The sequence below is a fragment of the Cupriavidus plantarum genome (assembly GCF_905397285.1).
Lineage (GTDB): Bacteria > Pseudomonadota > Gammaproteobacteria > Burkholderiales > Burkholderiaceae > Cupriavidus > Cupriavidus plantarum.
In genome coordinates this window covers 111,958-169,628 of the sequence record NZ_CAJPUX010000006.1, presented here as the reverse complement: position 1 = coordinate 169,628, position 57,671 = coordinate 111,958, and the positions used below count along the sequence as shown (strand labels likewise).

At 66.2% G+C, this 57,671-nt stretch carries 44 protein-coding genes (2 of these 44 only partly in view); 40 read left to right on the top strand and 4 right to left on the bottom strand.

Features of this window, described 5'->3' with window-relative positions; translation table 11 throughout:
- Window positions 1-332: the 5' portion of a phenylalanine 4-monooxygenase gene (gene phhA, locus KHP16_RS23270; protein ID WP_211961230.1), read on the bottom strand. It extends 559 nt beyond the left edge of the window; the window shows 332 of its 891 coding nt (coding positions 1-332); its start codon is at window positions 330-332; its stop codon lies beyond the left edge, outside the window.
- A gap of 141 nt (window positions 333-473) precedes the next feature.
- Here phhA and KHP16_RS23265 point away from each other — a divergent pair, with 141 nt between their 5' ends.
- The 5 genes from KHP16_RS23265 to KHP16_RS23245 all read left to right on the top strand — a co-directional run bounded on the left by KHP16_RS23265 (window position 474) and on the right by KHP16_RS23245 (window position 11,087).
- Window positions 474-947 (top strand): Lrp/AsnC family transcriptional regulator, encoded by a 474-nt coding sequence (locus KHP16_RS23265; RefSeq protein ID WP_109582535.1) that lies wholly within the window; start codon window positions 474-476, stop codon window positions 945-947.
- A 94-nt stretch (window positions 948-1,041) separates the two neighbouring features.
- Window positions 1,042-7,029 carry an alpha-2-macroglobulin family protein gene (locus tag KHP16_RS23260; protein ID WP_211961229.1) on the top strand — a complete coding sequence of 1,996 codons (5,988 nt, stop codon included), beginning with the start codon at window positions 1,042-1,044 and terminating at the stop codon, window positions 7,027-7,029.
- 17 nt (window positions 7,030-7,046) lie between these two features.
- Window positions 7,047-7,742 carry a lysoplasmalogenase gene (locus KHP16_RS23255; RefSeq protein ID WP_218891787.1) on the top strand — a complete coding sequence of 232 codons (696 nt, stop codon included), beginning with the start codon at window positions 7,047-7,049 and terminating at the stop codon, window positions 7,740-7,742.
- Window positions 7,743-7,814: 72 nt separating this feature from the next.
- A complete protein-coding gene (gene pbpC, locus KHP16_RS23250) occupies window positions 7,815-10,073 on the top strand; it encodes a penicillin-binding protein 1C (RefSeq protein ID WP_211961228.1) in 2,259 nt (752 codons plus the stop codon).
- Between the two features lie 288 nt (window positions 10,074-10,361).
- Window positions 10,362-11,087, top strand: coding sequence for an OmpW/AlkL family protein (locus KHP16_RS23245; protein ID WP_109582539.1), 726 nt, complete (start codon window positions 10,362-10,364; stop codon window positions 11,085-11,087).
- A gap of 46 nt (window positions 11,088-11,133) precedes the next feature.
- Here KHP16_RS23245 and KHP16_RS23240 read toward each other — a convergent pair whose 3' ends face one another.
- Window positions 11,134-11,334 (bottom strand): heavy-metal-associated domain-containing protein, encoded by a 201-nt coding sequence (locus KHP16_RS23240; protein WP_109582540.1) that lies wholly within the window; start codon window positions 11,332-11,334, stop codon window positions 11,134-11,136.
- A gap of 157 nt (window positions 11,335-11,491) precedes the next feature.
- On the opposite strand from KHP16_RS23240, the gene KHP16_RS23235 reads away from it, so the two are divergent.
- The 32 genes from KHP16_RS23235 (at window position 11,492) to KHP16_RS23080 (ending at window position 51,981) form a co-directional block, all read left to right on the top strand.
- Window positions 11,492-13,984, top strand: a complete 2,493-nt coding sequence (locus KHP16_RS23235) for a heavy metal translocating P-type ATPase (protein WP_211961227.1) — start codon at window positions 11,492-11,494, stop codon at window positions 13,982-13,984.
- Entirely contained in the window at window positions 13,981-14,406 is a 426-nt protein-coding gene (gene cueR, locus KHP16_RS23230; protein ID WP_109582542.1) for a Cu(I)-responsive transcriptional regulator, read from the top strand. The genes KHP16_RS23235 and cueR overlap by 4 nt, the downstream gene beginning before the upstream one ends.
- A 56-nt stretch (window positions 14,407-14,462) precedes the next feature.
- Window positions 14,463-15,404, top strand: coding sequence for an alpha/beta hydrolase (locus KHP16_RS23225; protein ID WP_211961226.1), 942 nt, complete (start codon window positions 14,463-14,465; stop codon window positions 15,402-15,404).
- A gap of 78 nt (window positions 15,405-15,482) precedes the next feature.
- Entirely contained in the window at window positions 15,483-17,147 is a 1,665-nt protein-coding gene (locus KHP16_RS23220; RefSeq protein WP_211961225.1) for a GMC family oxidoreductase, read from the top strand.
- Window positions 17,148-17,406: 259 nt separating this feature from the next.
- On the top strand, window positions 17,407-18,192 hold the full coding sequence (locus KHP16_RS23215) for an ABC transporter ATP-binding protein (RefSeq protein WP_211961224.1): 786 nt from the start codon (window positions 17,407-17,409) through the stop codon (window positions 18,190-18,192).
- Between the two features lie 18 nt (window positions 18,193-18,210).
- Window positions 18,211-18,945 (top strand): ABC transporter ATP-binding protein, encoded by a 735-nt coding sequence (locus KHP16_RS23210; protein WP_109585624.1) that lies wholly within the window; start codon window positions 18,211-18,213, stop codon window positions 18,943-18,945.
- Window positions 18,946-19,033: 88 nt separating this feature from the next.
- Window positions 19,034-20,242 carry an ABC transporter substrate-binding protein gene (locus tag KHP16_RS23205; protein WP_109585623.1) on the top strand — a complete coding sequence of 403 codons (1,209 nt, stop codon included), beginning with the start codon at window positions 19,034-19,036 and terminating at the stop codon, window positions 20,240-20,242.
- Window positions 20,243-20,330: 88 nt separating this feature from the next.
- Entirely contained in the window at window positions 20,331-21,215 is an 885-nt protein-coding gene (locus KHP16_RS23200; protein WP_150373374.1) for a branched-chain amino acid ABC transporter permease, read from the top strand.
- Window positions 21,215-22,261 (top strand): branched-chain amino acid ABC transporter permease, encoded by a 1,047-nt coding sequence (locus KHP16_RS23195; protein WP_109585357.1) that lies wholly within the window; start codon window positions 21,215-21,217, stop codon window positions 22,259-22,261. Before KHP16_RS23200 ends, KHP16_RS23195 begins: the two co-directional genes overlap by 1 nt.
- Window positions 22,262-22,525: 264 nt before the next feature.
- Entirely contained in the window at window positions 22,526-23,011 is a 486-nt protein-coding gene (locus tag KHP16_RS23190; RefSeq protein ID WP_244835972.1) for a hypothetical protein, read from the top strand.
- Window positions 23,012-23,353: 342 nt separating this feature from the next.
- Window positions 23,354-24,514 (top strand): ABC transporter substrate-binding protein, encoded by a 1,161-nt coding sequence (locus KHP16_RS23185; protein WP_109585355.1) that lies wholly within the window; start codon window positions 23,354-23,356, stop codon window positions 24,512-24,514.
- 16 nt (window positions 24,515-24,530) lie between these two features.
- On the top strand, window positions 24,531-25,574 hold the full coding sequence (locus KHP16_RS23180) for a branched-chain amino acid ABC transporter permease (protein ID WP_109585354.1): 1,044 nt from the start codon (window positions 24,531-24,533) through the stop codon (window positions 25,572-25,574).
- A 9-nt stretch (window positions 25,575-25,583) separates the two neighbouring features.
- Window positions 25,584-27,464 carry a branched-chain amino acid ABC transporter ATP-binding protein/permease gene (locus tag KHP16_RS23175; RefSeq protein ID WP_211961290.1) on the top strand — a complete coding sequence of 627 codons (1,881 nt, stop codon included), beginning with the start codon at window positions 25,584-25,586 and terminating at the stop codon, window positions 27,462-27,464.
- Window positions 27,448-28,224 (top strand): ABC transporter ATP-binding protein, encoded by a 777-nt coding sequence (locus tag KHP16_RS23170; RefSeq protein ID WP_211961289.1) that lies wholly within the window; start codon window positions 27,448-27,450, stop codon window positions 28,222-28,224. The genes KHP16_RS23175 and KHP16_RS23170 overlap by 17 nt, the downstream gene beginning before the upstream one ends.
- Window positions 28,225-28,385: 161 nt before the next feature.
- Window positions 28,386-30,395 carry a tRNA uridine-5-carboxymethylaminomethyl(34) synthesis enzyme MnmG gene (gene mnmG, locus KHP16_RS23165; protein ID WP_244835970.1) on the top strand — a complete coding sequence of 670 codons (2,010 nt, stop codon included), beginning with the start codon at window positions 28,386-28,388 and terminating at the stop codon, window positions 30,393-30,395.
- Window positions 30,396-31,124: a 16S rRNA (guanine(527)-N(7))-methyltransferase RsmG gene (rsmG, locus tag KHP16_RS23160; RefSeq protein ID WP_109585352.1), complete on the top strand. Its 729-nt coding sequence runs from the start codon at window positions 30,396-30,398 to the stop codon at window positions 31,122-31,124.
- Between the two features lie 43 nt (window positions 31,125-31,167).
- Entirely contained in the window at window positions 31,168-31,941 is a 774-nt protein-coding gene (locus KHP16_RS23155) for a ParA family protein (RefSeq protein WP_109585351.1), read from the top strand.
- A gap of 25 nt (window positions 31,942-31,966) precedes the next feature.
- Window positions 31,967-32,869, top strand: a complete 903-nt coding sequence (locus KHP16_RS23150; protein WP_109585350.1) for a ParB/RepB/Spo0J family partition protein — start codon at window positions 31,967-31,969, stop codon at window positions 32,867-32,869.
- Window positions 32,870-33,208: 339 nt separating this feature from the next.
- Entirely contained in the window at window positions 33,209-33,676 is a 468-nt protein-coding gene (locus KHP16_RS23145) for an ATP synthase subunit I (RefSeq protein ID WP_211961223.1), read from the top strand.
- A 299-nt stretch (window positions 33,677-33,975) separates the two neighbouring features.
- The gene (gene atpB, locus KHP16_RS23140; RefSeq protein WP_115955590.1) at window positions 33,976-34,842 is read left to right on the top strand and encodes a F0F1 ATP synthase subunit A; all 867 of its coding nucleotides are present in this window, start codon (window positions 33,976-33,978) and stop codon (window positions 34,840-34,842) included.
- A 76-nt stretch (window positions 34,843-34,918) separates the two neighbouring features.
- The gene (atpE, locus tag KHP16_RS23135; protein ID WP_008650162.1) at window positions 34,919-35,185 is read left to right on the top strand and encodes a F0F1 ATP synthase subunit C; all 267 of its coding nucleotides are present in this window, start codon (window positions 34,919-34,921) and stop codon (window positions 35,183-35,185) included.
- 105 nt (window positions 35,186-35,290) lie between these two features.
- A complete protein-coding gene (locus tag KHP16_RS23130) occupies window positions 35,291-35,761 on the top strand; it encodes a F0F1 ATP synthase subunit B (protein ID WP_109585347.1) in 471 nt (156 codons plus the stop codon).
- Between the two features lie 2 nt (window positions 35,762-35,763).
- Window positions 35,764-36,306: a F0F1 ATP synthase subunit delta gene (locus tag KHP16_RS23125; protein ID WP_109585346.1), complete on the top strand. Its 543-nt coding sequence runs from the start codon at window positions 35,764-35,766 to the stop codon at window positions 36,304-36,306.
- A gap of 39 nt (window positions 36,307-36,345) precedes the next feature.
- Window positions 36,346-37,887 (top strand): F0F1 ATP synthase subunit alpha, encoded by a 1,542-nt coding sequence (gene atpA / locus KHP16_RS23120; protein ID WP_109585345.1) that lies wholly within the window; start codon window positions 36,346-36,348, stop codon window positions 37,885-37,887.
- Window positions 37,888-37,958: 71 nt separating this feature from the next.
- A complete protein-coding gene (atpG, locus tag KHP16_RS23115; RefSeq protein WP_109585344.1) occupies window positions 37,959-38,834 on the top strand; it encodes a F0F1 ATP synthase subunit gamma in 876 nt (291 codons plus the stop codon).
- Window positions 38,835-38,867: 33 nt separating this feature from the next.
- A complete protein-coding gene (gene atpD, locus KHP16_RS23110) occupies window positions 38,868-40,271 on the top strand; it encodes a F0F1 ATP synthase subunit beta (RefSeq protein ID WP_109585343.1) in 1,404 nt (467 codons plus the stop codon).
- A 69-nt stretch (window positions 40,272-40,340) separates the two neighbouring features.
- Window positions 40,341-40,757: a F0F1 ATP synthase subunit epsilon gene (locus KHP16_RS23105; RefSeq protein WP_109585342.1), complete on the top strand. Its 417-nt coding sequence runs from the start codon at window positions 40,341-40,343 to the stop codon at window positions 40,755-40,757.
- An 801-nt stretch (window positions 40,758-41,558) separates the two neighbouring features.
- Window positions 41,559-42,515, top strand: coding sequence for an alpha/beta hydrolase (locus KHP16_RS23100; RefSeq protein WP_211961222.1), 957 nt, complete (start codon window positions 41,559-41,561; stop codon window positions 42,513-42,515).
- A gap of 61 nt (window positions 42,516-42,576) precedes the next feature.
- Entirely contained in the window at window positions 42,577-43,665 is a 1,089-nt protein-coding gene (gene hemE, locus KHP16_RS23095; RefSeq protein WP_109585340.1) for a uroporphyrinogen decarboxylase, read from the top strand.
- 590 nt (window positions 43,666-44,255) lie between these two features.
- Complete coding sequence (locus KHP16_RS23090; protein WP_211961221.1) at window positions 44,256-46,562, top strand: primosomal protein N'; 2,307 nt, start codon at window positions 44,256-44,258, stop codon at window positions 46,560-46,562.
- 161 nt (window positions 46,563-46,723) lie between these two features.
- Window positions 46,724-50,698 (top strand): trifunctional transcriptional regulator/proline dehydrogenase/L-glutamate gamma-semialdehyde dehydrogenase, encoded by a 3,975-nt coding sequence (putA, locus tag KHP16_RS23085; RefSeq protein WP_211961220.1) that lies wholly within the window; start codon window positions 46,724-46,726, stop codon window positions 50,696-50,698.
- Between the two features lie 131 nt (window positions 50,699-50,829).
- Window positions 50,830-51,981, top strand: a complete 1,152-nt coding sequence (locus tag KHP16_RS23080) for a branched-chain amino acid ABC transporter substrate-binding protein (RefSeq protein ID WP_109585337.1) — start codon at window positions 50,830-50,832, stop codon at window positions 51,979-51,981.
- 91 nt (window positions 51,982-52,072) lie between these two features.
- Here the strand turns inward: KHP16_RS23080 and KHP16_RS23075 are convergent, their stop codons facing one another.
- Window positions 52,073-52,864, bottom strand: coding sequence for a hypothetical protein (locus tag KHP16_RS23075; RefSeq protein WP_147306237.1), 792 nt, complete (start codon window positions 52,862-52,864; stop codon window positions 52,073-52,075).
- A 209-nt stretch (window positions 52,865-53,073) separates the two neighbouring features.
- Here KHP16_RS23075 and KHP16_RS23070 point away from each other — a divergent pair, with 209 nt between their 5' ends.
- From KHP16_RS23070 to KHP16_RS23060, 3 genes are all read left to right on the top strand, one after another.
- Window positions 53,074-55,032, top strand: coding sequence for a tetratricopeptide repeat protein (locus tag KHP16_RS23070; RefSeq protein ID WP_211961288.1), 1,959 nt, complete (start codon window positions 53,074-53,076; stop codon window positions 55,030-55,032).
- A gap of 161 nt (window positions 55,033-55,193) precedes the next feature.
- Window positions 55,194-56,417, top strand: coding sequence for a cation:proton antiporter (locus KHP16_RS23065; protein WP_167468526.1), 1,224 nt, complete (start codon window positions 55,194-55,196; stop codon window positions 56,415-56,417).
- Entirely contained in the window at window positions 56,417-57,532 is a 1,116-nt protein-coding gene (locus KHP16_RS23060) for a YbdK family carboxylate-amine ligase (RefSeq protein ID WP_109585334.1), read from the top strand. Before KHP16_RS23065 ends, KHP16_RS23060 begins: the two co-directional genes overlap by 1 nt.
- A gap of 34 nt (window positions 57,533-57,566) precedes the next feature.
- On the opposite strand, the gene KHP16_RS23055 is transcribed toward KHP16_RS23060, so the two are convergent.
- Window positions 57,567-57,671: the 3' portion of a glycine zipper domain-containing protein gene (locus KHP16_RS23055; RefSeq protein ID WP_109585333.1), read on the bottom strand. It continues 387 nt past the right edge of the window; the window shows 105 of its 492 coding nt (coding positions 388-492); the start codon falls outside the window, past its right edge — the gene reads right to left on this strand; the stop codon is at window positions 57,567-57,569.

The following is a 57,671-nucleotide window of genomic DNA, read 5'->3' as shown; positions in this document are numbered from 1 at the left end:
GCCAGATGCTCGAAGAACACCTCGTCGGGCACGAGGCCCGGCACGGCCACGATCTGCCAGCCGGTCGCGCGCATCAACCGTTCGTTGAGCGCGCCGAAGTCGGGCACGCGATGCTTGTCCATGCCGAGCGTGTCGAGGCCCTCCAGGAACTCGTTGCAGACGCGACCCTTGAGCATCGCGGCCTGCCGTTCGTAGAGCGTTCGCCACATCGCGTGGTCGGTGTCGGTGTAGCGATGCACGGGCTGGGCGATCGTGAAGTCGTCGCCTAGCGTCTCGCCCGACAGCAGGCCGGCGTCGAACTGTTCTTTCAGTTTCTCGGTGAGGGTAATCATGTCTGCTCCACGGCCCCGTGCATGCGGGAATACTGCACAGTCTAGCGAGGCATGCGCGCACAAAAGCCGCAAAGTCGCCGCCCGTGCTGGAGTACATGCATATAATCTGCGCCATCACCACATTTCATGCGGGAAGCGTGTATGGTCGAACTAGATGCTTATGATCTGGCGCTGCTCGCGGCGCTGCAAACCGACGGCCGCTCGACCCATCAGCAACTGGCCGACCGCATCCATCTGTCGCCCAGCCAGGTCGGCCGCCGCATCGCCCGGCTCGAGGCGGATGGCGTCATTACCGGTTACCGCGTCAATCTTTCCCACCAGGCGCTGGGCCTCGGCGTCGTCGTATTCATCAGTATCAAGCTCGCCCACCACGGCGACACGGCCGTCGAGCGCTTCCGGGAGGAGATCCTGCTGCTCGACGAGGTACAGGAGTGCTACGCGGTGGCGGGGGAAGCCGACTATCTGGTCCGCGTGGTCGTGCCGGACCTGCCCATGCTCGCCGACTTCACGATGAAGAAACTCATGCGCGTGCCCGGCGTGGAGAGCGTGCGGTCCAACATCGTGCTGACCGCGCTAAAACGGGAGGGCCAGCTGCCGCTGTCGCATTTGCGCTGAAAAGCAAGTCTCCACCGACTGAAATGTGCGCAGGCTTGCGCTTGCCATCGGCCCATGTCACGCTCGCCGGGTGCCAAAACCGGGAGAGGCAGGGATGAGGGGAATCGTCGCCGTCGGGTTCGCGTCGCTGGCCGCGCTGAGTACAGCGCAGGCGCTCGCCGCGCAGATCACGCGTTTTTCGCCCGAAGGGGTGGTGCCGCGTGTGCGGCAGGTGGCCATCCGTTTCGACGAACCGATGGTCCCGATGGGCGACCTCAAGGCCGCGGCGCCCGCCGCCGTGTCCTGCCAGGGGGGCGGCGCGAACGGCCAGGGGCGCTGGGTGGACGCCAGCAACTGGGTCTTCGACTTCGAGCAGGACTTGCCGCCGGGCGTGCGCTGCACGGTGCGGATGTCCACCTCGCTCAAGAGCGTGGCCGGCAAGGCGTACAGCGGCAAGCCCGAATACCGCTTCGAGACGGGCGGCCCGACGGTGATGTCGGCGCGGCCCTCAGGCGGCCAGATCGAGGATGATCAGGTTTTCGCGCTGCGCTTCAACGGCGCGGCGACCGCGGGCTCCATCCAGTCTCACGCATGGTGCCAGGCCGAGGGCCTTGGCGAACGTATCCCCGTGCGGCTGCTCACCGGCAAGGACCGTGACGCCGTGCTCGGCGCGATTCGCTGGTCCGATTTCGCGAAGCAGACCCCCGACGCCATTCATCTGCTGACCTGCCAGCAGCGCCTGCCCGCGGGCGCGCGCATGCAGCTCGTGCTCGATGCGGGCATTGCCACGCCTTCCGGTGTGGTCACGCGCGATGCGCGCCGGTTCGACTTCACCGTGCGCGAGCCGTTCGCGGCGGGCTTCACCTGCGAGCGCGAACGCGCCGAGGCACCCTGCACGCCGCTGCGCCCGCTGCGCGTCACGTTCACGGCGCCGGTCCCGCGCAAGATCGCGGAGCGCGTGGTGCTGAAGACGCCGTCCGGGGATCGCTCGCCGACTTTCGATCCGGATCTTTCGCCCGATGCGCCGGTGGAATCCGTCTCGTTCCCGCCGCCGTTCGCGGAGAACGCCGCGCTGACGATCGAAGCGCCGAAGGACCTGAAGGACGATGCGGGTCGCACGCTCAGCAACGCCGACCTGTTCCCGCTCAAGGTCGCGATGGCCGCGCTGCCGCCGCTCGCGAAATTCGCGGCCGCGCCGTTCGGCGTGGTGGAGCGCTTCGCGGATGTGCCGCGCAACAAGTCCGATGGCGACTATCCGCCGCTGTTGCCCGTGACGCTGCGCAACGTGGAAGCCGATCTGCCGGCCACGACGGTGCGCGCGCAGGCGGGGACCGTCGCGCGGCTCAAGGTCGACGACGATGGCGCGGTGTTGCGCTGGCTGAGTCTCGTCAAGCGCATGCACGAGACGTCGTGGACGCGCGGTGAACTCGATGCGGTGCTGGCGGGCAAGTCGCCGTACGACGTGCGTAACCCCCGTAATGCGCCGTCCATCGAAACGCGTTCGGTTTCGCTGCTCGACAAGGCGGCGGGCGTGCGCAAGCTCGATATCCCGAAGCCCACGGGCGGCGATCCGCGTCCGTTCGAAGTCGTCGGCATTCCGCTGCCCGAGCCCGGTTTCCATGTCGTGGAGATCGCCTCGCCGCGTCTCGGCGCCGCGCTGCTCGGCCGGCAGGCGCCGATGTACGTGCGCACCGCCGCGCTCGTCACCAACCTCGGCGTGCATCTGAAGATTGCGCGTGGCGCGGGTGGCGACATGAGCGGACTGGTCTGGGTCACCACGCTCGACGATGGCAAGCCCGTCGCCAACGCGGCTGTTGCCGTACGCGATTGCGACGGCAAGCTCTATGGCGAAGCGCGCACCGATGCCACGGGCGTCGCGCGTTTCGACAAGCTGCCCGAGTCGCGTCACGACGACTGCGCGAACGGCCTGTCCGGCTACTTCGCCTCCGCGCGCATCGCGGCCGATCATCCGCAGGCGCGCGGCAAGGCGGACATGGCGTTCGTGATGTCCGACTGGAACCGCGGCATCGAGACGTGGCGCTTCAACGTCCCGACCAACATGAGCGCAACGCAGACCCTGCGCGCGCATACCGTGTTCGATCGCACGCTGCTGCGCCTGGGCGAAACCGTGTCGATGAAGCATCTGCTGCGAACCGAAACGCTGCAGGGCTTCGGGCTGCCGTCAGGCGACAACGCCATGCCCGCGAAGCTCGTCGTGACGCACGAGGGCAGCGGCCAGACCTACGAGATGCCCGTGCAATGGCGTGCCACCGCAACGGGCGGCCGCAGCGCCGAGAACACCTTCCAGATTCCGCCGGCGGCCAAGCTCGGGGTGTACAACACCACGCTGGTCTATGCGAGCGGCCAGTCGCTCGATACCGGCGGCTTCCGTGTCGAAGCGTTCCGTCTACCCGTGCTGGCAGGGACGCTACAGGCCGACAAGGATCCGAAGGCGAAGGGTAACGCGCTGATCGCACCGTCGTCGGTGCCCGTCGGCATGGAGATCCACTATCTGTCGGGCGGCGGCGCATCGGGGCTGCCCGTGCAACTGTCGGCACTGCTGCGCCAGAAATCGGTGAACTTCGCCGACTACGACGACTTCTCGTTCGACGCGCCGCGCCAGCGCAAGCAGGCCGGTGGCGGTGACGAGGATGCCGATGAAGATGACGACGCGTCGTCGCAATCGGAGCGGCTCATCGCCGACAAGGTACGCGTCACGCTGGATCGCAACGGCAACGCGAAAACCACGCTCAAGGATCTGCCGAAAATCGAATTGCCGACGGACCTCGTGCTCGAGGCTGGCTTCGCGGATCCGAACGGCGAGATCCAGACGCTGCGCCAGACCGTGCCCGTATGGCCGGCGGGCGTGGTGGCTGGCATTCGCGCGGGCAACTGGGTGTCGGTGACGCAGAAGATCGCGGTGCAGGGGCTCGCGCTCGACACGGAGGGCAAGCCGCTTGCCGACACGCCCGTGCAGATCCAGGCGCGGCTGCGCATCAATACGTCGGCACGCAAGCGGGTGGTCGGCGGCTTCTATCAGTATGACAACCGTAGCGAGATGAAGGACCTCGGCACCGTGTGCGAAGCGCGCACCGATGCGCAGGGCCGCGCGCACTGCAACGTCGCGCTTGCGCAGGCGGGAGAAGTGGAACTCGTGGCGGTCGTGCGCGACAGCGATGGCCGCATGTCGCGCGCGGCCACCACGGTGTGGGTCACGCGCGCGGGTGAGCTGTGGTTCGGCGGCGAGAACCACGACCGCATGGACGTGATTCCCGAGAAGAAGTCGTATGCGCCCGGCGATACCGCGGTGTTCCAGGTACGCATGCCGTTCCGCCGCGCGACCGCACTGGTCGCCGTGGAAAGAGAAGGTGTCATCGAGACACAGGTGGTCGAACTGCGTGGCGACGATCCCTCGATCCGCCTCAAGGTCAAACCCGAATGGGGCCCGAACGTGTACGTGTCGGTGCTCTCGCTGCGCGGACGTCTGCGCGACGTGCCCTGGTATTCCTTCTTCACGTGGGGCTGGCGCCAGCCCGTGGATTGGTGGCGCGCGTTCCGCACCGAGGGGCGCGAGTATGTCGCGCCATCGCCGCTGGTCGATCTGTCGAAGCCCGCGTTCCGGCTCGGCCTCGCCGAGATTCGCGTCGGTAACGAAGCGCATCGCCTGGACGTGACCGTCACGCCGGACAAGGCCACGTACCCCGTGCGCGGCAAGGCGCGTGTTGCCGTGCAGGTGAAGCTGCCGGACGGCAAGCCCGCCGCGAATGCCGAAGTTGCGTTCGCTGCCGTCGATCAATCGCTGCTTGAACTGATGCCCAACACGAGCTGGAATCTGCTCGACGCGATGCTGCAGCGGCGCAGCTATGGCGTGGAGACGTCGACCGCGCAGATGGAAATCATCGGCAGGCGCCACTATGGGCGCAAGGCCGTGCCCGCGGGCGGTGGCGGCGGCAAGAGTCCCACGCGCGAGCTGTTCGATACGCTGCTGCTGTGGAATCCGCGCGTGCAACTCGATGCCGAAGGCAAGGCCTCGCTAGAGGTGCCGCTCAACGATTCGCTGACGAGCTTCCGCATCGTCGCGGTAGCGGACCTCGGCGTCGGCCGCTTCGGCACCGGCAGCGCGAGCATCGCGGCGACGCAGGACCTGCAGATGATCGCGGGGCTGCCGCTGCTCGTGCGCGAGGACGACCGCTATCGCGCGATGTTCACGTTGCGCAATACGACGCAACGCGCGATGACGGTGGAGGCCAGCGCGCGCGCGACGCTCGTCGAGGCGCAGACGCTGCCGACACAGACGGTGCAGTTGCCCGCGGGCGAGTCGCGGGAGATTGGCTGGGACGTGACCGCGCCCGCGCTGCTCGCGTATAGCCGCAGCGGAACGATCCAATGGGAAGTGCAGGCGGTGGAGAAGGGCGGCGGCAATGCCAGCGATCGCCTCAAGGTGTCGCAGCAGATCGTGCCCGCCGTGCCGGTGACGGTGCAGCAGGCCACGCTCGCGCAGCTGTCGCCATCGCTGTCGATTCCGGTGCAGGCGCCTGCCGATGCGCTGGCGGATCCCACGGGCAAGCTGCGCGGGGGTCTGCAGGTATCGCTGCAATCGTCGCTCGCGGGCGGCATGCCCGGTGTGCGCGAGTGGTTCCGCGCGTATCCGTTCTCTTGCCTCGAACAGCGGACGTCGAAGTCGATCGGCCTCAACGATACGGCCGCCTGGGATGCGCTGATGGCGCAGCTGCCGTCGTATCTCGACAGCAACGGGCTCGCGTCGTATTTCCCGCTGTCGAGCGAGGGATCGCAGGGCAGCGTGACGCTGACTGCGTACCTGCTGGCAATGACGGACGAGGCTGCGCGCGCGGGGTTGCCGATGCGCGTGCCGGATGCATTGCGCACGCAGATGGAGCGCGGACTGACGGCATTCGTCGAAGGCCGCATCACGCCGCCACGCTGGGCGCCGCAGTCCGCGACGATGGATCTCGAGGTACGCAAGCTTGCCGCGCTGGAAGCGCTGTCGCGCACGGGCCATGCGCAGGCGCGCATGCTGGGTTCGATCCAGATCCTGCCCGCGCAGTGGCCGACGTCCGCGCTGATCGACTGGCTGTCGCTGCTGTCTCGCATGCCAGATATTCCGCAGCACGATGCGCGCGTTGCGGAAGCCCAGCAACTGCTGCGCGGCCGGCTGACGGTGCAGGGCACGCGACTGGTGTTTTCCACCGAGCGTGACGACAACTGGTGGTGGCTGATGGCCAATAGCGACGTCAACGCGGCGCGTCTGCTGGCGGTTGCCTCGCAACTGCCGGCATGGAAAGACGATGTGCCGCAGCTGGTCACGGGTCTGCTGGGCCGCCAGTCGCGCGGGGCATGGAGCACGACGACAGCCAATGCGTGGGGCGTGCTGGCGATCGCGCGTTATGCGCAGACGTACGAGCGCACGCCCGTCAGCGGTACGACGCGCGCCACGCTGGGGCCCGAGTCGCGCGCGTTCGACTGGGCGCGCGCCACCACGCGCGACGGTATCGCCACCGGTGCCGTCGATCTGCCATGGCCCGCCGGTGGGCCATCGAAGCTCTCCGCGACGCCGGTGGCCGCACCTTCCGCGCTACAGGTCGAGCATGCTGGCAGCGGCCGCCCGTGGGCCACCGTGCGCGCGTTGGCGGCGGTACCGCTGCGCGAACCCATTGCAGCGGGCTATCGCATCCGCCGCACCGTGACGCCGGTGGAGCAGGCGGTCGCCGGCAAATGGTCGCGCGGCGATACGTACCGCGTGAAGCTCGATGTCGATGCGCAGGCCGATATGACGTGGGTCGTCGTCAGCGATCCGGTACCGACCGGCGCGACGATCCTCGGCAGCGGGCTGGGGCGCGATTCGGAGATTGCCACGCGCGGGCAGCAGGGCGGTACGTACGCGACGTTCGTCGAGCGCACGCCCGAGGCCTACCGTGCGTACTACGACTATGTGCCGAAGGGCGCCTTCACCGTCGAGTACACGGTGCGGCTCAACAACGCGGGTGAGTTCGCGTTGCCGCCCGCGCGGGCCGAAGCGATGTACGCGCCCGATGTGTTCGGCGCATTGCCGGTCGATCGCCTGACCGTGGGGGCGCGCCCGTGATCCGCTTTGCCGTCAGGATGCCCGCGCGCGTGCGCGAATGGTGGTTCATGGGTGTGATCGCGGGCATCGTCTACGGCGTGCTGCTGCTGCAGGCCGCGATCGTGCTGCCCCCCGGCGCGCCGCTGACCGGACAGGTCTCGTACCAGCCGCTGTGGAAGTGCGCCATGGCGCTGCTGCTCGCGCGGGCCGCATGGTTCCACCGGCCCTTCTTCGAGCGGCGCTGGCTGGTGATCGCGCTCGTGTTCTCCGCGATCGGGGATTTGCTGCTTGCCATGCCGGGGCTGCGTATCTCGTTCGTCGGCGGGCTGGGCGCGTTCCTGCTCGCGCATCTCGCGTACCTGCGGCTGTTCGTGCCGCTCGGCGCGGATCTGCGCGCGCACCGTCTGGTGGGCTGCGGTCTGGTGATCGGCGCGGCGGGCGCGTTGCTCGGGCGCTTCTGGCCCAACCTCGGCGAGCTGGCGCTGCCTGTGACGATCTACATCGGCGTGCTGACCGCCATGGCATGCGCGGCGCTGCTCGCGCGCCTGCCGACGCCGCTCACCGCGCTCGGGGCCATCTGCTTCGTGATCTCCGACGCGCTCATCGGGACCGCGCGCTTCCTGTCCGCGTTCGATACGTACCAGCTGGGCATCTGGTGGTTCTATGCAGCCGCGCAAGTGCTGATCGTGGCGGGCATCGCCGGTGGGCGGCAGACCGCTGACGAGAAGGCATAACCCCCCATGTCGCGCGCGGCCCGGACTCCCCGCCTTCGTCGGTCTCTCCCCGACACGCGCACACGGCGCGCGATGTCGCCCGGGACGTTGCTTGGGGTGGCGTTGGCGTTGGCGTTCGCCATGCCGAAGGCCTTCGCGCTGCCGACCTTCGGCGCCGTACGCGATGCCTGGCGCAGCGCCGACGTGGTGGTCGTCGACCGCCACGGCGAGCCGGTGGCGCGCATCCGTGACGACTTCCGCGCGCGGCGCGGGGACTGGATCGGTCTGACCGACACCTCGCCCGCGCTCCGCACGGCCATCGTGCTTTCCGAAGATCGGCGCTTCTACGCGCACAGCGGTGTCGACTGGCAGGGCGTGGCCGCCGCCGCCTGGGCGAACCTGTGGAACACGCGCACGCGCGGCGCGTCCACGCTGACGATGCAGCTCGCGGGCCTGCTCGATGAAGACCTCCGCGCAGCCGGTGCGGGGGGCGCACGCGCGCCGGGCCGCACGATGACGCAGAAGGTCGGACAGGCCGTCAGCGCGGCGTCGCTCGAACGGCGCTGGAGCAAGGACCAGATCCTCGAGGCGTACCTGAACCTCGTGCCGTTCCGCGGCGAACTGGTCGGCTTGTCGGCGATGTCGCAAACGTTGTTCGGCAAGGTGCCGAGCGGACTCGATGCGCGCGAGTCGGCCGTGGCGGTCGCGCTTGTTCGTGCGCCCAACGCGAGCCCCGCGCAGGTGTCGCGGCGCGCGTGCGGGATTCTGCGAGACATGCAACTGCCGCGCGAGTGCGACGGGCTCGACGGCTTCACGCAACTCGCGCTGCTGCGTGTGGGGGGGGCGGGGACGATGAAGCCGCCGGGCGCGACGCTCGCGCCGCACCTCGGCCGCCTGCTCGTCATGCGGGCTGCTGCGGGACAAGGCGCAGGGAGAGGCGCGGTGGAGGGCACGGTGCCATCGCGCATCGTCTCCACGCTCGATGCGCGCATCCAGCGCGTGGCGGTGACGAGCCTCGACCGCCATCTGCGCGAACTCGCGGGCCGCAACGTCGAGGATGGCGCAGTGATCGTGATCGACAACGCGAGCGGCGACGTGCTCGCATATGTCGGCTCGTCGGGCGTGCTATCGGCTGCCGCGCAGGTGGATCATGCCGCCGCGCTACGGCAGGCGGGTTCGACGCTCAAGCCCTTTCTTTATGCGCAGGCGCTCGAGGAGCGCCGCGTGACGGCGGCCTCGCTGCTCGACGACCGCCCCGTCAATCTGCCGACCGGCGGCGGGCTCTATATCCCGCAGAACTACGATCATCAGTACGCGGGATGGGTAAGCCTGCGCGCGGCGCTAGGCGCTTCGCTGAACGTCCCCGCAGTGCGCACGCTGGTGATGGTCACGCCGCATCGTTTCCATCGCCGTCTGGTCGCGCTCGGCCTGCCGCTGACGCAGTCCGGCGACTACTACGGTTACAGCCTCGCGCTCGGCAGTGCCGACGTCTCGCTGCTCTCCCTGACCAATGCCTATCGCGCGTTCGCCAATGGCGGCGCGTACAGCAAGCCTCGGCTGCGCGAGGGCGATCCGATCGCCGCGCCGCGCGCCGTGATGTTGCCGGCTGCGGCCTACGTGATCGGCGACGTGCTGTCGGACCGTCACGCGCGCGCCCGCACGTTCGGGCTCGACAGTCCGCTCACCACGCGTTTCTGGACCGCCGTGAAGACGGGCACGAGCAAGGACATGCGCGACAACTGGTGCATTGGCTGGTCGCAGCGCTATACGGTCGGCGTCTGGGTCGGCAATGCGAGCGGCGCCAGCATGCACGACGTGTCGGGCGTGACCGGCGCCGCGCCCGTCTGGCACGACGTGATGGAGGCATTGCACGGCGCCACGCCGAGCCGCGCGCCCGCGATGCCCAGCGGTGTGCGCCGCATCGGGCTGACGTTCGACCGGAACCTCGAGCCCGCGCGCGAGGAGGTCTTCCTCGACGGCACCGAAGTCGCCCGCGTGAGCGTGGCCGCGGGGAATGCCGGCGCGCGCGATGCCGACGGTCGGCCCGCAATCGCGAGTCCGGCGGACGGCACCGTCTTCGCGCTCGATCCCGATATCCCGCCGCGCGCGCAACGCGTGTGGTTTCACGCGTCGGCATCGACGGGCGAGGTGGCGAACGGCGTGAGCTGGCGGCTCGATGGCAAGCCGCTGGGACGTGGCGGCGAGCTCGCATGGCTGCCTTGGCCAGGGCGGCATCAGGTAGAGCTTGTGGACCGCGCGGGCAACGTCGTGGATCGGATTGGGATCGAGGTCCGCGGCGCCAGCGTGCGGCAGGCGTCAACGACCGGTAACCCGCCCGGCGCGCGCAGGTGAGGCACCGGAAATGCCTCGGACATCCCGTAACGCCACGATTCGTTTCAATTGTGCGTTTGCAGCATACCCACTCACCCGAAAGGGTCTTTGCGTTTCCGGCAAAAACCGTTGCGCGCGCGCAGCGGATATTTAAGAAAGACCCGGAAATTGACGATGTTTTAGTGGGTTAACCCGCGCTTTAGGGCCTTCCCTCTACGCATCGTTTTCATGTTTGAAACAGTCGGCGCTTCCGCCACGGGATAATGCGTGCCTTGGAGTTGGTCACATCATGAGGAGCAAAGAGGAGCTATGAATAACATCTATAAAAAGATGCTGGTGGCGGCCGCGGCGATGACGCTCGGTGGCTTCGCCCAGGCACAATCCGCGGGCAGTACGGTCGTGAGCATGGGCTGGTTCCGGGTCATGCCGACCGGCTCGAGCGAGAACCTGACCATCGACAGCCTCGCGGGCCGTCCGGTCAATCAACAGCGCCCCAACACGGGCGCGAAGATCGATTCCGCCGACACGCTCGGCCTGGCGATCGACCATTTCATCACGGACAACATCTCGGCCGAGTTCGTCCTGGGCGTGCCGCCGAAGCACGACGTGAGCGGCGATCGCGGTTACGAGAAGTACGGCAAGCTCGGCGAAGTGCGCCAGTGGAGCCCGGCCCTGGTGTTCAAGTGGCACTTCTTCGACGCCAAGACCAAGTTCCGTCCGTACGTCGGTGTCGGTGTGAACTACACCTGGTTCACCGGCGAAACCGTGACGAACCAGAACTTTGTGAACAACGAGTTCGGACCGGGTTCGCGCATGACCGCGAGCGCCACCCCGTCTTGGAATCCCGTGTTCAACGTCGGCGCGAACTACAACATCACCGACCGCTGGTCGGTGGGGGTGTCGGTCTCGTACGTGCCGATTTCGACGCGCGGCAACTTCGAAACCACGCTGGCCAACGGCGCCGTGGTGAAGTCGCATACCAAGATCAGCATCGATCCGGTCGTGACGTACCTGAGCGTCGGCTACCGCTTCTGATCGCGGGTTCGCCGCAATAGAAAAGGGGCACCTCGGTGCCCCTTTCTTATTTCGCGCCCTTGACGGGATAGCCGGCGTCTTCGATGGCCTTGCGCAGCGCGGCCTGATCGGCGTTGCTATCGACCTTGACCGCCTGCGTCGGCACATCGGCCGACACGCTTGCAGCGGGATCGACCGCCTTGACCGCGCGGGTGATGGCACCGACACAGTGGTTGCAGGACATGCCTTCGACTTCGAACTGGATCATCTTGGACTCCGCAATGAGGTTGAGTACAGCACACGACGTAGTGTGAACCTTCCCACCGTGGGAAGCGCAAGGCTTTTTTTCCGCGCGCCGACCTTGACCTTCCAATGATGGTAAGGTCCACGATGCAGTGATCACCACTGCCAACGGCCCAACCATCATGTCGATTTCCGCCGAACCCTCTGTCGCACTCGACGCCGCCACCGGCGCCGAGTGGAGCTTTCCCGTCGAAGGCATGACGTGCGCGTCCTGCGTGCGCCGCGTCGAGAACGCGCTGGCCAGGGTGCCGGGCGTGAACGATGCCTCCGTGAACCTCGCCACCGAGCATGTCACGCTCCGCGCCGATAGTGGCGCCGCGCTCTCCGCGGCCGCGCAGGCCGTGACCGACGCCGGTTACGACGTGCCGCGCGACGCCGTCGAGCTGTCCGTATCGGACATGACCTGCGCATCGTGCGTGGGCCGCGTGGAACGGGCGTTGCGCGCGGTACCCGGTGTCGTGGGGGCGGAGGTCAATCTGGCCACGGAGCGGGCCACGGTGACCGTGCTGCGCGATGCGGTGTCTGCCGATGCGCTCGCGCAGGCCGTGGTGCGCGCCGGCTACGGTGCCGCCGCGGTGACCGCGCCCGTGGGCTCGGAGGCGCCCGCACGGCAGGATTTCTGGTCGAGCCCGCATGCGGTCACGATTCCCGCGCTGCTCTCGCTGCCGCTCGTTGCGCCGATGGTGCTCGAATGGTTCGGCGTGCACTGGATGCTGCCCGCATGGGTGCAGTGGCTGCTGGCCACGCCAGTGCAGTTCGTGTTCGGCTGGCGGTTCTACAAGGCGGGCTGGAAGGCCGTGCGCGCGGGCGCGGGCAATATGGATCTGCTCGTCGCGCTTGGCACGTCGGCGGCGTATGGGCTGTCGGTGTGGATGATGGCAACGGCGGGCGGGCATCATGCGGAGCATCTCTATTTCGAGAGCGCTGCCGTGGTCATCACGCTCGTGCGCCTCGGCAAGTGGCTCGAGACGCGCGCCAAGCGGCAGACCGCCGACGCGATTCGCGCGCTCGCCGCGTTGCGGCCCGATACGGCGCAGGTGCGCCGTGGCGGGCAGGTGGCGACGGTGCCCCTGGGTGACGTCCGCGTCGGCGACGAGATCGTCGTGCGGCCCGGCGAACGCGTGCCCGTCGATGCCGTGATCCTCGAAGGCACCAGCCATGTCGATGAGTCGATGCTGACGGGCGAATCGGTGCCCGTGGCGCGCGGTGTCGGCGATGCGCTCACCGGTGGGGCGATCAATGCCGAAGGTCTGCTCGTCGCGCGTACCACCGCCGTCGGCGCCGAGACCGTGCTCGCGCGCATCATTCGCATGGTCGAGCATGCCCAGGCGGCCAAGGCGCCGATCCAACGCCTGGTCGATCGGGTCAGCGCGGTGTTCGTGCCGGTGGTGCTTGTTCTCGCGCTGGCGACGCTGCTTGGCTGGGGCATCGTCGGCGGGGACTGGTCTGCCGCGTTGCTCAATGCGGTGGCGGTGCTCGTCATTGCATGCCCGTGCGCGTTGGGGCTTGCCACGCCGACGGCGATCATGGCGGGGACCGGCGCGGGGGCGCGGGCGGGGATCCTCATCAAGGATGCCGAAGCGCTCGAAGTGGCGCACCGCGTGTCGGTGGTGGCCTTCGACAAGACCGGCACGTTGACGGTCGGCAAGCCCGAGGTCGTGGCGCTCCATGCCGCGGACGGGGACGATAGCGCGCTGCTGGCCCGGCTTGCTGCATTGCAGGCGGGCAGCGAACACCCGCTTGCGCGCGCCGTGCTGGCGGCGGCTTCATCGCGCGGCGTCGTGGCCCCGGTGGCGACCGGCGTGCGTGCATTGCCCGGTCGCGGCATCGAGGGCGTGGTCGATGGCATGGCGTTGCAACTGGGCAGCGAAGGCTTGCGCGCCTCGCTTGGCGCGGAAGCCGGCGATGCGCTGCAGGCCGCGGCCACGCGGCTGCGCGGCGAAGGCCGTACGGTGTCGTGGCTCGTGCAAGTGGGTACGGGCGAGGGCGCTGGCACGCCGCGCGTGCTCGGCCTCGTCGCGTTCGGCGATGCGCTCAAGCCTACCGCGGCCGCCGCCGTCGCGCGGCTGCGCAAGGCAGGCATCCGCACCGTGATGCTGACGGGCGACAACGCGGGCGCGGCGCGCCATATCGGCGATGCGCTGGGCCTCGACGAGGTGCAGGCCGAAGTGCTGCCCGAGCACAAGGCCGCGCGCGTGCAGGCATTGCAGCAGGGCGGGGCGGTGGTGGCGATGGTCGGCGACGGCATCAACGACGCGCCGGCGCTGGCCGCGGCCGACGTGGGCATCGCGATGTCCACCGGCACCGACGTGGCCATGCACGCGGCCGGCATCACGCTGATGCGCGGCGACCCGCTGCTCGTCGCCGACGCGCTCGCCATTTCCGATCGCACGGTCCGCAAGATTCGCCAGAACCTTTTCTGGGCCTTCATCTATAACGTGATCGGCATCCCGCTCGCGGCGGCCGGTCTGCTGAACCCCGTCGTCGCCGGCGCCGCCATGGCGTTCTCGAGCGTCAGCGTCGTGAGCAATGCATTGCTGCTGCGCCGCTGGCGTCCAACGTCGGCGCATCCATCGGCGCAAGCATCGTCCCCGGCAAAGGAGGCCACGTCATGAACATCGGAGAAGCCGCCCAGGCATCGGGCGTCACGGCCAAGATGATCCGGCACTACGAATCGATCGGGCTGCTGGAAACCCCGCCGCGCAGCGAGGGCGGTTATCGCCGCTACGATGCGCGCGCGGTCCATACCTTGCGCTTCGTGCGGCGGGCTCGTAATCTCGGATTCTCGCTGGACGAGATTCGCGGGCTGCTGTCGCTATGGCACGACCGGGCCCGCGCGAGTGCCGACGTCAAGGCGCTTGCCTTACGGCATCTCGACGAACTGGACACGCGCATCGCGGAACTGACGTCCATGCGCGATACGCTGCGCGGACTCGCGGAGTCCTGCAGCGGCGACGACCGCCCCGATTGCCCGATCCTCACCGATTTCGCACGAGAGGACGGCACGGCGGCGCCGTGTTGTCACAGCGAGCCGTAATGCGTCATACACCTCTGTCATAACGAAAGCAGGCACACCCGCGAGGAGACGATGGGATGGATGAACCTGTGACGATTGCGGACGACAACATTCGTGCCAGGAATATCGGTAGGGCCGGGGCCCCACCGGACCAGGCCCCGGCGTCCATGCCGATCCTGCCGGCGGAAGGCCGGCAGCGCATGCGCGACGGCACCGAACTGCTGTTGCGCACGTGGCTGCCCGATCCCCTGCGCTATCCCGAACCGCTCGGCACATTGCTGCTCGTCCATGGCATGGGTGAGCATTGCGGCCGCTACCAGCACGTGGCCGAGGCGCTGTGCGCGCTGGGCCTGCGTGTGCGTGCCTACGATCATCGGGGCCACGGGCTCAGCGGCGGGCCGCGCATGGTGGTCCCGCACGCGAATGCGTACGTCGATGACCTGGCCGAGATTTACGACGGGGCGGTCCGCCAGTGGAACGAACTGCCGATCGTGCTCGGTCACAGCATGGGCGGTCTCGTCGCCGCGCGATTCGCGACCGCGCGCGTGCGGCCGATCCGCGCATTGATCCTGTCGTCTCCCGCGCTGGCCTTGTTCCTGTCGCCGCGCATGCTCACGTTCCAGCGCGTGCTGATGGCGCTGGCGCCGCGCCTGCGCGTGCCCACGGGGCTCGATGCCACAGGGCTGTCGCATGACGCCGAAGCGGTACGCGCCTATCGCACCGATCCGCTCGTGCAGAGCACCGTGAGCGCGGGCGTGCTGGAGACGTTCGTGCGCGGCATGGCGCAGGCGCAGGCCGATGCCGCGCGGCTGGAGGCGCCGACGCTGATGCTCGTCGCTGGCGCCGATCGCATCGTCGATCCCGCCGGCAGCCGCACGTTCCACGGCAATGCGCCGGACGACCTGTGCAGCATGGAGTGGTTTCCGGAGGGGTATCACGAGCTCTTCAACGAAACCGAGCCGCTCCGGGGCGAAGCATTCGAAGCCATGACGGACTGGTTGCGGCGGCACCTCCGTTAAGACCCTGACGGCCGCCTCGGTCCAGTCGTGCGATGATCTGCGCATTCGAATAACACACCGATGCCGGACCAAAGGGACATGGAGACATACGACTACATCATCGTGGGTGCCGGCTCAGCCGGCTGCGTGCTGGCGAATCGCCTGACGCAGGACACCGACGTCAACGTGCTGCTGCTCGAAGCGGGTGGCAAGGACGACTATCACTGGATCCACATTCCCGTCGGCTATCTGTATTGCATCGGCAACCCGCGCACGGACTGGCTGTATCGCACCGTGGCGGAGGCCGGCCTCAACGGGCGCTCGCTCGGCTATCCGCGCGGCCGTGTGCTCGGTGGCTCGTCATCGATCAACGGCATGATCTACATGCGTGGCCAGCGCGAGGACTACGACGACTGGGCGTGCATCACGGGCGACGACGGATGGCGCTGGGACAATGTGCTGCCCCTCTTCAAGCGCAGCGAGGACCATTACCGCGGCAATAGCGAGTTCCACGGCGCGGGCGGCGAATGGCGCGTGGAAGCGCAACGCCTGCGCTGGGACATTCTTGAACGTTTCATCGATGCGGCCGAGCAGGCGGGCATTCCTCGCACGGACGACTTCAATCGCGGCGACAACTTCGGCGTGGGGTACTTCGAAGTGAACCAGCGCCGCGGCATCCGCTGGAACACATCGAAGGCCTTCCTGCGGCGCGCGGCCGATCGGCCCAACCTCACCATCGTCACCGGCGCGCAGGTCAGCGCGCTGACCTTCGACGACGATGCCGGCGGCAGGCGCTGCACGGGCGTGCGGTATGTCGGTGGCGGCGTCGAACGTGAAGCGCGCGCGACCGAAGAGGTGATCCTCGCCTCGGGCGCGATCAATTCTCCACAGCTTCTCGAACTATCGGGCATCGGCCAGCCGGAGCGTCTGCAGGCCCTCGGCATCGGCGTGCGTCACGCACTGCCTGGCGTCGGCGAGAATCTGCAGGACCATTTGCAATTGCGCACGGTCATGAAGGTAGAGGGCGTGCGCACGCTCAATACGCGCGTCGCCAACTGGTGGGGCAAGCTCGGCATCGGCCTGCAATATGCGTTCAATCAGAGCGGCCCGATGAGCATGGCGCCGTCGCAGCTCGGTGCGTTCGCGCGCAGCGACGAGAGCCAGGCGCGACCAAACCTCGAATATCACGTGCAACCGCTTTCGCTCGACAAGTTCGGCGACCCGCTGCATGCGTTCAATGCTTTCACCGCCAGCGTCTGCAATCTGCGTCCGACCTCGCGTGGCAGCGTGCATATCGAAGACGCGGACTTCCGTCGCGCGCCGTCCATCGCGCCGAACTATCTGTCGACAGAAGAGGATCGCAAGGTCGCGGCCGACTCCATTCGCCTGACGCGGCGTATCGTCGCATCGCCCGCGCTCGCGCCGTACCGCCCGAGCGAATGGCTGCCGGGCCCCGCGTTCGAGACGGACGAGCAGTTGGCCGAAGCGGCGGGCGCGATCGGCACGACGATCTTCCATCCGGTCGGCACCTGCCGCATGGGCCGTGCCGACGATCGCGACGCCGTGGTCGACGAGCGGCTGCGCGTGATCGGCATCGAAGGCCTGCGCGTCGTGGATGCATCGGTGATGCCGTTGATCACGTCCGGCAACACGAACTCGCCCACGATCATGATCGCGGAACGCGCGAGCGACATGATTCGCGAAGACCGTCGGGCACGCTCGCGCGGTGCGGCCGCGCACCCCGCCGGCATGTCATTCGCCTAGTGCAAACCCCGATGTTTTGCGACGCAGCAGGCGCACACAATAGTCGCCGGTATACGGTGCCCCAGCCTGCACATACGTGGTGCGGCGCGAAGGAAGTCACCGCATGCGAGCGGTAGCCGCACCGCACAAAAAACACATCGTCCGAAAGGACTAGAAGCGGCGAACATGGCGACAGCGTGACGACATCGCGCCGCGGATCCAACCATTGTCAGTGCCGGGCACAACCCGGTGACGCAGCAAGAGGGCGGGCAGGAGACTTATGAGGCCGGACAATACCGAGGACAACATCCTGGAGACCAGGAACCTCACGAAGGAATTCAAGGGGTTCACCGCGGTCAGCGACGTGAACCTGCGCGTGAAGCGTGGATCGATCCACGCATTGATCGGCCCGAACGGCGCCGGCAAGACCACGTGCTTCAACCTGCTGACGAAGTTCCTCGAACCGACGACGGGCACCATCCTGTTCAACGGCATCGACATCACGCGCGAAAAGCCCGCGCAGATCGCGCGCCGCGGCGTGATCCGCTCGTTCCAGATCTCCGCCGTGTTCCCGCACCTCACGGTGCGCGAGAACGTGCGCATCGGTCTGCAGCGGCAGCTCGGCACCGCCTTCCAGTTCTGGCGCAGCGAGCGTTCGCTCGACGTGCTCAACGGCCGCGCGCTGGAGCTGCTCGAGCAGGTGGGCCTCACAGAGTTCGCGGAAACCGTCACGGTCAATCTGCCGTATGGCCGCAAGCGCGCGCTCGAAATCGCCACCACGCTCGCGATGGAACCTGAACTCATGCTGCTGGACGAGCCCACGCAGGGCATGGGCCACGAAGACGTGGACCGCGTGACGCAGCTGATCAAGAAGGTCTCCGTGGGCCGCACCATCCTGATGGTCGAGCACAACATGAACGTCGTGTCCTCGATCGCGGACAAGATCACCGTGCTGCAGCGTGGCGCGATTCTCGCCGAGGGACCGTACACGGAGGTGTCGAAGGACCCGCGCGTGATGGAAGCGTACATGGGCACGGCGGACGCCGAGCTCCAGGGCGCGCACTGAACAACGGGACCTCACGACATGGCGAACAACACTACGACGGCTGCGCTGGAGATTCGCGACCTGCACGCCTGGTACGGCGAATCGCACATCCTGCACGGCGTGAACCTCACCGTGAACCACGGCGAAGTGGTCACGCTGCTCGGCCGCAATGGCGCGGGCCGCACCACGACGCTGCGCGCGATCATGGGCCTCACGGGCACGCGCAAGGGCTCCATCCAGGTGAACGGGCACGAGACCATCGGCCTGCCCACGCACAAGATCGCGCACTACGGCATCGGCTACTGTCCGGAAGAACGGGCCATTTTCTCGAGCCTTTCGTGCGAAGAGAACCTGCTGCTGCCGCCGCAGCTGAAGATGCAGGGCGCGGAGGCGCGGCAGCCGATGAGCGAAGCCGAGATCTACGAGATGTTTCCCAACCTCGCCGAACGCCGGCAGAGCCAGGGCACGCGACTCTCGGGCGGCGAACAGCAGATGCTGGCCGTCGGCCGAATCCTGCGCACGGGCGCGAACCTGCTGCTGCTCGACGAGATCTCGGAAGGCCTTGCGCCCGTCATCGTGCAGGCGCTCGCGCGCATGATCCTCACGCTCAAGAAGAAGGGCTACACGGTGGTCATGGTGGAGCAGAACTTCCGCTTCGCCGCGCCGCTCGCGGACCGCTTCTACGTGATGGAGCACGGCACCATCGTCGAGCGCTTCGCGGCCAACGAGCTGCAGGCAAAGATGCCGGTGCTCAACGAACTGCTTGGGGTCTGATCGCGCCCGGCATGCACGCCGGCGGATCGAACGATTGCTGTAGGCAGGAACGGGTGGCTTGGCGCCGCCGAAACTCAGGAGACAAAACATGAAGATGACTCGGCTGGCGGTCGCGGTTGCGGCGACTGTATTGGGTGCCGTCTCGACGGCTGCTTCGGCGCAGGTGTCCAATGACACCGTGAAGATCGGCTTCATCACCGATCTGTCCGGCCTGTACGCCGACATCGACGGACAGGGCGGTCTCGAGGCCATCAAGATGGCCATCGAGGACCATGGCGGCAAGGTGCTGGGCAAGCCGATCGAGCTGCTGTCCGCGGACCACCAGAACAAGGCCGACATCGCTGCCTCGAAGGCACGCGAATGGATGGACCAGCAGGGCCTGGACCTGCTGGTGGGTGGTACCAACTCCGGTACCGCGCTCGCGATGAACAAGGTGGCTTCCGAGAAGAAGCGCGTGTACATCAACATCGGCGCCGGCACCGCGCGCCTGACCAACGAAGAGTGCTCGCCGTACACGGTGCACTACGCGTATGACACGGTGGCCCTGGCAAAGGGTACCGGCAGCGCGGTCGTGAAGCAGGGCGGCAAGTCGTGGTTCTTCCTGACCGCCGACTACGCGTTTGGCCACTCGCTCGAGTCTGACACGGCCGCCGTGGTGAAGGCCAACGGCGGTACCGTGGCCGGCTCCGTGCGCCACCCGCTGTCGGCTTCGGACTTCTCGTCGTTCCTGCTGCAGGCGCAGTCGTCGAAGGCGCAGATCCTGGGTCTGGCCAACGCCGGCGGCGACACGATCAACTCGATCAAGGCTGCCAAGGAATTCGGCATCACCAAGACGATGAAGATCGCGGGCCTGCTCATGTTCATCAACGACGTGCACAGCCTGGGCCTGAAGAACACGGAAGGGCTGCTGATGACGGACAGCTGGTACTGGGACACCAATGACGAGACGCGCAAGTTCGCGAACCGCTATTTCGGCAAGATGAAGAAGATGCCGAGTTCGCTGCAGGCCGCGGACTACTCCTCGGTGTCGAACTACCTGAAGGCCGTGGAGGCCGCCAAGACCGACGATCCAGACAAGGTCATGGCCGAGCTGAAGAAGATGAAGCTCGACGACTTCTACGGCAAGGGCCAGATCCGTCAGGATGGCCGCTACGTGCACGACATGTACCTGATGCAGGTGAAGGCGCCGGCCGATTCGAAGAAGCCGTGGGACTACCTGAAGGTCGTGGCGACGATCCCGGGCGACCAGGCTTTCACGACGGTCGCGGAATCGAAGTGCGCGGCATTGAAGAAGTAATTCACGCGGTCATCACACGTAGTTGACGTAGTGACGTTGTCGGGGGGAGGGGAGACCCTCCCCCGTCCCGATTCCACTTAGCGTTGCCATGGATATTTTCGGTATTCCCCTCCCCGCCATGTTGTCCCAGTTGCTGCTGGGCCTCGTCAATGGCGCGTTCTACGCGATGCTGAGTCTCGGGCTCGCCGTGATCTTCGGCCTGCTCAACGTGATCAACTTCGCGCACGGGGCGCTGTTCATGCTCGGTGCCGTGCTCGCGTGGGCCGGCATGGAGTACGCGGGCCTGAACTACTGGGTGATGCTCGCCCTGTCGCCGCTGGTTGTCGGCGCGCTCGGCGTGATCATCGAAAAGACGATGCTGCGCTGGATCTACAAGCTCGATCACATCTACGGCCTGCTGCTGACACTCGGCATCACGCTCGTGATCGAAGGCGTGCTGCGCTCGATCTACGGTGTGTCGGGCCTGCCGTACTCGCCGCCGGAAGCGCTGCAGGGCGCGACCGATCTCGGCTTCATGATCCTGCCGAACTACCGCGGCTGGGTCGTCGTGGCGTCGCTGATCGTCTGTATCGCGACGTGGTACGTGATCGAAAAGACCAAGCTGGGCGCGTATCTGCGTGCCGGCACGGAAAATCCCAAGATGGTCGAGGCCTTCGGCATCAACGTGCCGCTGATGGTCACCCTGACCTATGGCTTCGGCGTCGCGCTGGCCGCGTTCGCGGGCGTGCTCGCCGCGCCGGTGATCCAGATCTCGCCGCTGATGGGCCAGAACCTCATCATCGTCGTGTTCGCGGTGGTCGTGATCGGCGGCATGGGCTCGATCATGGGTTCGATTCTCACGGGTCTGGGCCTCGGCGTGATCGAGGGCCTGACCAAGGTGTTCTATCCTGAAGCATCGTCCACCGTGGTGTTCTTCATCATGGTGATCGTGCTGCTGCTGCGCCCGGCCGGTCTGTTCGGGAGGGAGAAATAATGAGCGGAGTTACCGGACAGGCGGGTCAGCCCGCCGTTGCCAACAGCGCCAACGGCATCAAGGAAGGAAGCGGCGTGCAGAAGAAAGTCTTGTATGGCCTGCTGCTCGCGGGCCTGATCGCGGCGCCGCTCGTGGGCGCCTATCCCGTGTTCGTGCTGAAGGTGCTGTGCTTCGCGCTGTTCGCCTGCGCATTCAACCTGCTGATCGGCTTCACGGGCCTGCTGTCGTTTGGCCATGCCGCGTTCTTCGGCGGCGCGGGCTATGTGGCGGGACAGGCGATGAAGGTGTGGGGCGTGACGCCCGAGATCGGGCTGCTGCTCGGCACGGCGGCGGGCGCGGCCATCGGTTACGTGGTCGGTTCGCTGGCGATTCGCCGCCAGGGCATCTACTTCTCGATGATCACGCTCGCGCTCGCGCAGATGCTGTTCTTCATCTGCCTGCAGGCGCCGTTCACGGGCGGTGAGGATGGCCTGCAGGGCATCCCGCGCGGCAAGCTGTTCGGCGTGCTGTCGCTGTCCGATGACCTCACGCTTTACTACGTGGCGCTCGTGATCATCGTGGCGGCGTTCGCGCTGATCGTGCGCACTGTGCATTCCCCGTTCGGCCAGATCCTGAAGGCGATCAAGGAGAACGAACCGCGCACCACGTCGCTCGGCTACGACACGGACAAGTTCAAGCTGATGGCGTTCGTGCTGTCGGCCGCGCTGTCCGGCCTCGCGGGTTCGATCAAGGCCCTCGTGCTCGGCTTCGAGACGCTGACGGACGTGCACTGGTCGATGTCGGGCTCGGTGATCCTGATGACGCTGGTGGGCGGCCTGGGTACGCTGTCGGGCCCGGTAGTCGGTGCATTCGTGATCGTCGCGCTCGAGAACAAGCTTGGCGATATCGGCGCGTTCCTCGCCTCGGCGACGGGCATCGGCTGGTTCAGCGTGCTCGGCGAGTCCGTGACGATGGTCACCGGCATCATCTTCGTGATCTGCGTGCTCACGTTCCGCCGCGGCATCATGGGTGAGCTGATCGCGCTGACGAGCCGCAAGAAGCACTGAAGGCACCCATGCGGCGCGTGAGTGCCCGCTTTTGGGGCTAGGGTTTCTGCTAGCTTGTCTCGGACGCACCGCTTAGTTACATTGCATATACGGTTTTCGCAGGTTACTTGGAGGCGGAAGCGAGGAGACGACAAGGCGCGCACCCGGTGTCGGGTAGCATGTGCCAATAGCATAAAAGGCGTTGCCGATAATATTCGGCAACGCCTTTTTTATTTCCCGCTTCCGTTTGCGGCCCCGTATCGCCTCCCAAAGTCGCTCATTCCGATGTCTTCTGCAGTGCAGTTCCCGCCCCGCCTGGCCGAATCGGCCGACGCGGACCGCCTCTACGCCTGGCTCGCCATGCGGCGTCCGCTGCCTGTCCCCGAGGCTCGCGCCCGGCGTTTGTCGCTGGAAGCGCTGCTCGCACAGGGCGGGCAGGGCGTCTGCGTCATGCTGGAAGCCGGTCATGGCACCGACGGCACGCATCTGGTGCACGCGTTGCTGCCCGCCACACTTGTCCACAGCCTCGCCCATGCCGGCAAGGTCGCCATGGCCTCCGACTGGTGGTGCGATGCGACAGGTGACCCGGGGCGCGAAGCGTTCGACGCCTGCTTGGGGTTGCTGGCCGACTGGTGCCGTGCCCACGGCATCCGGCATGTGTTGGCGGCGCCTTCCCTGCAACCCGGGGGCGGGTCCCCGCAAGGCTTCGTCCCGGACGCGAGCGGCCTCTGGCGCCGCGACTGCATTCCCGCCGCGAAGACGCTGGGATAGAACCGTTTCAATCGGCCCACACTCGGGTTAATCCGCCTTTTCGCTGCACATCGCTCTGTTAGACTGGATTCGCATTCCCGACCGTCCGGTCGGCGAATGCAGCTGCGCACTCCGGGGTAAGAGCCGCGCAGGACGGGAAATCGGGACGCACTTCATCGCGTAGGCGCATGCGTCGTTCCGCAAGTCGGCGAGGGGGCCAGCGTTGCGCCCGGCGACCGCGACACAGAGCCTGCTGGCGTACGGACCAGCAGGCCGATATCAAGACTGGAGGCATCCGCCGGCCGGAAGGCGGCGGATGCCTTTTTTCATTTCTGCCGCAAGAAAAAGACCTGAGGAGGGGATATGACGTTGAAGCGTGCCAGCTCGCTGGCGCTTGCCGTTGCCTGCCTGTTCGCCGGGGTCACCGAAACCGCCATCGCGCAGATCAAGGTCGGGGTCACCGTATCCGCGACCGGTCCCGCCGCATCGCTTGGCATTCCGGAGAAGAACACGTTCACGCTGATGCCGAAGCAGATTGGCGGCAAGACCGTCGAGTACATCGTGCTCGACGACGCCTCGGATACGACTACCGCGGTCAAGAACACGCGGAAGCTCGTGAGCGAGGACAAGGTCGATGTCCTCGTCGGTTCCACCGTCACCCCCAACTCGCTCGCGATGATCGACATCGCCGCCGAAACCGGTACGCCGATGATCGCGATGGCCGCATCGGCACGGCTGATCGAGCCCATGGATGCCAGGCGCGCGTGGGTCTTCAAGACGCCGCAGAACGACTCGCATATGGCTACGGCGATCGTCGAGCACATGACGAACAACAACGTGAAGACGGTAGCGTTCATCGGCTTTGCCGACGCGTACGGGGACGGCTGGGCCACGGAGTTCGGCAAGGTGGCGGACCTGCGCAAGATCCGCGTGGTCGCCAACGAGCGCTTCGCGCGCACCGACACGTCGGTGACGGGCCAGGTGCTCAAGATGATGAGTGCCAATGCGGATGCGGTGTTGATCGCGGGCTCGGGCACGCCCGCGGCGCTGCCAGCCAAGACGCTCAAGGAGCGCGGCTACAAGGGCAAGATCTACCAGACGCACGGTGTGGCGAATGCCGACTTCCTGCGCGTCTGCGGCAAGGACTGCGAGGGCACGTTCCTGCCGGCGGGCCCGCTGCTCGTGGCCGAGCAACTGCCGGACAGCAATCCGGTGAAGAAGCCCGCCATGGCGTACAAGACCGCGTACGAGAAGGCGTTCGGCGGTCAGGTGTCCGGCTTCGGCGGCCATGCCTGGGATGCGGGCCTGCTGCTGCAGCATGCCATTCCCGAGGCGCTCAAGAAGGGCGAGCCCGGCAGCAAGGAATTCCGGAAGGCGCTGCGCGATGCGCTCGAGCAGACCAAGGAGCTCCCGGTCTCGCACGGCATCATGACCATGAGCGCGACGGACCATCTCGGGATGGACCAGCGCGCGCGCGTGATGGTGCAGATCGTCGACGGCAAGTGGAAGCTGCAGTCGCGGTGAGCCCCGCGCCGCTGCCATGGATCTGTCGATCGCCGCCATTCTCGCGCAGGATGGCATCACCTCCGGTGCCATCTATGCGCTGCTCGCGCTGGCGCTCGTGCTCGTGTTCTCCGTCACGCGCGTCATCTTCATTCCCCAGGGTGAATTCGTTGCCTATGGCGCGCTGACGCTCGCCGCCATGCAGGCGGGTCACACGCCGCAGACCACGTGGCTGCTGCTAGCGATGGGCGCACTGACGTTCGTGCGTGAGCTCGTGCTCTCGCTGCGCGGGCACCGGCTGGACATGCGCGGCTTCGCCATGCTCGCCGGCAAGTACCTGCTCTTTCCGCTGGCCGTGCACATCGTCGTGCGCGCATACGGCGCGCAGCCGTTGCCGATGGCCGTGCAGATTGCACTCACCTTGCTCGTCGTCATTCCGCTCGGCCCGATGCTCTATCGCCTTGCGTACGAGCCGCTCGCAGAGGCGAGTACGCTCGTGCTGCTCATCGTTTCCGTCGCCGTGCACTTCGCGCTCGTGGGCCTGGGTCTCGCGATGTTCGGTGCCGAGGGCTCGCGTACGGAGGCATTCTCCGACGCGCGGTTCGAGGTGGGTACGCTCAGTGTTTCGGGCCAGAGCCTGTGGGTCGTCGGCGTGTCCGCGTTGCTGATCGGCGCGCTGTACTGGTACTTCGAGCGCACGATCCACGGCAAGGCCTTGCGCGCGACCGCGGTGAACCGGCTCGGCGCGCGCCTGGTCGGCATCGGCACGGCACAGGCGGGCAGGTTATCGTTCACGCTAGCCGCGGGGATGGGCGCGCTTTGCGGCGTCCTCATCGCGCCGCTGACGACGATCTACTACGAGTCGGGATTTCTGGTCGGGCTCAAAGGCTTCGTCGGCGCGATCGTCGGCGGCCTCGCGAGCTATCCGGTCGCGGCCCTCGGTGCACTGCTCGTCGGGTTGCTGGAGTCGTACTCGTCGTTCTGGGCGAGCGCGTTCAAGGAGGTGATCGTGTTCACGCTGATCATCCCGGTGCTGTTGTGGCGCTCGCTCACGGGCAAGCGCGTCGAAGACGAGGAGTAGGCCGTGACGATGCTGACCGAGGAGCCTGTCGCCGGCGCGGCGGCGAGTGGCAGCCGCGCGCGCACGCGGCTGCCATGGCACCGTGTGCTCACATTGCTGTGCGTGCTTGCACTTGCCGCCATGCCCGTGTTGCCCACGCCGGAGTTCTGGATCACGCTCGCCAACTACATCGGGCTCTACAGCCTCGTCGCCATCGGGCTCGTGCTGTTGACCGGCGTGGGCGGCATGACGTCGTTCGGGCAGGCCGCTTTTGTCGGCCTCGGCGCCTACAGTACCGCGTACCTGACCACGCAGTGCGGTCTGTCGCCGTGGCTTGGCTTGCTGGCAGGTCTGGCGGTCACGCTTTGCTGCGCCAGCCTGATCGGCGCAATCACGATGCGCATGTCGGGCCACTACCTCCCGCTCGCGACAATTGCCTGGGGCCTGTCGCTGTTCTACCTGTTCGGCAATCTCGAATTTCTCGGCAAGTACGACGGCATCACGGGCATTCCGGTGCTCTCTGTCTTTGGTATCCCGCTACAGTCGGGCCGGGCAATGTTCTATGCGATATGGATGGTTGTGCTGCTGGCCATGCTGCTCTCGTCGAACCTGCTGAACTCGCGCCCCGGTCGCGCGATCCGGGCGCTGAAGGGGGGCGTGACGATGGCCGAAGCGATGGGTATATTCACCGGATGGATGAAGACCGTCGTTTTTATCATGGCGGCAATGTTCGCCTGCATATCTGGATTTCTATATGCGCATTTGCAGCGAACAGTCAATCCGACGCCATTCGGTCTTAACCACGGCATCGAATATCTGTTCATGGCGGTGGTCGGCGGCGTGGGCCATGTCTGGGGTGCCAGCGTCGGCGCGGGTGTCCTGACGATCCTGAAAGACGTACTCCAGGGATTGCTGCCCAAGCTGCTCGGCTCCACCGGCAACTTCGAAATCATCGTCTTTGGCGTACTCATGGTGCTTTTGCTCCAGTACTCGCCGGACGGCATCTGGAGTTACCTGTCGCGCTGGCTGCCTTCAGGCCCACGCGCACACGCCCCCGATCACGCGCCGGCATTGCCCGTTCGCGAGAAGCCAGCCAGCGGCGAACTGCTGCTCGACGTTCGCGCGGTCCGCAAACAGTTCGGCGGGCTCGTCGCCGTCAACGATGTTAGCTTCCAGGTTCGTGCAGGGGAGATCGTCGGACTCATCGGCCCGAATGGTGCCGGCAAGTCCACCACGTTCAACTTGATTACCGGCGTCGCATCGCTGACAGCCGGCGAGGTCCGTTATCGCGGTGAGCGTATCTCCAACAAGTTTTCACGTGAAATCGTGAAGCGCGGCATCTGCCGCACCTTCCAGCACGTGCATCTGCTGCCCTCGATGTCGGTGCTGGAGAACGTCGCCATCGGCGCGCACCTTCGGGGCGACTTCGCCGCGCAGGGCGGGGTGGCCGCCGCGATGCTGCGGCTCAATCGCGAGGAGGAGCGCAAGCTGCTGTTCGAAGCCCGTGTGCAGCTGGAACGCGTCGGGCTCGGGGACCGCCTGTACGACGAAGCGGGGAGCCTGGCGCTCGGCCAGCAACGCGTGCTCGAGATCGCGCGCGCGTTGTGCGCGGACCCGGCGTTGCTGTTGCTGGACGAGCCCGCGGCCGGACTGCGCCATCTCGAGAAGCAGGCGTTGGCAGCCTTGCTGCGCAAGCTGAGGGGAGAGGGCATGAGCGTGCTGCTGGTCGAGCATGACATGGACTTTGTCATGAACCTGACCGATCGCCTCGTCGTAATGGAGTTCGGCACGCGCATCGCCGAAGGGACGCCGGAAGACGTGCAGCGCAACCCCGCCGTGCTCGAGGCTTATCTGGGTACCGACGCTATGGGTGAGCATGAGGGCGCTGGCGGAGATGCCCGTGGTGCTTGAGATCCAAGACCTCCACGTCCGCTACCGAAAGGTCGAGGCCGTACACGGCGCGTCTCTGCGTGTCACGGCGGGCGGCATCGTCACGGTGATCGGACCCAACGGCGCGGGCAAATCCACGCTCCTCAACGCCATCATGGGCGCGCTTCCTCCCTACGCGACGGCTTGCGGCACGATGCGGCTGTTCGGTGAAGACATCGGTGCGCTGCCCATCGAAGACCGCGTGATGCGTGGCATGTGCCTCGTCCCGGAGCGCCGCGAACTGTTCGCCTCCATGAGCGTGGAGGACAACCTCGTGCTAGGGGCCTTCCGCCGCAAACGGGCGGGGGAGCGTGCCTACCTCGACCAGATGGACGTGGTGTTCGACCTGTTCCCGCGTCTGCGCGAGCGGGCGCGACAGGACGCGGGTACGCTATCCGGCGGCGAGCGCCAGATGCTTGCCATCGGCCGCGCGTTGATGGCGCGGCCACGGGTCCTGATGCTCGACGAGCCCAGTCTCGGTCTGGCGCCACGCATCGTGCGCGAGATCTTCCAGATCGTGGCGCGGCTCAGACAGACGGGCGTGGCGACGCTGCTCATCGAACAGAACGCGCGTGCGGCACTACGCGTTGCGGACTATGGCTACGTGCTGGAGACGGGCGAAGTCGTCATGGCGGGCGAGGCGTCAATGCTTAGTCACGACGCCAAGGTTGCCGAAACCTATCTCGGTATCGGGACCCGAATCGGGACCATCGGGACCCGTCGCGACGACGCCACGCCCTAAGTGTTCCACGTGGAACATTGCGGCCGGATTCACGTGAGTCCGGGCGACCCATACGCTATGTTTCACGTGAAACATTGAAGCCCCCAAAGTCCGGCTCTCGATTGCCGCTATAATTCGACATCCCAAATTTTCCGCTCATAACCTCCCGGAGGAGGTGTCCCATGCTTTACCCAAAAGAATTCGATGTCATCGTCGTTGGTGGCGGCCATGCCGGCACCGAAGCCGCTCTCGCGGCCGCCCGGATGGGCTGCCAGACGCTGCTGCTGACCCATAACATCGAGACGCTGGGACAGATGAGCTGCAACCCCTCCATCGGCGGCATCGGCAAGGGTCATCTGGTCAAGGAAGTGGACGCCATGGGCGGCGCCATGGCGTCCGCCACGGACGAAGCCGGCATCCAGTTTCGCATCCTGAACTCGAGCAAAGGCCCCGCCGTCCGGGCGACGCGCGCTCAGGCAGACCGGGTGCTGTACCGCAAGGCCATCCGCACGCGCCTGGAAAACCAGCCGAACCTGATGCTGTTCCAGCAGGCCGTCGATGACCTGATGGTGGAAGGGGACCGCGTGGTCGGCGCCATGACGCAGGTGGGAATTGCCTTCCGCGCCCGCGCTGTCGTGCTGACGGCCGGGACGTTTCTCGACGGCAAGATTCACGTGGGGCTCGACAACTACACCGGCGGTCGTGCCGGCGACCCCGCCGCGGTATCGCTCTCGGCGCGCCTGAAGGAGTTGAAGCTGCCGCAGGGCCGGCTCAAGACCGGCACGCCTCCCCGCATCGACGGTCGTACCATCGACTTCTCGGTCATGGAAGAGCAGCCCGGCGACCTCGATCCCGTGCCGGTTTTCTCGTTCCTTGGACATCCAGACCAGCACCCGCAGCAGCTGCCGTGCTGGATCACGCATACGAATGCCCGCACCCACGCGGTCATCCGCGGCGGTCTCGACCGTTCGCCGATGTACACGGGCGTCATCGAAGGGGTAGGGCCGCGGTATTGCCCCAGCATCGAGGACAAGATCCATCGGTTCGCGAGCAAGGAGAGCCACCAGATCTTCCTGGAGCCGGAAGGCCTGACGACCAACGAGTTCTACCCGAACGGGATCTCGACGAGCCTGCCCTTCGATGTGCAGCTCGACCTCGTGCACTCGATTCGCGGCCTCGAGAACGCGCATATCCTGCGACCCGGCTACGCGATCGAGTACGACTATTTCGACCCCCGCGCGCTCAAGTCGTCGCTGGAGAGCAAGGCGATCTCGGGCCTCTTTTTCGCCGGGCAGATCAACGGTACCACGGGCTATGAAGAGGCCGCGGCACAAGGTCTGCTGGCCGGCATCAACGCCGGTTGCTACGCGCGCGAGCGGGACGCCTGGGCCCCGCGCCGCGATCAGGCCTACCTCGGTGTCCTCGTCGATGACCTCATTACGCGTGGCGTCACGGAACCGTATCGAATGTTCACGAGCCGCGCTGAGTTCCGCCTCAGCCTGCGCGAGGACAACGCCGACATGCGCCTGACCGAGATCGGCCGCGAGCTCGGTGTCGTGGACGACGCCCGCTGGGACGCCTTCAATCGGAAGCGCGACGCTGTTTCACGTGAAACAGAGCGCCTGAAGAGTACGTGGGTCAACCCGTCGATCCTGCCCGAGGCGGACGCTGTACCGCTGCTGGGCAAGGCCATCGAGCGCGAGTATTCCCTCGCCGATCTGCTGCGCCGTCCCGCCGTCACGTATGACGCGCTGATGGCGGTGCAGGCCGGACGCTACGCGCCGGAGCAGGCGCTGGATGCCGATGCGCTATTGGTGGACCAGATTCGCGAGCAGATCGAGATCGGCATCAAGTACCACGGCTATATCGCGCGGCAGGCCTCGGAAGTGGAAAAGCTCGAGGCCAACGAATCGACGCGCCTGCCCGCCAGCTTCGATTACACCGAAGTGCGCGGCCTGGGTTTCGAGGTGAGCCAGAAGCTCAACCAGCATCGCCCCGAAACGCTGGGCCAGGCGTCCCGTATTTCGGGCGTCACGCCCGCCGCGATCTCGCTGCTGCTGGTCCATCTGAAGAAGAAGGGCATGGGCCGCGTCGCCGCGGTTGGTACGGCCAACGATGCGACCGCCGATAAGACCGCCGATAAGACCGCCGATAAGACCGCCGATAAGACCGATAGCCAGGAGGTGGCCTGAGTGGGCGGCTTTCGTCATGCGGTGGTCGACACGGCCGCCCAGCGCGCGCGACTCGAGGCTGCCCTCGTTGCCATCGGACTTGTACTGACGCCGGCGCAGGTCGATACGCTGCAGGCGTACCTGACGCTGCTGGGCAAGTGGAACAGCGTTTATAACCTGACCGCCATCCGTCATCCCGACGAAATGCTGACGCACCACCTGTTCGATTCGCTCGCGGCCGTCCCGGCCCTGGCCGAGGCGGCCCGGGTGAGCTCGGTGAGCGCCGCAGCGCGGGGCAGGGCGCTCGACGTCGGATCCGGTGGCGGCATGCCGGGCCTGCCGCTCGCCATCGCGTGCCCCGACGTCTCGGTGCGGATGGTGGACATCGTGCAGAAGAAGACGGCGTTCCTGACGCAATGCCGCGCGCAGCTCGGACTGGATAACGCGTCGGCCCACTGGGGGCCCGTGGAGAAAATCGAGGACGCGGATGGCTATGCCGTCATCACGTCGCGCGCATTCGCGGAGCTCACCGACTTCGTGACGCTGTCGGGGCATCTGCTAGCGCCAGGTGGGCGCCTTATCGCGATGAAGGGCGTCTACCCGCAGGCGGAGCTAGACCGGATGGAGGCTGCGGGCCTGATGGCCGCGTGGCACGTGGAATCGGTACCGCGCCTGACGGTACCGGAACTGGACGCGGAACGGCATCTCGTCGTGCTGTCGCGTCGAGTGGATATTCAAGCACATGTCTGATGCGTCTCACGCATCGGTATCAACACAGGAGCTTCGGGAGCCTATGGCCAAGGTATTCGTGATCGCCAACCAGAAGGGCGGCGTAGGCAAGACCACCACGACGGTCAATCTTGCCGCTGGCCTCGCCGCGCAGGGACAGCGCGTGCTGCTGGTGGACCTCGATCCGCAGGGGAATGCCTCGATGGGTTCCGGCATCGACAAGCAGTCGCTCGAACATAGCGTGTACCAGGTGCTCGTGGGACTGTCGACGGTCGCGCAGGCGCGCCAGCGTTCGGAGGCGGGCAAGTACGACGTGCTGCCCGCCAATCGCGAGCTGGCCGGCGCGGAAGTGGAACTCGTCGAGCTCGACCAGCGCGAACGCCGGCTCAAGCAGGCACTGGCCGAGGTCGACGACGAATACGACTTCGTGCTGATCGACTGTCCGCCGTCGCTGTCGCTGCTCACGCTGAATGGGCTCTGTGCCGCGCATGGCGTCATCGTGCCGATGCAGTGCGAGTACTTTGCGCTGGAAGGGCTGTCCGACCTCGTCAACACGATCAAGCAGGTCCACGCCAACCTCAATCGCGACCTCAAGGTCATCGGCCTGCTGCGCGTGATGTTCGACCCGCGCGTCACGCTCCAGCAGCAGGTCTCGGCGCAGCTGGAGGCCCATTTCGCCGACAAGGTGTTCAAGACCGTGATCCCGCGCAACGTGCGGCTCGCGGAGGCGCCGTCTTACGGCATGCCGGGCGTCGCGTTCGACGTGTCGTCCAAGGGGGCCAAGGCCTATCTCGATTTCGGCGCGGAGATGATCGCCCGCGTCAGGCAGCTCGGCTGAGCGCCATCATCCGAAGGACTGGGACATGAGTACCGCAAAGAAGAAGGGCCTCGGCCGCGGGCTGGAAGCGTTGCTGGGCGGCCCCGCCGAGATCGTGGAGACCGTGAAGCAGGAGGGCGCGCCCTCGGTGCTGCGTCTGGAGCAGCTGCAGCCCGGCAAGTACCAGCCGCGCACACGCATGGACGAGGGCGCGCTGCAGGAGCTCGCCGCAAGCATCCGCGCGCAGGGCCTGATGCAGCCGATCCTCGTGCGCCGCGTCGCCGAACCCGATCGCTACGAAATCATCGCGGGCGAGCGCCGCTTCCGCGCATCGAAGCTCGCGGGCCTCGATCGCGTGCCGGTGCTCGTGAAGGAAGTCGCCGACGAAGCCGCCGCGGCGATGGCGCTGATCGAAAACATCCAGCGCGAGGACCTCAATCCGCTGGAAGAGGCGCAGGGCATCATGCGCCTGATCCGCGAATTCCGCTTCACGCACGAACAGGCGGCCGAGTCCGTCGGCCGTTCGCGCAGTGCGGTGTCGAACCTGCTGCGCCTGCTCAATCTCGCCTCGCCCGTGCAGACCATGCTGATGGCCGGCGATCTCGACATGGGCCACGCGCGCGCGCTCCTCGCCGTCGATGGCGCGAACCAGATCACGCTCGCGAACCAGATCGTGAACAAGCGTTTATCGGTGCGCGAAACCGAGAAGCTCGTCGCCTCGACGCTGAAGCCTTTCGACCTCAAGTCGCTGAAGCAGAAGAGCGGCACGGGCATGCGCGATGTCGCGCGCCTCGAGGAAGAACTTTCGGATGCGCTCGGTCTCTCGGTACAGATCAAGCTCGGCGCGCGCGGCAAGGGCCAGCTCACGATTCACTTCACGAGCAACGATGCGCTGGATGGTGTGCTGACGCGTCTGCGCGAGCCCGCCAGCAGCCAGCCGGCCGCGTGAGCGCTGCCCTGAAAGCTTCCACGCCAGGTCAGGCATTGGCGGTATAAATATCGTGGGCGATCACCGGCCATCCAGGTAACCGGTCGCCGTGACCCCGCGCCCGGAGCCCGTGTCGAGCATGCCCCGCGTGAAGCAATACGATGACGTCGTGCGTCAACGTCGCGCAATTTCAACGCTGCCATCATCGACGCGTGATAGCAACCGTTGTGCGAAATTCACTGCAAGCTAACTGAAAGCAGATTGACTCGCATTGCCTATTGCTCGTAGAATCGTGCGGTTTGAATTCTGGCCGGAAACAAGAAGTTCCGGCCTGAACGAAGCTAACACAGGTGGTGGCAGGTGGTGGTTCGAGACCGGCAGGACCCGTGGGAAGACGACGCGGAGCGTGAAGAGCGGGTCGTCGATCCGCTGTCGCGCGACGACGCGGTGAAGCTCCTTGGCGAACGCGCGTTGCGTCCGTCGCGGATGACACCTGGCAAGGTCGTGCTGGCGCAGGCGGTCGTGACGCTGTTGTCGGCGATGGCCTGGGCGATTTTCGCGCGCGAGCATGCGCCGTACGGCTGGTCGGCATTGTTCGGCGGCGCCGTGTGCGTGATCCCGAGCGGGTTCTTCGCCCTGCGGCTATGGATGTCGCGTGCGCAGCCGACGGTCGGCGGCCTGGTGGTCGGCGAAGCGATCAAGGTGTTCTCGACCGTCGCACTGTTCGTGCTGGTCGTCGTGCTGTACCGCGATCTTCGCTGGGTGCCGATGCTCGTCACGTTCCTGTTGGCGCTCAAGACATACTGGGTGGCGCTCGCAATCCGCTGAGCGGTCCGACCGGCGACGGTCAGGCCTTTCGGCGTCAGCGATCTCCATCCCTCGAAGGAGGGCTTCCGTCTCAGGTGGGGCTCTCAATACGCAATATCAAGGGTTTTCCGTGCGGCGCGTCACAGCGGTGAAGCGCCACGCGGTCAACGTGATGCCCGGCAGTTTCGGGCCAGAACAACCAGGCGGTCCTGCTTAGCGGTTACCGGCCATGTGGCCGAAGGCGAAGCAAGACCCATACCGGCAACCGTGCACCGCGCGGGTGCGGTCGACAAATTTCGCAATATACCGTTCGCTCCGACATGTCAGAAGCTATCCAAGCTGCCGAGCACAAGCTCACTCCCTCAGGCTATATCGCCGAACACTTGCAGAACTTGAATTCGGTTGGCGGCAAGCAGCATTCCGTCGTCGATTTCAGCATCCTCAACTACGACACGATCTTCTGGTCGGTGCTGTGCGGCGCGATCGTGCTGCTGGTGCTGTACGTCGCCGCGCGGCGCGTGACGGCCGGCGTGCCGGGCCGCTTCCAGGCGTTCGTCGAGATGGTCGTGGAAATGGTGGACGACCAGGCCAAGGGCATCATCCACGGTGACCGCTCGTTCATCGCGCCGCTGGCGCTGATGGTGTTCTGCTGGATCACCATGATGAACGCGATCGACCTGATTCCCGTGGACTGGGTCACCGGCCTGAACCACTTCCTGGGCCTGTTCCATCTGCACCTGCCGCACCACCGCGCCGTGGCCACCGCCGACCTGAACGGCACGCTGGGCATGTCCGCATCGGTGCTCGTGCTGATGATCTACTACAGCTTCAAGATCAAGGGCGTGGGCGGCTTCGCGCACGAACTGTTCTCGGCACCGTTCGGCGCCAAGTGGTACCTGGCCCCGTTCAACCTGATCCTCAACATCATCGAATTCCTGGCAAAGGCCGTTTCGCTGGGCATGCGGTTGTTCGGCAACATGTACGCCGGCGAACTCGTGTTCCTGCTGATCGCGCTGCTGGGCTCCATGTGGACGTTCGGTGCGGACCTGTCCGCGCTGGGCTTCGTCGGCCATGTGATCGCGGGCGCGGTCTGGGCGATCTTCCACATCCTGATCGTGCTGCTGCAGGCGTTCATCTTCATGATGCTGACGCTGGTGTACATCGGCCAGGCTCACGATCACCACTGATTTTCCCGGTTTCAAAGTTCTAGTTTTTGGTTTTTGGTTTTTTGGTTCTAAGTCTCTCTAAATTTAAGGAGTCATCATGCAAGCATATCTCGCCAACATCCAGGGTCTGACCGCAATCGGCATCGGCATCATCATCGGCCTCGGCGCTATCGGCGCATGCCTCGGTATCGCTCTGATGGGTGGCAAGTACATCGAAGCGTGCGCACGTCAGCCCGAGCTGATGAACCCGCTGCAAACCAAGATGTTCCTGCTGGCCGGCCTGATCGACGCGGCATTCCTGATCGGCGTGGGTGTTGCCATGCTGTTCGCGTTCGCCAACCCGCTCCTGTCGGTCATTCAGTAAGTCTTTTCGGTCTGCATGATGCTGACGGGCGGCTCTGGCCTACGTCTGATGGCCTGGCCGCCCTTGTGCATTTATCTGTAGTTTGATTACCGAAAGGAACACACCATGAATCTGAACGCAACGTTTCTTGCGCAGATGGTCGTGTTCTTCATCCTGTGGTGGGTTGTTGCCAAATTCATTTGGCCGCCGCTGGTGAAGGCGCTCGACGAACGCGCAAAGAAGATCGCCGATGGCCTCGCCGCTGCCGAAAAAGGCAAGGCCGAGCTCGAACTGGCCAACAAGCGTGTGGACCAGGCTTTGGCCGAAGCCCGCACCGAGGGTGCCCAACGCGTCGCTGACGCCGAGAAGCGCGCTCAGCTGACGGCAGACGAGATCAAGCAGAACGCCCAGGCGGAAGCCGCACGCATCATCGCCCAGGCCAAGGCCGAGGCGGAACAGCAGGTTACCCGCGCACGCGAACAGCTGCGCGACCAGGTTGCCGTGCTGGCCGTGAAGGGCGCCGAGCAGATCCTCAAGCGCGAAGTGAACGCGCAGGTGCACGCAGACCTGCTCAATCAACTGAAGGCTGAGCTCTAATCATGGCTGAATCCGCAACCATTGCCCGTCCCTACGCAGAGGCGCTGTTTCGCGTCGCAAGCCAGGCGGATGCAGGCAACGTGGGTGCATGGTCCGATCTGGTGTCGGAGATGGGGCAGGTTGCCGCCAACCCCGACATGAAGGCGCTTGCCGACGATCCGAACGTCCCTGGGCAGAAGCTGGCCGAGGTGTTCCTGTCGGTGCTGAAGTCTCCGGTCAACGACGAAGCCAAGCGCTTCGTGAACCTGCTGGTGGAGAACAACCGCCTGACGGTCATGCCGGAGATCGCCGAACAGTTCCATGCGCTCAAGAACGCCCGCGAAGGTTCGTCCGATGTCGAGATCACCAGCGCATTTCCGCTGGAAGACTCGCAGCTGAAGGACCTGGTCGCCGCACTCGAACGCAAGTTCGGCCGCAAGCTGTATCCGACCGTGACTGTGGACTCGTCCCTGATTGGCGGTGTCAGCGTCAAGGTCGGCGACGAAGTGCTCGACACCTCCGTGCGTGCGCGCCTGGCTGCCATGCAGACCACGCTGACCGCCTGATCGCTACGGCCGACGGATTGAAGAATTAGGAGCATTGTGATGCAACTGAACCCCTCAGAAATCAGCGAGCTGATCAAGTCCCGCATCTCGGGTCTTGGCGCCGACGCTGAAGTGCGCAACACCGGCACGGTGATCTCCGTGACCGATGGTATCTGCCGCGTGCACGGCCTGTCCGGCGTGATGCAGGGCGAGATGCTGGAATTCCCGGGCAACACGTTCGGCCTCGCGCTGAACCTCGAGCGCGACTCGGTCGGCGCCGTGGTGCTGGGCGAGTACGAACACATTTCGGAAGGCGATACGGTCAAGTGCACCGGCCGCATTCTGGAAGTGCCCGTTGGCAAGGAACTGCTGGGCCGCGTGGTGAACACGCTGGGTCAGCCGATCGACGGCAAGGGCCCGATCAACGCGAAGGAAACCGACGTGATCGAAAAGGTCGCGCCGGGCGTGATCGCGCGTCAGTCGGTGAGCCAGCCGGTGCAGACCGGCCTGAAGTCGATCGACGCGATGGTGCCGATCGGCCGTGGCCAGCGCGAGCTGATCATTGGCGACCGTCAGACCGGCAAGACCGCCGTGGCTGTGGACGCCATCATCAACCAGAAGGGCAAGGGCGTCTTCTGCGTGTACGTGGCAATCGGCCAGAAGGCTTCGACGATCGCCAACGTGGTGCGCAAGCTCGAAGAGCATGGCGCCATGGAATACACGGTTGTCGTCGCCGCCGCGGCGTCGGACTCGGCCGCCATGCAGTACCTGGCTGCCTACGCCGGCTGCACGATGGGCGAATACTTCCGCGACCGCGGTGAAGACGCGCTGATCGTTTATGACGATCTGACCAAGCAAGCGTGGGCGTACCGTCAGGTGTCGCTGCTGCTGCGCCGTCCGCCGGGCCGCGAAGCCTACCCTGGCGACGTGTTCTACCTGCACTCGCGTCTGCTCGAGCGTGCCGCTCGCGTGAACGAAGACTACGTGGCCAAGTTCACGAACGGCGCGGTGACCGGCAAGACCGGCTCGCTGACCGCGCTGCCCGTGATCGAAACGCAGGCCGGTGACGTGTCCGCGTTCGTGCCGACCAACGTGATCTCGATTACCGACGGTCAGATCTTCCTGGAAACCGACCTGTTCAACGCCGGTATCCGCCCCGCTATCAACGCCGGTATCTCGGTGTCGCGCGTGGGTGGTGCGGCGCAGACGAAGGTCGTCAAGAAGCTGTCCGGCGGTATCCGTACCGACCTGGCCCAGTACCGTGAGCTGGCTGCGTTCGCGCAGTTCGCCTCCGACCTCGACGACGCAACGCGCAAGCAGCTCGAGCGTGGCCGCCGCGTGACGGAACTGCTGAAGCAGCCGCAGTATCAGCCGCTGCAAGTGTGGCAGCTGGCCGCTTCGCTGTACGCCGCGAACAACGGCTTCCTGGACAACGTGGACGTGAAGGACATCCTGGCTTTCGAAAAGGGCCTGCACGACCATCTGAAGACCAAGTTCGCCGATCTCGTTGGCCGCATCGAGGATACGAAGGATCTCTCGAAGGACGACGAGGCCGCCCTGCGTGCCGCGATCGAGGATTTCAAGAAGTCCGCCGCGTTCTAACCGGGTGATTCCACGGACCGGACCGCGCGGCCGGTAACGACGCGCGGCCCGGCACGAATGGAGAGGAAGATATGGCCGGAACGAAAGAAATTCGAACCAAGATCAAGAGCGTGCAAAACACGCGCAAGATCACCAAGGCGATGGAAATGGTCGCCGCATCCAAGATGCGCAAGGCGCAGGAGCGGATGCGGAATGCCCGTCCCTACGCCGAGAAAGTGCGGAACATCGCGGCGCACCTGGCCTCGGCCAACCCCGAGTTCAAGCACCCGTTCCTGCAGGCACGCGACATCAAGCGCGCCGGCATGATTGTGGTGACGACCGACAAGGGTCTGTGCGGCGGCATGAACACCAACGTGCTGCGTGCGGTGACCAACGAGCTCAAGAGCCTGCAGGGCCGTGGCGTGGACGTGCAGTCCACCGCGATCGGTACCAAGGGCATGCAGTTCCTGGGCCGTATCGGCGCGAAGGTGATTTCGCATGTCGTGCATCTTGGCGACACCCCGCATCTGGAAAAGCTGATCGGTGCGATCAAGGTTCAGCTGGACGCCTTCACCAACGGTGAAGTCGACGCCGTGTACCTGGCGTACACGCGCTTCATCAACACGATGAAGCAGGAACCGGTGGTCGAACAGCTGCTGCCGCTGTCCGCCGACAAGCTGAGCCAGACCGAAGACGAAAAGCGCGCCTACTCGTGGGATTACATCTACGAGCCGGACGCCCAGACCGTGATCGAGGAACTGCTCGTTCGCTACGTCGAGGCGCTCGTGTACCAGGCGGTGGCCGAGAACATGGCGTCCGAACAATCGGCGCGCATGGTGGCCATGAAGGCTGCATCCGACAACGCCAAGAACGTGATTGGCGAACTGCAACTGGTCTACAACAAGACCCGTCAGGCAGCGATCACGAAGGAGCTGTCGGAAATCGTCAGCGGTGCCGCGGCGGTTTAAGGCGTCAAGAATTCAAGCTATCGGAGATACGAAATGAGTATCGGAAATATTGTGCAGTGTATTGGCGCCGTGGTGGACATCGAGTTCCCGCGCGATGCCATGCCTAAGGTGTACGACGCGCTCGTGCTGGAAGAGTCCAGCGATGCGTCGTTCGCTGAAAAGGGTCTGACGTTCGAAGTGCAACAGCAGCTCGGCGACGGCGTGGTGCGTACCATTGCGCTGGGCTCGTCGGACGGTCTGCGTCGCGGCATGGCCGTGAAGGGCACGGGCGCTCCCATCTCCGTGCCGGTTGGCCACGGTACGCTGGGCCGCATCATGGACGTGCTGGGTCGCCCGATTGACGAAGCTGGCCCGATCGCCGCCGACGAAAAGCGCGCGATTCACCAGAAGGCACCGAAGTTCGACGAACTGTCACCGTCGGTTGACCTGCTGGAAACCGGTATCAAGGTGATCGACCTGGTTTGCCCGTTCGCAAAGGGCGGCAAGGTGGGTCTGTTCGGTGGTGCGGGCGTGGGCAAGACCGTCAACATGATGGAGCTCATCAACAACATCGCCAAGCAGCACAGCGGTCTGTCGGTGTTTGCCGGCGTGGGCGAGCGTACCCGTGAAGGGAACGACTTCTACCACGAAATGAAGGACTCGAACGTGCTCGACAAGGTGGCCATGGTGTTCGGCCAGATGAACGAGCCGCCGGGCAACCGTCTGCGCGTGGCGCTGACCGGCCTGACCATGGCCGAGCGCTTCCGTGACGAAGGCCGTGACATCCTGTTCTTCGTCGACAACATCTACCGTTACACGCTGGCCGGTACGGAAGTGTCGGCACTGCTGGGCCGTATGCCTTCGGCCGTGGGCTATCAGCCGACGCTGGCGGAAGAAATGGGCAAGCTGCAGGAGCGCATCACCTCCACGAAGACGGGCTCGATCACCTCGATCCAGGCCGTGTACGTGCCGGCGGATGACTTGACCGACCCGTCGCCTGCTACCACCTTCCTCCACCTCGACTCGACCGTCGTGCTGTCGCGTGACATCGCCGCGCTGGGTATCTACCCCGCCGTCGATCCGCTCGACTCGACCTCGCGCCAGCTGGATCCGCAAATCGTCGGCACCGAGCACTACGAAGTGGCCCGCCGCGTTCAGCAAACGCTGCAGCGCTACAAGGAACTGCGCGACATCATCGCGATTCTGGGCATGGACGAACTGTCGCCGGAAGACAAGCTGTCGGTGTCCCGCGCGCGTAAGATCCAGCGTTTCCTGTCGCAGCCGTTCCACGTCGCGGAAGTGTTCACGGGTTCGCCGGGCAAGTACGTGCCGCTGAAGGAAACCATCCGTGGCTTCAAGATGCTGGTGGACGGCGAGTGCGATCACCTGCCCGAGCAGGCGTTCTACATGGTCGGCTCGATCGACGAAGCCTTCGAGAAGGCCAAGAAGCTCCAGTAAGCATTGCTCGTTAGGCCCGCCGCCCAAGCGAGCGGGTCAGCGGCAACGCGATTGGACATAGGAGTTCACATGGCAACCATTCTTGTAGACGTCGTCAGCGCGGAAGCGTCGATCTTCTCCGGTCAGGCGAAGTTCGTGGCGCTGCCCGGTGAAGCCGGCGAGCTGGGCATCCTGCCTGGTCACACGCCGCTGATCACGCGCATCGCGCCTGGTCCGGTGCGCATCGAGAAGGAAGACGGCAGCGAAGAATTCGTGTTCGTGGCCGGCGGCATTCTCGAAGTCCAGCCGAAGCACGTGACCGTGCTGGCCGACACGGCCATCCGCGGTGGCGATCTGGACGAAGCGAAGGCTCAGGAAGCCAAGCGCGCGGCGGAAGAGCTGATGCAGAACCAGAGCAGCGACCTCGACCTCGCACGCGCGCAAAGCGAACTGGCCGTGGCAGCAGCCCAGCTGGCCGCCATCGCCCGCCTGCGTCGGAAGAAGTAAACGGTTTATCCCCGCAGATCGTAACGTGCCTGGCTGTTGTTTTTTTGGTGCGGAACGTGATGCGGAACAAAAAAGGCAGCCACGCGGCTGCCTTTTTTGTCGCGGCGACGATATATTTCGTCTCCTGAACCGCAAAAAAAAGCGCGCGGGCCGGGGAGGCTCCGCGCGGACGGGAAAATCCCTTCGAGGGGTCAATTCGAAGGAACGGGTTCGGTTCAGGATCACTTAAAAGGCGCATGCATAGTCTTACACTCATGCACATCTAGCGCCGTCGGTCTTCCTGTGAGCCGGGCCAGCACGTCGCTGCTGGTCCGGTGAATCGGGAGTACTGCTTCAGGCTTTCTTCATTCCCCACCCTTTTTAGCTGGCGTCAACGCCGCCCAACGCTGGGTGTGTCAATGCATTGTGGGGGAAACTTTAGGGGAAGGCAGTAACAAAATGTATCGTTTTGCAAGTAGATGAAAGGGGGAGCGCGGAAAATACAGCGTTCACGACACTTTTGAGGGTTTCCCGCTACCTTGAAAGCACTTGCACGTGCATTTTGTGCCAAGGACACTGAGCGATCACTTGCATGCTAGTGGCCTGAATGCATTACGTTTTTCAGTCCGAATTAATGTGTTTACCCTACTTTCCGGGGGTGAGCATTCTGACTAAATCCGATTTGTGTTCGATACCGCATTCAACGTTACGATTGGAAACGTGCATCGCCCACATTTCCGCCGCGTCCATGCCCGCGTCTGTCCCGCGGTTGTCCATTAAACTGCCGGTGATTTTACATTTACCGCAGATTTTCAGATTCCCATGGCAATCGATCCCCAGCTAGCCGCGTACTATCAGCGCACGGCGGCCCATTTTGCGGGCGCCCCCGCTCCCGTAACGGCTCCGGAGCGTCGCGCGCGCTTCGAGGCGGTCGCCGCGCTGTCCCAGTTGCCCGATCCCCAGGGCATGACTGTCACCGAGCTCGCGGTACCGCTCGCGGGCCGCACGCTGGCGGCGCGGCTGTTCCGGCCGGCGGACGTGGCGCAGCCAAGGCTTATCGTCTACTTCCATGGCGGCGGCTGGGTCGTGGGATCGCCCGCTACCCACCATACGGTCGCGGCCCTGCTGGCCTCGGATACCGGATGTGCCGTGGCGAGCGTCGATTACCGGCTGGCCCCTGAATTCCCGTTTCCCGCGCCGTGCGACGACGCGACGGATGCCGTCGAGTGGTTCGCCGCGCAACGGCAGGCGCTGGGCTTCGCGCCGGACTTTCTCGCGGTGGCCGGCGACAGCGCCGGGGGACACCTCGCCGCACAGGCGGCCGCATCGGTCAACGCCGCGGCCCGGGCGGACGTGGTGAAGGCGCAGCTGTTGATCTACCCCGTCGCGGCGCCGGTCCTGACGACCGAGAGCTATCGTGCTTTCGGGGACGGCGTTGGCCTCACGCGCGAGGAGATGCACTGGTTCTGGACGCAGTTCGCCGGCGAGGCGGTGCTGACGCGCGGCGCGGAGAACGAGGACGCCCGCCTGTACCTGATGGCATCGGCACCGTCGCGCCAGCCGCCTGCGAGCGTGGTGCTGGTCGCCGCCAACGACGTGCTCCGCGACGACGGCCTCGCCTACGCGGACTTCCTTGTCCGGCACGACGCACCGGTCATCACGATCGAAGCCAGCGGCATGACCCACGGATTCGCACGCCTCCAGCCCGATGCGCCACGCGCGCGGGAGTGGATGCGCCGCGCAGCCGAAGCCTTCAGGTCGATCGCCGACGACGTCTGAACGACGGAAGGTGTCCGGGACCGAGGTGTCCCGTAGAATGGCGGTCTCACGAGAGACCAACATGACCGTACTGCAGAACGACACCTTCCTGCGGGCGCTGCGCCGGCAACCGACCGAATACACGCCGCTCTGGCTCATGCGCCAGGCGGGCCGTTATCTGCCCGAGTACAACGCCACCCGCGCGCGTGCGGGGAGCTTTCTCGGCCTGGCGAAAAATCCCGCATACGCGACCGAAGTCACGTTGCAGCCGCTGGACCGATACCCGCTCGATGCGGCGATCCTGTTCTCCGACATCCTGACCGTACCCGACGCGATGGGCCTCGGCCTGTCCTTTGCGCAGGGGGAAGGGCCGCGTTTTGCGCACCCTGTCCGCAACGAGGCCGATGTCGCGAAGCTCGCCGTGCCCGACATGGCGTCGCTGCAGTACGTCTTCGATGCGGTGTCGGAGATCCGCCGCGCGCTGGTGCGGGATGGCAAACAACGTGTTCCGCTGATCGGCTTTTCGGGCAGTCCATGGACGCTGGCCTGCTACATGGTCGAGGGCGGTGGCTCCGATGACTTCCGCACGGTCAAGAGCATGATGTACGGCAGGCCCGACCTCATGCACCGCATTCTCGAGATCAATGCACAGGCCGTGTCGGCATACCTCAATGCGCAGATCGAGGCGGGCGCGCAGGCCGTGATGATCTTCGACACCTGGGGTGGCGCGCTGGCGGACGGCATGTACCAGGCGTTTTCGCTGGCCTACATGCGCCGCGTGCTCGAAGGCCTGCGCCGCGAGCACGACGGCCAGCAAATACCGGCCATCGTCTTTACGAAGGGCGGCGGGCTATGGCTGGAGCAGATCGCGGCCATCGGCCCCGATGCGATCGGGCTCGACTGGACCGTGAACCTGACCGAAGCGCGCCGCCGCACGGCGGGCCGTGTCGCGCTGCAAGGCAACATCGATCCGACAGTGCTATTTGCCCCGGAAGCGGCGATCCGCGCACAGGTGCGCAACGTACTCGACAGCTACGCTGCGGGCGGCGGCAGCGATGGTCATGTGTTCAACCTCGGCCACGGCATTTCGCAGTTCACGCCCCCCGAGAACGTGGCGGTGCTTGCAGACGAAGTGCACGCTTACAGCCGGACGCTGCGCGCGCAGGGCTGACGCGGCGGACACGGACGCGCGACGGCGTGGGTTGCAACTGGCTATTTACCCCGCGCCGCAGCGATGCGTCCAACCGCGCCGCCGTGGTAGCCTGAGAGGCGCTTCCATGCCGGTGTCAAGTAAACTATTTCGTCAGCTTTCGCCAAAAAGGTGCTTCGCAGCGCGTGTCAAGGCTTGACTTATGCACACCGATAGGTTTGCGGCAGTGCAAGGGCGGGTTACCCCTTAGCCCTCCGGGGGGATATAGGCAACCCATTGATTTTAAAGGCTTTGAATGTTCTTCAAACGCGCCTGCGAAGACGATGGAAGCCTTGTTTCGCGGGCCTTCGCGGGTAGATCGACTGACTTTTCAACAAAGTTATCCACAGGTACGCGGGTTGGCGTGGAAAAGCAGCCATCTATCATCGACTTAGGGTCACATTTGAAGTTTTACTTTAAGTTGATGTTGCGCCGCACACAGAATCCGGCACACGCGCCCGAGGTAGCACCCATGCACAACGACCGCGCACCGGACATGCACCGCCACGTGCCAGCCCATGGTTGCTGACGATATCGCGGACGCCTCGGCCGTCGCGGCGGAACCACAGACAATGGGCACACATTCGTCCTCTTCCGCTTCGCCAACCGACGCGAACCCGGGCGCGCCCCGGATTGCGCGTGTGGCGATCGACACGCCGGCGGACGACTGCTTTGACTACCTTGCTGCGTCCCCGGACGGCGCGCTCGCCGCGCCCGGCGAACTCGTGGTCGTCCCGTTCGGACGCCGCAGCGCCGTCGGCGTGGTGGTGGCGCTCACCGATGTCTCGGATGTCCCCGAGGACCGGATTCGACCCATCGCCGCGCGGGTCGATTGGCTGCCCCCGCTCGCCCCGACCTGGATCGCGCTCGCGCGCTTCGCCGCCGGGTATTACCAGCGGCGGCTTGGCGAAGTGATGCTGCCCGCGTTGCCGCCATCCCTGCGCGAGCCCGATACGTGGGCACGCCTCGGCGATCGCGCGCGCATGGTCCGCTATCGGCTGCGGCCCGGTGCCGCCGACGCCTTGCGCGCCGCGCTGCCCGCGCGCGCGAAGACCGTGGTGGCGCTCGCGGAGGCGCTGATCGCGCGCGACGCGCGCGACTGGATGCCGTTACCGGTGGCGCGTACCCATTGCAGCGCCGCTCCCGCGCGCCTGGCCGAGTGGGAAGCCGCCGGCTGGGTTGAGGCGTCGCGCGATATCGGCCCGCTGCTCGACGTCGCCCCCGATCGGCCGCCGTCGGCACGCCCGGCATTGCATGCCGAGCAGGAAGCTGCCGTTGCGGCCATCGGGCAAGCCACCGGGTACGCGCCTTTCCTGCTTCACGGCGTGACGGGCAGCGGCAAGACCGAGGTCTACCTGCATGCGATGGAAGCCGTTCTTGCCGCCGATTCCGCCGCGCAGGTTCTCATGCTTGTTCCCGAAATCAACCTGACGCCGCAGTTGCAGGCGCGCGTCGCCGCGCGATTTCCGGCGCTGCCGCTCGCCGTCCTCCACAGCGGCCTTGCGGACCAGGAGCGAAGCCTGCAATGGCTCGCCGCGCACACGGGGGAGGCGCGCATCGTGCTCGGCACGCGCATGGCCATCATGGCTTCCGCGCCGAACCTGCGGCTGATCGTGGTGGACGAGGAGCACGACACCTCGTACAAGCAGCAGGAAGGGCTGCGGTACTCGGCGCGCGATCTCGCGGTCTGGCGCGCGAAGCAACTGGCGATTCCCGTGGTGCTCGGCTCGGCCACGCCCTCGATGGAAACGTGGTGGCGCGCGGAGCAGGGCGCCTACCGCAAGCTCGTGCTGCGCGAGCGCGCGCAGGCCGATGCGGTGCTGCCGACCGTCCGCCTGATCGACCTGAACATGGAGCGCCAGCGCCAGCGGCCAATGTACGAGGGCCTGTCACAACCGCTGCTCGAGGCCATCGACGCGCGGCTCGCGCGCGGCGAGCAAAGCCTGCTGTTCCTGAACCGCCGGGGCTACGCGCCCGTGCTCGCGTGCGATAGCTGCGGCTGGCTGTCGGGTTGTCCGCGTTGTTCGGCGTACCTCGTGCTGCATCGTCCCGAGCGGCGGCTGCGCTGCCACCACTGCGGCCTTGAATCGCCGGTGCCGCATCATTGCCCTGACTGCGGCAACGTCGATATCGCGCCGCTGGGCCGCGGCACGCAGCGCATCGAGGAGGCGCTGGCCGCGCGTTTTCCACAGGCCCGCGTCGCGCGTATCGACGCCGACTCGACGCGGCGCAAGGGCAGCGCGCAGGCGATGTTCGACGGCGTTCACGCGGGCGAGGTGGATATCCTCGTCGGCACGCAGATGGTCGCCAAGGGGCACGATTTCCAGCGCGTGACGCTCGTCGGTATCGTGCATCCGGATGCGGCCATGTTCAGCCACGACTTTCGCGCGGCCGAGCATCTGTTTGCCTCCCTGATGCAGGTATCCGGCCGCGCGGGCCGGGCCGGTCTCGCGGGCGAGGTCCTGATCCAGACACGGTATCCCGATGCCCCCGCGCTGCAGGCGCTGGCGCGCCACGATTACGACGGCTTCGCCGCCAGTCAGCTGCGCGAACGGCGCCAGTCCTGCCTGCCGCCGTTCGCGTACCAGGTGCTGCTGACGGCCGAGCACCGCGAACTCGAACACTCGCTGGCCTTCCTGCGCGCGGCCCGCGACGCCGCCATCGGTTGCGCCGGCGCGGAAGAGGTGCAACTCCACGATCCGGTGCCCATGTCGATGGTGCGCGTCTACAACAAGGAGCGGGCGCAGATGCTCGTCGAAGCGGGCTCTCGCCCGCTGCTGCAACGATTCGTAGCGGGCTGGCTGCCGTTGCTGGACGATCTCGGGGATGCCGGACGGGGCGTGCGCTGGCAGCTAGAGATCGATCCGCTGCGCATCTGATCCGGGCGGTGGATGTGGTGAAAGTGCAACCCACTGGAGCCGGTTGCTACTAAGTGGTTGCACTAGGTTGCACCCTAGCGCGGGGCGCGCGTAATATGCGCACAGTCCCGCAGGCTCCCATTGGGTCAACGCCTGCTCCCGCTCTCCCGGAGATCTCCCGCATGGCCACCACCACGCTCGGCGTCAAGCTCGACGACGCATCGCGCGAACGCCTCAAGCGCGTCGCCCAATCCATCGACCGCACCCCGCACTGGCTGATCAAGCAGGCCATCTTCACCTACCTGGAGCAGGTGGAGCGCGGTCATCAGCCGCACGAGGCGGGCGCCGCCCCCGTGAGCGAGGCCGATGGCGCCGAAGCGAACGAGTTCGCCGGCGACGCCATGCCGCAGCCATTCCTCGAGTTCGCGCAGAGCATCCAGCCGCAGTCCGTGCTGCGCGCCGCCATCACCTCGGCCTATCGCCGTCCCGAGACGGAATGCGTGCCCGTGCTCCTCGAGCAGGCGCGCCTGCCGCAGAAGCAGGCGGAAGCGGCCATCAAGATGGCCAAGACGCTGGCTAGCCGCCTGCGCGAGCAAAAGGTCGGCACCGGCCGCGAAGGCCTCGTGCAGGGCCTCATCCAGGAATTCTCGCTGTCGTCGCAGGAAGGCGTGGCGCTGATGTGCCTGGCGGAAGCGCTGCTGCGCATTCCCGACAAGGCCACGCGCGACGCACTGATCCGCGACAAGATCAGTGGCGCCAACTGGCAGTCGCATCTGGGCCAAAGCCCGTCGCTGTTCGTCAACGCCGCCACGTGGGGTCTGCTGCTGACGGGCAAGCTCGTGGCCACGCATACCGAAGCCGGTCTGTCGAAGGCGCTCACGCGCATCATCGGCAAGGGCGGCGAGCCGCTGATCCGCAAGGGCGTGGACATGGCGATGCGCCTCATGGGCGAGCAGTTCGTGACCGGCGAAACGATTTCCGAAGCGCTCGCCAACGCCCGCAAATACGAAGCCGAGGGCTTCCGCTACTCGTACGACATGCTCGGCGAGGCCGCGATGACCGAGGCCGACGCACAGAAATACCTCGCCTCCTACGAGCAGGCGATCCACGCGATCGGCCAGGCATCGCGCGGCCGCGGCATCTATGAAGGCCCCGGCATCTCGATCAAGCTGTCGGCGCTTCATCCGCGCTACAGCCGCGCCCAGCACGAGCGCGTGATCGGCGAACTGTATGGCCGCCTGAAGTCGCTCACGATGCTTGCGCGCCAGTACGACATCGGCATCAACATCGATGCGGAAGAAGCGGATCGCCTCGAGATCTCGCTCGATCTGCTCGAGCGCCTGTGCTTCGAGCCCGAACTCGCGGGCTGGAACGGTATCGGCTTCGTGGTGCAGGGCTACCAGAAGCGCTGCCCGTTCGTGATCGACTACCTGATCGACCTCGCGCGCCGCAGCCGCCATCGCCTGATGATCCGTCTGGTGAAGGGTGCGTACTGGGACAGCGAGATCAAGCGCGCGCAGGTGGATGGTCTGGAAGGCTATCCGGTGTACACGCGCAAGGTCTACACGGACGTGTCGTACATCGCGTGCGCGCGCAAGCTGCTGTCCGTGCCGGACGCGATCTATCCGCAGTTCGCCACGCACAACGCGCACACCCTGTCGGCGATCTATCAGATCGCGGGCCAGAACTACTATCCCGGCCAGTACGAGTTCCAGTGCCTGCACGGCATGGGCGAGCCGCTGTACGACCAGGTGGTGGGCGCGATCGCCGACGGAAAGTTCGGCCGCCCGTGCCGCATCTATGCACCGGTGGGCACGCATGAAACGCTGCTGGCTTACCTCGTGCGCCGTCTGCTCGAGAACGGCGCCAACACCTCGTTCGTGAACCGCATCGCCGACGAGACGATCGCGCTGGACGAACTCGTGGCCGACCCCGTCGCGGTGGTGGAGGACATGCACCGGGAGGAGGGCGTGCTCGGCCAGCCGCACCCGCGCATTCCGCAGCCACGCACACTGTACGGCGGCACGCGCGCCAATTCCGCCGGCATCGACCTGTCGAACGAGCATCGGCTTGCCTCGCTGTCTTCGGCGCTCCTGGCAGGTGCCAGCGAGCAGGTCCGCGCCGAACCGCTGCTCGGTACGGAGGTGGATCGTGCGGATGCGGTGCTCGTGCCCGTGCTGAACCCGGCCGATCATCGCGACGTGGTTGGCCATGTCAGCGAAGCGACCCCGGCCGAGGTCGAGGCCGCGCTGGCCGCCGCCGTGAACGCCGCGCCCATCTGGCAGGCGACGCCGCCCGAAGTCCGCGCGGCAGCGCTGGAGCGTGCCGCGGACCTGATGGAAGCCCAGATGCAGTCGCTGATGGGCGTGATCATGCGCGAGGCCGGCAAGACTTTCTCGAACGCGATCGCCGAAGTGCGCGAGGCCGTGGACTTCCTGCGTTACTACGCGGTGCAGGTGCGTGAGAGCTTCTCCAACGATACGCATCGTCCGCTGGGTCCGGTGGTCTGCATCAGCCCGTGGAACTTCCCGCTGGCGATCTTCACGGGCCAGGTCGCCGCGGCGCTCGCGGCGGGCAATACCGTGCTGGCCAAGCCGGCCGAACAAACGCCGCTGATCGCGGCGCAGGCCGTGCGGCTGCTGCGCGAGGCTGGCGTGCCGGCCGGTGCCGTGCAACTGCTGCCGGGCCGCGGTGAAACCGTGGGTGCCGCCCTTGTGGGCGATGCGCGCGTGAAGGGCGTGATGTTCACGGGTTCGACCGAAGTGGCCCGTCTGCTCCAGCGCAACGTGGCTGGCCGCCTCGACGCGGCGGGCCGTCCCGTGCCGCTGATCGCCGAGACCGGGGGCCAGAATGCGATGATCGTGGACTCGTCCGCGCTGGCCGAGCAGGTCGTGGGCGACGTGGTCACGTCGGCCTTCGACTCCGCGGGCCAGCGTTGTTCGGCCCTGCGCGTGCTGTGCCTGCAGGAAGACGTCGCGGATCGCGTGATCGAGATGCTCAAGGGCGCGATGCGCGAGCTCACGCTGGGCAATCCGGACCGGTTGTCGGTCGACGTCGGCCCCGTCATCGACGAGGACGCGCGCGGCAACATCGTGCGCCATATCGACGCGATGCGCGCCAAGGGCCGCCGCGTGCATCAGGCGGATGCCGCCGCGGCCGAGTCGGCCGCGTGCCGCAACGGCACCTTCGTGCCGCCGACGCTGATCGAACTCGACAGCATCGAAGAGCTGCAACGCGAAGTGTTCGGTCCCGTGCTGCACGTGGTGCGCTTCCCGCGCGCCGCGCTGGACACGCTGATCGGCCAGATCAACGGTACCGGCTACGGCCTGACGCTCGGCATCCACACGCGGATCGATGAAACGATCGCGCATATCGTGGGCCGCGCGCACGTCGGCAACCTGTACGTCAACCGCAATATCGTCGGCGCCGTCGTGGGGGTGCAGCCGTTCGGCGGCGAAGGCCTGTCGGGCACCGGTCCGAAGGCCGGCGGCCCGCTGTACCTGCATCGCCTGCTGTCGGTCTGCCCGCAGGACGCCGTGGTGCGCACCGTGCGGGCCGCCGACGTGAACGGGGCGCCCGAAGCGCTGCGGCCGGGCGCCGACGCGCTGGAAGCGTTGAAGACCTGGGCGCAGGGTGCGGGCGAATCGGCGCTGGCTGCCGCGTGCGAGCAGTTTGCCGCGGCGTCGCCGTCGGGCCTTTCGGCCACGCTGCCGGGGCCGACGGGCGAGCGCAACACCTACTCGCTGCTGCCACGCGAGCGCGTGCTTTGCCTCGCGCAGCACGAGTCCGATCTCGCGCTGCAGCTGGCTGCCGTGCTGGCCGTTGGCGCGGAGGCGGCATGGGCGGATATCCCGCTCTCGAAGGGTCTGTTGGCACGCCTGCCCAAGGCAGTACAATCGCGCGTCCGCCTCGTTGCCGATCGTGGCGACTGGTCGTCCGCCGACGCAGCATTCGATGCCGTGCTGCACCACGGAGACTCCGATCAGTTGCGCACCGTCTGCGAGCAGGTGGCCGCGCGTCCGGGTCCGATCGTCAGCGTACAGGGACTTGGGCACGGTGAACCGAACATCGCGCTCGAGCGTTTGCTGATCGAGCGCTCGCTGTCGGTCAACACCGCCGCGGCGGGCGGCAATGCCAGCCTCATGACCATTGGCTGAGGGCACGAAGAAAGATGTGACGGGCGCGGCGATCCCGCAACCGTCACGCCACCAGGAACGGTCCAGTTCTGCCTACACTGGGCCGTAGAAAACGCCGACGACATCGGCATAGATGGTACCAAGGAGAACTGATGAGCACGACCTTCCACAAGACGGCCATGACGATCGCGATGACCGTTGCCGGCCTGACCATGGCCTCGGCTGCATTCGCGCAGGCACAGGAAATCAAGCTGGGTTTCGCGGCGCCGATGACCGGTGGCCAGGCGCAATACGGCAAGGACATGCAGAACGGCGTGGTTCTCGCCATCGAGGACATGAACGCCACGAAGCCGAAAATCGGCGGCAAGGAAGTGAAGTTCGTGCTGGTCTCCGAAGACGATCAGGCCGATCCGAAGACCGGTTCCGTCGTCGCCCAGAAGCTCGTGGATGCCGGCATCCAAGGCATGCTCGGCCATTTCAACTCGGGTACCAGCATCCCGGCCTCGATGGTCTACAACCGCGCCGGCATTCCGCAGATCGCGATGGCGACCGCGCCCGAGTACACAAAGCAGGGTTTCAAGACCACGTTCCGCATGATGACGTCCGACACCCAGCAGGGCTCGGTGATCGGCGCGTACGTCGTGAAGAAGCTCGGCGCGAAGAACATCGCGATCGTGGATGACCGTACCGCCTACGGCCAGGGCCTGGCCGACGAGTTCGAGAAGGCCGCCAAGGCCGCGGGCGGCAAGATCGTGCGTCGCGAGTTCACGAACGACAAGGCCGTGGACTTCAAGGCCGTGCTGACCAACCTCAAGCGCAGCAATCCGGACGTGATCTTCTACGGCGGCGCGGAAACGCAATCGGCGCCGATGGCCAAGCAGATCAAGGAACTGGGCCTGAAGGCACCGCTGGTGTCGGGCGAAATGTCCAAGACGGACAACTTCCTGAAGCTGGCGGGTTCGTCGGCGGATGGCACCGTCGTGTCGCTGGCCGGCCTGCCGCTCGAGCAGATGCCCGGTGGTGCCGCGTACGAGAAGAAGTACGAGAAGCGCTTCGGCGGCAAGGTCCAGACGTACTCGCCGTACGCTTATGACGGCGCGACCGCGATGATGACCGCGATGATCAAGGCCGGTTCGGCCGATCCCGCGCGTTACCTGCCGGTGCTGGCCGCGACCAATATGCCGGGCGTGACCACCAAGACGCTGGCCTATGACGCCCGTGGCGACCTGAAGGACGGTGGTATCACCGTGTACAAGGTGGCCGATGGCAAGTGGACCGTGCTGGAAACGGTTGGTGGCAAGTAAGCCGCAAGTAAGCGGCAACCAAGCAGCCATGTAGTCGGGGAGCGGGCGAACGGGCTCGCTCCTTTTTTTTGGCTGAGCTTCGGCGGAGTCCTCAGTCGGCGCGGCGCGCCGTCTCCAGTTCGTCCGCGGCGATCAGCAACGCCAGCCGTGCCTGCTCCACGGTATCGAGCGTGCCTTCGTCCCCTGCGGCGCCCTGCTCGAGCGCATCGAGCCGGGCCTCCACCGACGCGCGCAGTCCGCGCGCGATCAACACTTCCGCTACTTCCACCGCATCGGGCAAGGTCGCCAGCGTGGCGACCGCGCGCGCATCGAGCGTGGCATCCCGGGCGGATTGCTGCACGTAGTCGGCCAGCATCTCCACCATCGGGCCATTGCGCAGATGGGCATCCACATCGGCCCGGGCCGTCAGCCAGTTGCCATAGCGCTCGGCATCGAAAATGGCCACTTCATGCCGCGGACCGTCGAAGACGGGCGGGTTCTGCGTGAGGAACTGCCGCACGGCGCGCAGCCGGACCGGATCCAGCCGCGCCAGCAGCGCGCCGCGTTCGGCCGGATGCGTGGCTTCGACGAGGGCGTGGCCGACAGCCTGCAGATCGCCGGGGTCGCCGGGGTCGCTGGGGTGGGTGGCGTCGCTGCGGTCGCTGGCGTCGGCCCGGTCACCCTCTCCCCCGGCCACTCGCCCCGACGCTGGCGCGGGCGCGTGGATCGGGGGCAGCCCGGCCTTGTCGGGCGTCCCCCGCGAGGCGGTCCCGCCGTCCGCCACCGGCGCAGCGTCGGGCATGCCGCCGGCATCCGCGGCAGCGCGGTGCAGACGCACGACGACCGCGACCGTCGTGCCGCCTAAGATCAGGAGGAGCAGTCCCCTGGCAACCCATCGAACCATGGCGGTCCCCATTGAAATAGACTGCGCATTTATAGCCCGCCACCGGCGGGTGCCGAAATCGGCATCCGTCCAAATGTGGCGCGGGTCTGCGGCAATCCCTCCGTGAAGCAAGCCGAAACAGGCGCCTTTTTCCGTTTGTTCTCTCATTAGGACGTGGCGCGGCTGGCGCATAATTCCGCACTTGCTGAATATTCTCCAAAGGAGCCGTGGTGCAGGATGTGAGCTACGAGCGCGCGGTCGCGCTGGCCGACGCGGGTCGCCAGGACGAGGCGCTTCGCATCGCCGAGCAGCTCTGGCTGAGCGAGCCGGACGTGGTCGATCACGCCACGCTGCGCGCGCAGTTGCTGGCCGATGCCGGCGACCTGTCCGCGGCGCTCGACGCGCTGGACGAGGCGATGGCGCGACTGACGGGGCCCGAGGCCCCCGCCACGGGCTCCACGCTGGCCCCGATGCACCGCCTCGCCTCGCAGGGTCTGCTCGCGCACCAGTACGGCACCCTGCTGCTGCGCGCGGGCCGTCAGCGCGAGGCGCTGAACTGGCTTCACGAAGCCGCGCAGCGCAACGGCCTGGCGACCGGCGAATGGGCGGCTCACTTCTACGCTGGCGTCGCGGCCTATGAGCTGGGGGACTTCGCGCGCGCCGGCCGTTATTGGCACGATCTTCTCTATCGCGCGCCGGACCTCGGCGCGGTCGATATCCTGCCGCTGGTGAAGGCCCACATCGACGCCGCGGAGGAAGCGGGCCGTAGCGCCGAGCCGCTGCTGCGCGCCTGCCTGGGGCGCATCGCGCTCGACTCTCCCGATCTGCTGGACCTGGACGCGGACGCGGGCGACGCGCTGGCCGCGGAACAAGCCGCGCGCATTCTTGCGGACGCCCCGGACTATCCCGAGGCACGCCGGCTCCGTGCGCCGCTGCGCCTTGGCGACGACCGCGCGGGCGCGCTCGAAGACCTTGCCGTCTATCTGCGCCAGCAGCCCGACCCGCAGGCCCAGGTACGCGAACTGGCGTGGCGCCACGCCGCCACCGAGCCGGGCGCGCAGCCCGCGTGGCAGGGCTTCGCGCTGACCGCCGCGAGCGACGACGGCGCGGGCTATTACCATGCGGCCGGCGCGCTGCGCGACTTCATCGATGACGTACCCGCCGCGCGCGCCGCCTTGCACCCGGTCGTCGTGCAGGCGTGCCGCACCGGCCTCGAGCGATTCGAGCAGTATTTCGCGACCGGCGATGGGGATGCGAACGGCCACGGCGGCAACGCCGACCCGCATCTCTATTCGCTACTGTGCGGCCTGCTCGCCCGCAGCCTGCCCGCGGACGCCGCGCACCTCGAGGAGCGGCTGGCGCTGCATCGCAAGGGGATGGCGGCCAGCGATTTCATCGAGCACTGGATCGACATGCTCGACGCCTACGCGGGCGCGGGACAGTGGCAACAGGTCGTGGCGATGGCCGAAGACGTGCTCGAGCGGCATCCGGTCGAGCGCGACCCGTCGCGCGTGGGCTGGGCGTTCAGCCGGATGATGGCCGCATGGGCGCGCATGGGCGGCGGCGACGCGCTGGCCACGGCTACTGACGCCCTCGCGCGCATGGACGCGCGGCTCGACGCGCTGCCCGTGGAGGCGCGCAGCGAAGCCGGTCATGCGATGGCGCACACACGCGCGCACTACGCGGCCTTGCTGGCCGCTGGCGCACCCGCGATGGATGCGGACGATCGCGCCGATGCGCTCGAAGAGATCGAGGCACTGCAACGCCGCGCGCTCGTCGTCGAGGATCCCTGGCTGCACAACCGGTTCGGCGGCATCTGGCGCGACCTTGGCGATGTCGGCCGCGCGCTGCCGCTGTTCGAGCAGGCGATCGCGCTGACGGAAGGCGATCCGTACGATCAGGCGCCGCCGCGCGTGCAACGGGCGCGGATCCTCGTGGGCGAGGAACGCCACGAGGAGGCGCTCGCGGACTTCACGGCCGCCATCGCGGTGCGGGAAGACTGGGATGCCGAGACCTGCCTGCTCGCCACGCAGGCTGCCCTCGGCCTCGCCCAGCGCGACGTTGCGCTGGGCTGGTTCGAGCGCGCCCGGGCACAGGGGGCCGACAAGGGCCGCACGCGCGGGCTCTATGCCAAAGTCGAAGCGGCGCTGAAGGAAACCCGGCCGGCGTGGAAGATCTGGGGCGTGTGATCGCGCACCAGGCGCTGCGAGCGTCAATGCGGGTCTGAAATTCCTACAAAAGCACCATCGACGACGATGGCGCTTTTTACTCGCTGTTCACGCAATATGCGTGCGGAATGCAAACACTGTCGGACAAACCCCGACAAGCGAATTGCGGTGCTTCCGTTACCATGTCGCCCATGAATGGACTGAGTCAACTTTTTCCCACGCTGCCCCTGGCCCCGAGCGGCCTGTTCTGGGTCGGACTCGCGCTGATCGGCGCGGGGCTGGCCGGCGAACTTGGGCGGCGCTGGCTGGGCTTCCCGCGTATCGTCGGGTACGCGGTGATCGGCCTCTTCGCGGGCACCCTGGGCCGCAGCATCGTCGATGACAACATGATCGCGCAGACGCGCGTGCTCATCGACATGGCGCTCGCGCTGGCGCTGTTCGAGCTCGGGCATCGGCTCTCGCTCTCGTGGCTGCGCGCGAACCGGTGGCTGCTGTTTACCAGTGCGGCCGAGAGTCTGCTGACGTGGGGACTCGTCGCTTTCACGCTGCAATGGCTGGGCGCGTCACCGGGCGTGGCGATTCTCGCGGGCGGTATCGCGGTCAGCACCTCGCCGACCATCGTGCTTCAGCTCAAGAACGAGCTGCGCGCCGAGGGACAGGTGACCGAGCGGCTCATGGCGATGGCCGCGCTCAACAGTATCTATGCCGCGGCGATCGTGCAGGTCGCCACAGGCTGGCTGCATTCGGAATACGGCAACATCGGCGCGGCGCTGCTGCATCCGCTGTACCTGCTGGTGGGTTCGTGCCTGCTCGCGTGGATCGTGGGCAAGGCGGGCCATGCGATCTACACGCGCATGTCGGCGGACGATCACTACAGCTTCCTCGTGCTCGTGGGCCTCGTGCTGTTCACGCTGGCGCTGACGCGCGTGCTCAAGCTCTCGATGCCGCTGACGCTGTTGCTGGCGGGCATCGTGTTCAAGCATCAGGACCGGCAGCCGCATGTGTGGCCGACGCACTTCGGCAGCGCCGGCAGCCTGCTGATCATCGTGATGGTCGTCTCGCTGGGCCTGCCGCTCACCGCCCATGACTGGGTCGTCGGCGGTATGCTGGCGCTGGTGCTCGTGGTGATGCGGCATGTGGCCAAACTGGTCGGCGTCGTGTCGCTGGGCTCGTTCTCGGGGCTGAGCCTGCGGCAATGCATGGCGCTCGGTCTCGCGCTCACGCCGATGTCTGGCCTTGCGTACCTGTTGATGAGCGATATCGCGCGGCTCTACCCGAGCACGGGTGGCCCGCTGGCGTCGATCATCCTGTGCGCGCTCGCGATCGAACAACTGGTGAGCCCGCTCATCGCGGCCTGGGCCCTGCGCTACGCGGGCGAGGTCCGTAGCAATGGAGGAGGGCGCTGATGTCGCTCGAACCGTTCAAGCATTCCGAGGCGCTGACATTCGGCGTCGAACTCGAGCTGCAGCTCGTCAATCGTCACGACTACGACCTCGCGCCGTTCGCGCCCGACCTGCTGCGCGCGCTCAAGGGTGCGCAGCACGCCGGCGACATCAAGCCCGAGATCAGTCCGTCGATGATCGAGATCAGCACGGGCATCTGCCATAACTATGCGCAGGCGCTCGATGAACTGACCACGATGCGCGACCTGATGGACGCCGCATCGAAATCGCTGAACCTCGGCATCTGCGGCGGCGGCACGCACCCGTTCCAGCAATGGTCGGAACGCACGATCTCCAATTCGCCGCGGTACCAGTACATCTCCGAACTCTACGGCTACCTCGCCAAGCAGTTCACCGTGTTTGGCCAGCACGTGCACATCGGCTGCCCGAGCGCGGACGAGTCGCTGTTCCTGCTTCATGCCATCGGCCGCTACGTGCCGCACTTCATCGCGCTGGCCGCATCGTCGCCGTACGTGCAGGGCGTGGACACGGGCTTTGCCTCGGCGCGCCTGAATTCGGTGGCCGCCTTCCCCATGAGCGGCCGCGCGCCGCACGTGCTCACGTGGGACGGTTTTGCCGCGTACTTCGACAAGATGCGCAAGACGGGCGTGATCGAGAGCATGAAGGACTTCTATTGGGATATCCGTCCCAAGCCCGAGTTCGGCACGATCGAGGTGCGCGTCATGGACACGCCGTTGACGGTGCAACGCGCCTGCGATATCGCCGCGTACATCCAGGCGCTGTCGCGCTACCTGTTGCTATCGCGGCCGTTCATGCCGCAGGAAGACGATTACCTCGTCTACACGTTCAACCGTTTCCAGGCGTGCCGGTTCGGTCTCGACGGCGAGTACGTCCATCCGAACGAACTCACGCGCATGCCCATCGCCGACCACATCATCTCGATTTGCGATGCGCTGGTGCCGCATGCGGAGGCATTGGGTTCGCTCGACGCGCTCGCCAACATCCGCGCACTCGCCGAACGTCGCGATGGCGATGCGAGCTGGGTACGGGCGGCCGATGCGGAAGCGCACAGCCTGCGCGACACGGTGCGGCTGACATGCGAGCGATGGGAAGCGTAAGCGCGCGGCAACTGCCTCGCGCCCCTTCGCGCTTCTACTGGACCGTATAGCCCTTGCCCGTCATGCACGCGCGCCAGGCCTGCCAGTAGGCGCCCATCGCCTGCTGCTTGCCCGCCGTGACCTGCGCGTTGTACGCCTC

Excerpts from the sequence above, each read along its gene's own strand:
- KHP16_RS23265 (WP_109582535.1), top strand. The coding sequence starts at position 474 with ATGGTCGAACTAGATGCTTATGATCTGGCGCTGCTCGCGGCGCTGCAA.
- KHP16_RS23260 (WP_211961229.1), top strand. The coding sequence starts at position 1,042 with ATGAGGGGAATCGTCGCCGTCGGGTTCGCGTCGCTGGCCGCGCTGAGT.
- KHP16_RS23255 (WP_218891787.1), top strand. The coding sequence starts at position 7,047 with ATGCCCGCGCGCGTGCGCGAATGGTGGTTCATGGGTGTGATCGCGGGC.
- pbpC (WP_211961228.1), top strand. The coding sequence starts at position 7,815 with ATGTCGCCCGGGACGTTGCTTGGGGTGGCGTTGGCGTTGGCGTTCGCC.
- KHP16_RS23245 (WP_109582539.1), top strand. The coding sequence starts at position 10,362 with ATGAATAACATCTATAAAAAGATGCTGGTGGCGGCCGCGGCGATGACG.
- KHP16_RS23240 (WP_109582540.1), bottom strand. The coding sequence starts at position 11,334 with ATGATCCAGTTCGAAGTCGAAGGCATGTCCTGCAACCACTGTGTCGGT.
- KHP16_RS23235 (WP_211961227.1), top strand. The coding sequence starts at position 11,492 with ATGTCGATTTCCGCCGAACCCTCTGTCGCACTCGACGCCGCCACCGGC.
- cueR (WP_109582542.1), top strand. The coding sequence starts at position 13,981 with ATGAACATCGGAGAAGCCGCCCAGGCATCGGGCGTCACGGCCAAGATG.
- KHP16_RS23225 (WP_211961226.1), top strand. The coding sequence starts at position 14,463 with ATGGATGAACCTGTGACGATTGCGGACGACAACATTCGTGCCAGGAAT.
- KHP16_RS23220 (WP_211961225.1), top strand. The coding sequence starts at position 15,483 with ATGGAGACATACGACTACATCATCGTGGGTGCCGGCTCAGCCGGCTGC.
- KHP16_RS23215 (WP_211961224.1), top strand. The coding sequence starts at position 17,407 with ATGAGGCCGGACAATACCGAGGACAACATCCTGGAGACCAGGAACCTC.
- KHP16_RS23210 (WP_109585624.1), top strand. The coding sequence starts at position 18,211 with ATGGCGAACAACACTACGACGGCTGCGCTGGAGATTCGCGACCTGCAC.
- KHP16_RS23205 (WP_109585623.1), top strand. The coding sequence starts at position 19,034 with ATGAAGATGACTCGGCTGGCGGTCGCGGTTGCGGCGACTGTATTGGGT.
- KHP16_RS23200 (WP_150373374.1), top strand. The coding sequence starts at position 20,331 with ATGGATATTTTCGGTATTCCCCTCCCCGCCATGTTGTCCCAGTTGCTG.
- KHP16_RS23195 (WP_109585357.1), top strand. The coding sequence starts at position 21,215 with ATGAGCGGAGTTACCGGACAGGCGGGTCAGCCCGCCGTTGCCAACAGC.
- KHP16_RS23190 (WP_244835972.1), top strand. The coding sequence starts at position 22,526 with ATGTCTTCTGCAGTGCAGTTCCCGCCCCGCCTGGCCGAATCGGCCGAC.
- KHP16_RS23185 (WP_109585355.1), top strand. The coding sequence starts at position 23,354 with ATGACGTTGAAGCGTGCCAGCTCGCTGGCGCTTGCCGTTGCCTGCCTG.
- KHP16_RS23180 (WP_109585354.1), top strand. The coding sequence starts at position 24,531 with ATGGATCTGTCGATCGCCGCCATTCTCGCGCAGGATGGCATCACCTCC.
- KHP16_RS23175 (WP_211961290.1), top strand. The coding sequence starts at position 25,584 with ATGCTGACCGAGGAGCCTGTCGCCGGCGCGGCGGCGAGTGGCAGCCGC.
- KHP16_RS23170 (WP_211961289.1), top strand. The coding sequence starts at position 27,448 with ATGCCCGTGGTGCTTGAGATCCAAGACCTCCACGTCCGCTACCGAAAG.
- mnmG (WP_244835970.1), top strand. The coding sequence starts at position 28,386 with ATGCTTTACCCAAAAGAATTCGATGTCATCGTCGTTGGTGGCGGCCAT.
- KHP16_RS23155 (WP_109585351.1), top strand. The coding sequence starts at position 31,168 with ATGGCCAAGGTATTCGTGATCGCCAACCAGAAGGGCGGCGTAGGCAAG.
- KHP16_RS23150 (WP_109585350.1), top strand. The coding sequence starts at position 31,967 with ATGAGTACCGCAAAGAAGAAGGGCCTCGGCCGCGGGCTGGAAGCGTTG.
- atpB (WP_115955590.1), top strand. The coding sequence starts at position 33,976 with ATGTCAGAAGCTATCCAAGCTGCCGAGCACAAGCTCACTCCCTCAGGC.
- atpE (WP_008650162.1), top strand. The coding sequence starts at position 34,919 with ATGCAAGCATATCTCGCCAACATCCAGGGTCTGACCGCAATCGGCATC.
- KHP16_RS23130 (WP_109585347.1), top strand. The coding sequence starts at position 35,291 with ATGAATCTGAACGCAACGTTTCTTGCGCAGATGGTCGTGTTCTTCATC.
- KHP16_RS23125 (WP_109585346.1), top strand. The coding sequence starts at position 35,764 with ATGGCTGAATCCGCAACCATTGCCCGTCCCTACGCAGAGGCGCTGTTT.
- atpA (WP_109585345.1), top strand. The coding sequence starts at position 36,346 with ATGCAACTGAACCCCTCAGAAATCAGCGAGCTGATCAAGTCCCGCATC.
- atpG (WP_109585344.1), top strand. The coding sequence starts at position 37,959 with ATGGCCGGAACGAAAGAAATTCGAACCAAGATCAAGAGCGTGCAAAAC.
- atpD (WP_109585343.1), top strand. The coding sequence starts at position 38,868 with ATGAGTATCGGAAATATTGTGCAGTGTATTGGCGCCGTGGTGGACATC.
- KHP16_RS23105 (WP_109585342.1), top strand. The coding sequence starts at position 40,341 with ATGGCAACCATTCTTGTAGACGTCGTCAGCGCGGAAGCGTCGATCTTC.
- KHP16_RS23100 (WP_211961222.1), top strand. The coding sequence starts at position 41,559 with ATGGCAATCGATCCCCAGCTAGCCGCGTACTATCAGCGCACGGCGGCC.
- hemE (WP_109585340.1), top strand. The coding sequence starts at position 42,577 with ATGACCGTACTGCAGAACGACACCTTCCTGCGGGCGCTGCGCCGGCAA.
- KHP16_RS23090 (WP_211961221.1), top strand. The coding sequence starts at position 44,256 with ATGGGCACACATTCGTCCTCTTCCGCTTCGCCAACCGACGCGAACCCG.
- putA (WP_211961220.1), top strand. The coding sequence starts at position 46,724 with ATGGCCACCACCACGCTCGGCGTCAAGCTCGACGACGCATCGCGCGAA.
- KHP16_RS23080 (WP_109585337.1), top strand. The coding sequence starts at position 50,830 with ATGAGCACGACCTTCCACAAGACGGCCATGACGATCGCGATGACCGTT.
- KHP16_RS23075 (WP_147306237.1), bottom strand. The coding sequence starts at position 52,864 with ATGGTTCGATGGGTTGCCAGGGGACTGCTCCTCCTGATCTTAGGCGGC.
- KHP16_RS23065 (WP_167468526.1), top strand. The coding sequence starts at position 55,194 with ATGTCGCCCATGAATGGACTGAGTCAACTTTTTCCCACGCTGCCCCTG.
- KHP16_RS23060 (WP_109585334.1), top strand. The coding sequence starts at position 56,417 with ATGTCGCTCGAACCGTTCAAGCATTCCGAGGCGCTGACATTCGGCGTC.